Below are 56966 nucleotides of genomic sequence, written 5' to 3' on the forward strand. Positions count from 1 at the left end.
GTTGATTGCTCAATACTGCTGGCGTATCGCCGTCATAAGACGCGCGATTCGCTTTGATCTGCCGAAGCTGATCAGTAAGTTTGCCGCGATCGCTCGCGGCTGTATTATTGACGTTTTGCTGTTCAGTTTTCAAGGTTCATGTTGTGCGCCTTGTTTTGGCGACTTGATTACTATATCCTTTTTAAAACCTGATGTCAATACTATTTCAAAATATTTTTATCGGCTTGTTTCGAGGACATTTACAACTATAAACCGCGCGCTTGAAAAAATCAAGTGCTTTTCCAAAAAAAGATTTTTCTAATTTTTCTATAGTCAGTGATGAAGAACAAAAGGCCAGCTATTACAATACTCCCGCCAATAATTTGTGTGCCGCTGACTAACTCTCCTAGAATGAAGTACGCTAAAATCGCCGCACCTACTGGTTCAAATAGGATAGCTATCGAAATTACATTTGTGCTTACCCATTTCACTGCCCAATTGAACAGAGTATGTCCCAAAAGATTAGGGATGATAGCTAGTAATAGAAACCACATCCACTCTTCCTTCGGATAAGGACCAAACGACTCCCCTTTTGCAAGGATATAAAAGAATAGCGATATAGTACTGAAACCATAAACAATAAATGTATATGTAACTAAAGATAATCGTTTTCGCACATCTTGTCCGAATAGTAAATACGCTGTAATCAATGCGCAAGCAATAAGTGCAAGGATGTCCCCGAACAAAGCACTTCCACTTACCTGAAAGTCTCCATAAGCAATAACAATACTCCCTGTAATCGCTACTGCTCCAGAAATTAAAGTTTTCGCGGAGAGGCGCTCTTTAAAGAAGAAGTACGTTCCCGTAAATGCAAAAAGCGGCTGCAACGTTACTAGAACAGTGGAACTCGCAACAGAAGTATAATTTAAAGATTCGAACCATAAAATAAAATGGAAAGCCAAAAAGATACCGGCAATCGCTGAGAATATCCAGTCCCTTCTATTTAATTTTTTTATTTCAGGTAGATTGCTATAGAGGAAAACGGGGAGCATCAATAGAATTGAAAACAACATCCGGTAAAAAGCCGTTACGCCTGCATCAGCTGTAGTCATCTTAACGAAAATTGCAGACATCGCAACTGAGATAACTCCGACCAAAATGGGTATATAAGGATGAATCGTCGGTTTTTCCATAAGACACCTCTTGCTACATAAGATTTTAACATCACTTTTCAGTTTGCCATTTGCCGGCTCCTCATTCAACCGCAAAGCGAAATGGAGGTTTGTGATCTTGGAATTTTTCAGCGCACTAGAAATTTCCTCATTCGAAACATTTATGAAATTAACTATCGCCGCTGTTTTAAGTTTAGTTATAGGGTTGGAAAGGGAATTAAAGAGAAAGCCTGTTGGTTTGAAGACAAGTATGGTCATTGCCACCTTCAGCTGTCTATTGACCATTATATCAATTGAATCCGCTTATATTGCAGAGTCGAGCAGCTACGAAGGAGTAAATATTACAATGGATCCGCTACGGCTTGCAGCACAAATTGTTTCAGGAATCGGCTTCCTGGGTGCCGGTGTTATATTGAAACGAGGGAATGATTCGATTTCTGGACTTACGACTGCTGCGATGATCTGGGGAGCTGGAGGAATCGGCATTGCTGTCGCTGCGGGGTTTTATATCGAAGCAATGATGGCAGTTTTGCTAGTGCTTATTGGTATTGAAGTAATACCCCCCCTTCTTTTCCGCTTCGGGCCACAACGGCTGAGACAGACAGAAGCGAAGCTCACCGTGTATGTATCCGGTGAGGACGCTATCAGCGAAGTGATGGACGAACTGAAAGACAGCGGCATGACTATTGAAGACTTGTCAATTCTTCATCCCGAACAGGAAAATGGAACTTTGTACTACAAACTATCGATCCGCATGTCTTATTCGCAAGAAACAGAAACAATTGAACTGTATAGGGAGATTTCTTCTATTGATTGTGTGAAGCAAGTGGATATCGAAATGATTAACTAAAGGAGGAATTTTTTTGGGAGAATTTTTTGGACTCTTAAAGGGAGGAAATAAACCATCTCTTTACGCTGCATTAATCAACACATTTATTGCCATCATGAAAGGCGTTGCCTTTATGTTTACCGGAAATGTCGCCATGTTCGCCGAAACGATGCACTCTATCGGTGACGCGGCGAACCAATATTTTGTATTCATCGGCTCGGCCTTATCGAAAAAAGCTCCGACAAAACGGTTCCCTAATGGTTTTGGCCGCCTGTTGAATCTAGTTTTGCTTGCGGCAGTTTTGATCGTCGGAATCATGGCTTATGAAACCATCGTTGAAGGTTGGCATCAGATGACACATCCAATCGAAGCGGAAGGTTTTATCATCAGTGTCATTGTATTATCAATCGCAATTTTACTTGAGTTATTCGTGATGTATAAAGCCGGAAAAGAAGTATTGCATGAAGCGGGCGTAAAAGGCGGGGGTCTCTCGCCGTTGACTACAAGCTTTTTGCACTTGAACCGCGCAAAACCCGCTACGAAACTTGTTTTCTTGGAAGATTTGGTTGCTACAGCCGGGGGGATCTTGGCTTTAATCGCTGTCCTGATTGCCCATTATACCGGATTTCTTCAAATCGAAGGTGCAGCATCGATTGCTATCGGTTTCATGATGTTCTATGTAGTAACGAAGATATTCCTGGATAATGCACGGGGTGTCATTGGTGAAACTGATGAACAAATGGTCAATCACATTGCACATCTTCTTTCCGAAAGACCTTCTGTAAAAGATATCCGTGAGCTGGAAGTTGTGAAAGAAGGCGAGTTTCTTCACGTTGAAACTTTAGTGGAAGTTGATCCTAATCTAACCGTTAAAGAAGCTGACGATTTACAGAATCGTTTAGCTGAACTTATCCTAAGCCAGCCTAGCGTAGATGATGTAATCGTTTCACTTGATGCGGACGATGGCGAAAAACACTGGGTCCATGTTAGCAAGCGTCCTGAGTCATTGAAGAAAACCAAATAAAGAAATCCCGATGCATGACGATGCATCGGGATTTCCTTATGTTATAGCGAAGCTTGAAGGATTTTTTCTACATCTTGACCGTTTAATTTGTTAAAGTTGCCGAATTCGCCGTAGACGAGTGTTTTGTCGACGATATCCGAGAAACGGGAATCATCAATGTCGTAATCTTTCAAGCTGCTCGGAGCCCCAATTGATGTCCAGAATTCAACGAGCCGATCGATTCCTTCGTATGCGATTTCTTCATCGGATTTGTTTGCACGGTCGACCCCGAATACGCGAACGGCCATCTGCGCGAACCGTGCCGGGTTAACCGGGACGTTATGCCGCATCCATTGAGGGAACAGAATTGCCAAGCCGCCCGCATGCGGGATGTCATAAATAGCAGAAACTGCATGTTCAATATTATGGGATGCCCAATCCCCGTTATAACCCATCTGCAGGAAGTTGTTAAGACCCATGGTGCCCGCGAACAGAATGGTTTCACGATGTTCATAGCTATCAAGGTCATCCATGAGCTTTGGAGCCGTGTCGATTACTGCACGCAACACGCCCTCGATCATCTGGTCCTGTACCGGCGTGTTAGTTGCATTATGGTAATACTGTTCGAACATATGCGACATCATGTCCACTACTCCGTAAACGGTGTGGTTGCGCGGCACGGATTTCGTGTAGGTTGGGTCCAAAATAGAGAATTTAGGGAATGTCAACGGGCTGCCCCATCCGTATTTTTCTTCCGTTTCTTCATTTGTGATGACAGAACCGGCATTCATTTCAGAGCCGGTTGCAGCCAAGGTCAATACTGTACCAAACGGCAATACTTCTTTGGGCGTTGCTTTACGTGTCACAAAGTCCCATGCGTCGCCGTCGTATTTCGCTCCGGCAGCAATGAGTTTTGTGCAGTCGATGACAGAACCGCCACCAACTGCTAGCAGCATGTCGATATTCTCCTGTTTGCAGATTTCAATTCCCCGTTTTGCGGTCGAAAGGCGCGGGTTTGGCTCTACACCGGAAAGTTCATGAATTTCGACGTCCATTTCGTTCAATGTAGACATGACTTCATCGTAAACACCGTTTTTCTTGATGCTTCCGCCTCCATAAACTACCAATACCTTTTTACCATAATTTGGAATTTCTTTTTTCAGCGCTTCTAATTGGCCTTTGCCGAAAATTAATTTAACAGGATTGTAAAAAGAAAATGCGTTCATGTGATCTCCTCCTCCAAAATACGTTCAGTTTTCATTATGGATTTTCACTTCACAAAAAGCAAAAGTTTGAGCACAAGAAAACCGCCCGGCTAAGGCCAGGCGGTTATTTGTTATACCCATCCACGGAAGCGTGATGCTTCTGCAGTTCTTCTTGCACCGACCATATACGCAGCAAGGCGCATATCGATATTCCGGTTAGTGGCAACGTTGTATACGTTATCAAAAGCTTCCACCAATTTCTTCTCCAGCTTCTCGTCGACTTCTTCCTGTGTCCAGTAATAACCTTGGTTATTCTGTACCCATTCAAAGTACGAAACCGTTACACCGCCGGAACTTGCGAGCACATCAGGGACAAGCAATATTCCGCGATCCGTCAGAATCTTCGTTGCTTCAGCTGTAGTCGGGCCATTTGCAGCTTCAACTACGATAGAAGCTTTGATGTCATGTGCGTTTTCTTCTGTTATCTGGTTAGCGATTGCTGCTGGAACCAGGATATCGCAATCGATTTCGAACAATTCTTTGTTGGTGATGGTATTGTCGAAAAGCGTGGTGACCGTACCAAAGCTGTCGCGGCGGTCGAGGAGATAATCGATATCCAAGCCTTCCGGGTCATGCAATGCACCATAAGCATCGGAAATGCCGACAACTTTAGCGCCTGCATCGTGAAGGAATTTCGCCAAGAAGCTTCCTGCGTTACCGAATCCCTGGATTACGACGCGTGCACCTTTCATGTCAAGGCCACGTTTTTTCGCTGCTTCGTTGATGACGATTGTAACGCCTTGTGCAGTTGCCTTATCGCGGCCTTGAGAGCCACCTAGCACAATTGGCTTACCTGTAATGAATCCTGGTGAGTTGAATTCGTCAATCTTGCTGTATTCGTCGAACATCCAGGCCATGATTTGCGAGTTTGTGAATACATCCGGCGCGGGAATGTCTTTGTTCGGCCCGACAATCTGGCTAATGGCACGTACGTAGCCACGGCTCAGCTTTTCGATTTCGTGCATGGACATTTCGCGCGGATCGCAAATGATTCCGCCTTTACCGCCGCCGTACGGCAAGTCCACGATTCCGCATTTCAATGTCATCCACATGGAAAGTGCGATAACCTCGTCGCGGTTTACGTCGGGGTGGAAGCGTACTCCCCCCTTAGTTGGACCGACAGCATCATTGTGCTGGGCACGGAATCCCGTGAACACTTTGGTTTTCCCATCATCCATCCGGACCGGGATGCGCACTTCCAAGATCCGCATCGGTTCTTTCAGAAGTTCATACATCGAATCTTCGTATCCAAGTTTATCCAATGCAATTTTAATGACATCCTGCGTTGACGTCAACAAGTTCAAGTTTTCAGCCATTGTTTAATTTCGCCTCTTTGTATTTTAGTAATTACCCGCATCTAGTGTAACATGGCAAACTTCCATTTGCCACAAACATTGTTATTTTGTGAACACTTGGTGAATGCGCTCAAGCGCCCAGTCCAGCTCTTCTTTCGTGATGATCAGCGGCGGTGCAAAACGGATAACCGTATCATGCGTTTCCTTGCACAAAAGCCCGAGCTCTTTCAGCTGTTCACAGTAAGGGCGCGCTGCTTCCGTCAATTCCATTCCGATGAACAAGCCGCGTCCGCGGACTTCTTTGATGACAGGATGGTCGATTTTCTTCAATTCATCCATGAAGTAAGTGCCAAGTTCTTGCGAGCGTTCCGTGAGGTTTTCGTCTTGGATGACCTGCATGGAAGCAATGGATACGGCGCACGCTAACGGGTTGCCGCCGAACGTGGAGCCATGTGATCCCGGGTTGAAGACGCCGAGCACTTCATTGTCAGCAACGACGCAAGAGATCGGGAATACCCCGCCGCCAAGTGCTTTTCCAAGAATGTACATATCCGGATCTACATCTTCCCATTCACAAGCGAACATTTTACCGGTACGTGCAAGGCCGCACTGGATTTCGTCAGCAATGAACAATACGTTGTTTTCACGGCAAAGTTCGCGTGCTGCTTTCAAGAAGCCTTTTGGCGGCATGATGATTCCGGCTTCGCCTTGGATCGGCTCGATCAGGAAGGCTGCCGTATTGGGTGTAATCGCATTTTTCAATGCTTCCAAATCGCCAAACGGGACAATATTGATACCTGGTAGCATCGGACCGAAGCCTCGGCGGTATTCAGCGTCTGATGAAAGCGAGACAGCGGTCATCGTACGGCCATGGAAGTTACCTTCACAAGCAATGATTTCCGCTTTTCCATCTTCAACACCTTTGACATCGTATGCCCAGCGTCGAGCTGCTTTGATGGCGGTTTCGACAGCTTCCGCCCCTGTGTTCATCGGCAAGGCCATTTCTTTGCCGGAAATCTTGCAGATCATTTCGTACCATGGTGCCAGTTGGTCGTTATGGAATGCACGCGACGTTAGAGTGACGCGATCGGCTTGGTCTTTCAAAGCCTGGATGATTTTTGGATGGCGATGTCCTTGGTTCACTGCTGAGTAGGCAGAAAGCATGTCCATGAATTTATTGCCTTCTGGATCTGTTACCCAGACGCCTTCCGCCTTCGAGATGACGATCGGCAGTGGATGGTAGTTCTTTGCCCCGTATTGCTCTGTTTTTTCGATGATCGACTGTGTTTGTGTCATTCCAAATTCCTCCTTGAAATTAAGGCGAGATCCGCTGAGCCCTAGAGTCTAATGAAGTAGTCCGCATGGCTGGATGCGCTTAACGGCGCCTTTTTTTAAAAAAAGGCAGACACGGAGTCTGCCTTTTGCGCATCATTATACCATTAAACGAATAATTAAAACATTTCAGAAGTTGTTTGTGCTTGCATATGAAGAACCAAGTAGTCTGGCCCGCCCGCTTTTGAGTCAGTACCGGACATATTGAATCCGCCGAATGGCTGGTATCCGACAATCGCGCCAGTACATCCGCGGTTGAAATACAAGTTACCTACATGGAAGTCTTCACGGGCTTTTTCAAGGTTTTCACGGTTGTTCGTGATGACCGCTCCTGTCAAACCGTATTCAGTGTTGTTGGCGATTTCGATTGCTTCATCAAAGTCTTTCGCTTTCGAGAAGCCTACAACCGGCCCGAAGATTTCTTCCTGCATGATTGTGGAAGTAGGATCCAGATCAGCGATAACTGTCGGGTTGACGAAGAATCCTTTCGAATCGTCTCCATCCCCACCGGCTACTAAACGGCCATCTTTTTTACCGATTTCGATGTAATCCATGATTTTCTTGTAAGCAGCACCGTCGATGACAGGGCCCATGAATTTCGATTGGTCGACTGTGTTGCCGATCGTCAATTCATTCGTCAATTCCACCACGCGCTCGAGAACTTCGTCGTAAACATCCTCAACGATTATTGCACGCGAACAAGCTGAACATTTCTGCCCGCTGAAACCGAATGCCGATTTCACGATGGACTGTGCAGCGAGTTCCAGATCCGCTTCTTTGTCGACGACCATTGTGTCCTTGCCGCCCATTTCGGCGATCAAGCGCTTGATCCAAATTTGGCCTTCATTCACTTTTGCTGAACGTTCAGCAATGCGCAAACCGACTTGGCGGGAGCCCGTGAATGAAATGAAGCGTGTATTCGGGTGATCGACCAAGTAGTCGCCCACTTCAGCGCCAGGACCTGGGATGTAGTTGACGACGCCTTTTGGCATGCCAGCTTCTTCCAGAACTTCGATGAATTTATAAGCGACAACCGGTGTAGTTGATGCAGGTTTTAATAGTACAGTGTTCCCTGCTACCATAGCGGCCACGGTCGTTCCTGCCATGATAGCGAATGCAAAGTTCCATGGGGAAATGACAACGCCGACACCTAGCGGGATATAGTTATAACGGTTATCTTCACCTGGGCGGCTTTCAACTGGCATGCCGTCTTTTAGGCGAAGCATTTGGCGGGCATAGTATTCCATGAAATCGATTGCTTCTGCCGTATCTGCATCCGCTTCGTTCCAAGGCTTGCCTGCTTCTTTTGTCAATAATGCCGAGAATTCGTGTTTTCTGCGTCGCACGATTGCTGCTGCTTTGAACAAGACATCCGCACGTACTTCAGGTTTCACTTTTTTCCATGTTTTGAATGCAGCGTCCGCTTCTTGCATGGCTTTTTCTGCAAGCTCTTTATTTGATTTGGAGACGCGCCCAACGATTTCTTCTTTATCCGCCGGATTGAATGAAACGATTTTGTCTTCAGTCGTTACGCGTTCTCCGCCGATGATTAGCGGGTAATCCTGGCCGAGGTATCCTTCAACCGTTTTCAGGCCTTCCAAGTATGCATTGCGATTCTCCTCGATCGAGAAATCTGTGAATGGTTCATGTTTGTAGGGAATCATTGGGAATCCTCCTTCTAATTGAGCGAGCGCAAAAAAAATTTGCACTCTTAATCTGTTTCCACTTATAATAATGCAAAAGATTATTGCGTTTTTCAAGTATTTTAATCTAAAAAGTCAAAATAATTTTGAGGTGATGGCCATGAACGAACAACAAATGGACTTGGCCCCTTTTTATAAATTCGCTGGAGACCATGTAGCTGTAGGGATACACGCTATCGACAGCAAAGGGAAAACCATTTTGTACAATCGTAAGATGCGGGAAATCGAGGGCTTCGACTTTCAGGAATTAACGGACCGGTCGCTTTTGGAAATGTTCCGCTTTGACCAAACGCAGAGCACTTTGCTGCAAGTTCTGACGAGCGGAACCCCGATCTTGAATATCAAGCAAACGTATTGGAACCGAAAAGGACAGGAGATCACCACCATCAATGATAGTTATCCGGTTTTCGAAAATGGCGCGCTGATCGGGGCGATTGAACTTGCCCGGGATGTGACGACCTTGGAGCGGGTCATTTACCAACCGCTGAAGAAATACGAAGAGCCGATCACTTTCGCCAGCTTGACTGCGGTGTCGGCGAGCATGAAAAACATCATTGCCCGTGCAGAAAAAGCCGCAGCCGCTAAACTGCCTGTGTTATTGGTCGGTGAATCCGGAACCGGCAAAGAGCTGCTCGCAGAAGCGATCCATTCCGCACACGCTTCCGAGCTTCCGATGCATATCCTGTATTGCCACGGCACCGATAGCCGGTTGATCGACGAATTGGATAAGGAAATCGAACGCCTGCAGCACGGCACGATTTATTGTGAGCGCATTGACTTGTTGCCGCGCGCATTGCAGATGCAATTGCTCGAAGTGGTCGAACGGCATGCTTCAGGCGATTGTTATTTTGTTGCAAGCGTCGGCGATGATCCGGTCGAATTGATTTCCTCCAATACCTTGGTGAAAGACCTGTATTATTTCTTCTCGGCGATGACCATCAAAGTCGAGCCGCTGCGCCGCAGGAAAGAAGACATCCTGCCGTTTGTCGATGATTATTTCTCCCGGCACCGCATGAAAGTCGGGTCGGTCATCCGTTCCTTGTCGGATGAAGTCGAAAAATTATTCCTCAGCTATGATTGGCCGGGAAACTTGAAAGAACTCGAATTGCTGTTGGATGAGATCACGTCGCTCGTCACCACACAGGAAATCGTGACGGCGTCCATGCTTCCACACCATTTCAAGTTGAAAACCCAAAGCGGTTCGCTGCAGCCGGAAGATTTCCTGGTCCGTTCCGATAAGGATCTGCTGCCGCTTGAGGAGTATCTGCAGGAAGCGGAAATGTATTATTTGGAGAAAGCGATGGATCTATACGGAGGCAATGTGACTAAAGCTGCCCAGGCGCTCGGCATGAGCCGCCAGAACCTTCAATACCGTTTGCGGAAAATCAAAAAAAACGCACAATCGACTTAATGTCGGTTGTGCGTTTCTTAATATCTTATTGGCCGGAACGTTTGATCCATTCCTGCATTTTGTCTTTCAATGTGTTAAAGCCTTCAGAGTCACTCTCGTTTACATGAGATTGAAGAGATTGACGCGGCTTTTCACTTTTCTGGGCTGCCGGCGGTTGTTCTTGCAACGCGCGGATCGACAAGCTGATTTTTTTTGATTTATCATCGACGTCCAATACTTTCACGTCTACTTCCTGTCCAACAGACAAGTATTCGCTGACTTCTTTCACATAACCGTGCGTGATTTCTGAAATGTGGACAAGCCCTTGTGTTTGGTCGTCCAGTGCAACGAATGCACCGTATGGCTGGATTCCTGTTACTTTGCCGGAGACTTTATCTCCTGCTTGATACGTTTTTGTCATAGTTAACCGCTCCTAGTCTTTATCTAATTACTGTACACCTATTGGCATCTGTATATTATAGCACAAGTTGCATATAAGAGTAAAATCAGTAGCCAGGATACAGCTCAAAGCGCCAGCCTTCAGGCGTCAGGGCCAGCTGGAGATATTCAGACCATTGATTGCCCTCTTCCGTTTTATATAGGAGCTCTACACTGGCTTCCACTTGGTTTTCGATATTCAAATCCGTTGCCGTAAATGACATCGCTTCCAGGTTTTCGAAACCGGCGGATTGGTGGCTGCTGGCAAAATTGCGCCAGAATTGGGCTTCCCGTTCCCCCGCTCCGTCACCAAGCAAAGTATTGGCAACCGCTGTGTTTTCTTCATCTACTGCATGCAATAAAGCGTAAGCGATGACAAGCGGCGAAGTGTTTTTTGGCAATTCTTCTTTGTCCGCTAATGAACGGTAAGCTTCCATCGCCCTTTCCTGCAACTCAGGATCGGGCCCTTGAGAGAATTCTTGTCGTACGTATTGAACGAGCCAAATCTGGTCCTTTTCCGTCACCAATGCCGGCTGCAGCGGAGTGGCTTGGTGAAATCCGACATCCTTCTCTTCGTACATCACCATCGGCTGGATTACTACCTTCTTGTAAATGCGCTGAGCGGCTTCTTGCTGGATTTCAACCCATAGTGCATTTTCCGTCAGTTCAGGAACCGGCTCCCACTCATCCATGTACTGTTTCAGGCTAGGCTTGAGTTCGCTCTCGGCCAAAAGATGGTACATCGTTTCCGGGTCTTTTTCGTGATTGGCATAAAAATAAAGAAGGTAGATATCGAGCGGTTGCACGTCAGCGAGCAAATCGGGATCGTGGGATTTTCCGAAACGCCCGTACAGTTCTTTGACGCGGCTGTATTCAAAATCCGCCAAGTCCACCAGCTCGGACTCCAGCGGGAAATCACCGTTTGGCAAAGTCGCGCCCAGTTCCCCTTGCCGCTCCTGCTCGAGTATCTTTAGGCTGTCGGCATATTCCAGATTCTCTAAAGAATCGGAGTGCTGCCAGCCGCTGCTTTCCATTTCTCCGATCACCGGCAGCAGGATGGCCGCCAATGGGTCGTATAGGGTCAGCGTTTTCCAAAGCTTGCGAATTTCAGGCTTGACGCTGCCGTCCTCATAAATTTCATGTTCTGCGCCTTTGATGATTTGCCAGACGGTCTGTTCATACATGACCTCTATTTCTTCTTTCACCGCGCTGTCAGTTGGCTCTGTGATCAATAGCGATAGCATTGTATGCAAGGTACTGACCAGATGGGACGGTTCCACTAGCCAGCCCTGTTCATCAAAATAGGGGTAAAACCTGAATAGCTGTAAGTAATCAAAGGCAAACGGATGTGTCCGGAATTGCGGAAGCTGCTGCAGCTGGTCAATATCCTTCGTCAGCAAATGCATCCTGCCGGGTTCCGACAGACGAAAACGCAATCCATATTCCGGCCAGGCAGTAAGCAATTGCTCCAGATCAGCTGATGCCTCCGGAATATCTTCCAGCAAAAGCTGCGGCTCGCCGTAATGAGCGGATGCTTCGGGCAAGTGTTCTTCATTGTTCTTTAATACGCTTTCTGCAAAGACCTGCAGTTCGTTTGTTTTCGCAAAATACAATTCCATGAACCTGCCCATTTCATCGACGGGCATATGGCCCGAGTTCGCCAAGGATTCGCCCATCCCCTTTGGCGTCTCGACCATCCAAATCAGTTCTTCCATTTGCTGACTAAAAAGTTCCGCGTCGTCTTTATGCTGCTGCAGATGGCTACGGCTGAACAACTCGTCTTTTTCTCGGTCAGCGCTAGCGACATAGTCAAACTCCGCAAATTCCTCCTCTTCCAAGCCGAGGCGCTGTTTTGCGCTTTCCCTCGTCTCCACGTATTGCGTTTCCATTTCCTTTGCCATTTCCTGTGTCAATTGCCCTTCTGATGCTTCCGAAGCAGGAGGCAGACGGAAACTGTCGAAGAAAAAGGATGCGCCGACGACTCCTGCAAGCAAAGCAAGCGACGCTGCGACCAGCCAGATCGCCGGCTTTTTCACTTTCGGCGCTTGTTCTTTTCGCTGTACGCCAGCGGCTGGGCTTTCTTCCATCGGCGCTTCCCTGTCGGGGAGCTTGATCCGCTTGATGGATTTCTCCAGGAATTGCAGCCGCTGCATCAATTCTCGATGGTCCTCGATAGATAATTTTTCTGCTAATTTCCGCCTCGCCCTGCCCGCTAGTTCCACTAGCTCCCGTTCATCAATGCCAAGCGCCTGTGCGGCAAACGATGATTCACGTCCATTTACCAAATAAAGGACGGCAGCCATTCGTTCATTGAGCGGCAATGACTGGAGCGCCAAATGGCTTTCCCGGTCTTCCCGAAAACCAATTGCGCTCCCATCATTATGCAATGCGGGACTATGCGCCAATTGCGCTGCAGCGGCGCGATGAAGCTCCAACTCTAAATTGCCGGCTGCTACTTCACCGGCGGCAATAGCCAGGATCCGGTTGAACAACGCATCCGTCTGGTCTGCTGCCATTCCGTTTTGATAGGCGAATCGCCTAAGCTCTTCTTCCAACTGAGCCATTTCCCGGTCTTCGCTCCGATTATTCCCGCTTGCTGGATTGCTGTTTTTATCCATCTCCCCATCAGCTCTCTTTCCGGTGAGTTTCCTTTTATTTCTATTATACAGAAGAAATTCAATGCATTTTTAAATAATTCTATTTTTTTATGGAGTGCTCGTGTAAAATAGTGAAATCTAATCGATTTAGGAGGAACCAATTATGAAAGCACGTGAACAATGGACGTCCAAGATCGGTTTCATACTCGCAGCAGCCGGCAGTGCAATCGGCCTCGGGGCGATCTGGAAGTTCCCATACGAAACCGGCGCAAACGGGGGCAGCGTTTTTATTTTGCTGTTCATCCTGAGCACCGTCTTGATCGGCTTGCCGATTTTGCTTGCTGAATTCGTCATCGGGCGCCGCGGCCAGGCAGACGCCGTCAGCGGACTTAAAAAACAAGCACCCGGAAAGCCGTGGTATTTGATCGGCTGGTCCGGATTCATTTTTTCTTTCTTGATCCTTTCCTTCTACAGTGTCGTCGGGGGCTGGGTGCTGTCATACCTGGTACGCGCCGTCACCTTGCAATTGTCGGGGCTTGGCGATGAAGATTTTGCCGAGCTGTTCGGCGGCATCATCAGTAACCCATGGGAAGTGCTGATCGCACAAGCGGCGTTCATGGCGCTGACTATCTGGATCGTCCAAGGCGGCATCAAGTCGGGCATCGAACGCGCCAGCAAAATCATGATGCCGGCCCTGCTCCTTTTCTTCGTCGTCTTGATGATTCGTTCATTGACACTTGACGGGGCGATGGAAGGCGTGCGCTTCATGTTTGTGCCCGACTGGTCGTTCTTCAATTTCGAAACGGCTTTGGTGGCACTTGGACAAGCGTTCTTCTCCTTAAGTGTCGGCGTTGCCGGAATGATCACGTATGCTTCCTATTTAAAGAAATCCGAGAACTTGACGCGGTCAGCTGTCAGTGTCGTATCGCTGAACATCATCATTTCCATCATGGCCGGACTGATCATTTTCCCGGCAGTATTCGCACTTGATTATTTGCCGGATCAGGGGCCAGGGCTTGTCTTCATCATCTTGCCGGCCATTTTCGATCAGTTGTTCATGGGGCAATTCCTGATCATCATTTTCTTCATCCTGTTGCTGTTCGCCACCTTGACCTCATCCATCTCGATGCTTGAGATCACCGTATCAATCGCGGTCAAAAATAAATACGACCGCCGCCGCCGTTTGGCATTCATCATCGGCATGGCGATCTTCGTTGTGGGAATCCCGAGCGCTTTGTCATTCGGCGTCATGAGCGAGCCAGTATTCTTCGGCTACACATTCTTTGATTTCGTTGACATCTTGACGAGCCGCATCGGCTTGCCGCTCGGCGCATTGTTCATCTCCCTGTTTGCGGGATATGTCCTGAGCAATAAAGATGCGCATGATGAATTGACCCAGCAGCAGACGTGGGTCGAAGTATGGCGCGTGCTGGTCCGCTATGTTGCGCCAGTTGCCATCATCGTTGTGTTTATCAATGGAATCATTGATATTTTCTCCTGATGCCATTGTTCGAAAAATGCCACAACTCTTTATGTAAGAAAACGCTCCCGCATGGTATGATAGAGCTAGAAGGAAGTCTTTAAGAAAAGGAGTGTATGACTTTGAAAAAAGATTTGCACACCCAATTGAAAATGCTGCGGGAAGAGCGCAACCTGTCGCTTGATGATTTGTCTTTGAAGACACGCATCGGCACTGCACGCCTTGAATCCTATGAGAGCGGCGAAGAAGTACCATCTGTCCAAACGATCCTCGTTCTGTCGAACGCACTGGAAGTACCCGCTTCCAACTTGCTTGACGGACTGGAGACACCAAAATAAAAAAGCTTCGGCAATGCGCCGAAGCTTTTTTATTTCGCTTTTTTAAATGATGTGTTTTTCTTCGTACTTTACAGCCAATAACTTATAGGAAACTTCCACGCACTTTTCCAACGGAATCCATTGCTTGAACGAAAACCCGTAGATTTCCTGGATCGCTTTCGCTAAATCGGACGGATGGTCGATAGCGTGCAAGCTGTCGATGACATCGGCTGCTTCTGCCCCGTATTTACCCATGCCGACCGAGAACGGGTCCCACCCTTCAAGGATCCTTAATGCCCTTTTATCCATTTCAACCGTATCCATTCGTTTTCACCTATCATTCCTGTATCGTTAAAAGCTATAATATCATAGAAACCAAAAAGAAATGAGGAGATTGCTTTGAATTTGTTCGAACAAGTGCATGACCGCAGGAAGACCCGTTCCGTCAAATGGGAACGGATGGAGAAAGTCTATGGCATCGATGATGCATCCGGCATATTGCCGATGTGGGTAGCCGATATGGACTTTCCGGCTCCACCTCCAGTGACAGACGCTTTGCGAGAACGATTGGAACCTCCGATTTTCGGTTATTCATACATATGCGAGGAATGCAAAACGGCTGCTGCGCACTGGCTGGAAAAGCGTCACGGTTTAACGGTGGAAACGGAGTGGATGCTGTTTCATCAAGGCGTCATCCCAGCCATGGCAAGCATCATCGATGTCTTTACCGAATCCGGTGATCATGTACTGGTTACGCCGCCTGTCTATCCGCCATTTTTTTCTATCCCTAAAAACCTGGGACGCGGGGTGCTATATTCCGAATTAACAGAGCAGGACGGCGAATACGCCATCGATTGGGTTGATTTTGAAGCCAAACTCGAAAAAGCACGGTTATTCATTTTGTGCAATCCACATAACCCGGGCGGCAAATTGTGGACTCCGGCGGAACTGGAGAACATCGTCCAGTTATGCGCACGCCACGATGTCTTGATCCTATCGGATGAAATCCATAGCGATTTGATCCATACAGGTGAAACCCATACACCGCTTCTTTCGGTTGCCGGCAGTGAACAGGATCGCATTTTCACATGTATCGCCCCAACGAAAACATTCAACCTGGCCGGCATCCAAGCGGCCATGATCGTCGCTTCTGACCCAGATAGGCGCCTGCGTTTGGAACAGCATATGCAAGCACATGGCACCGGCTCGTTGAATGCTTTTGCGCCTGTTGCATGGAAAGCTGCATATGAACAGGGGGAACCGTGGCTGAACGAGCTGCTCGAAGTATTAGCGCATCATATCGATTATGGGGTGGAGCGGCTCGAACGTGAAGCGCCTGGCTTGAAGGTCCGGAAGCCCCAGTCGACTTATTTATTGTGGATCGATTACCGTGCGCTGGGCTTCACTGAAGAAGAAGTGATGAAGCGCCTGCTGGAAATTGGAAAAGTGGCGCTTGAACCCGGTTCGAAATACAGGGAAGCTGGCCGCGGATTCCTGCGCATGAATATCGCCTGCCCGACACAGACTTTGGAAGATGGTGTGGGCCGGGTTGTCCGTTCACTTCGGTAAAGCTTCCCTATAAACAAAGAAAAAAAGCTATCACATTCGATAGCTTTTTTTCTTATTGCTCGATGATGTCAATCGATTCGATAACAACGTCTTCAAGCGGTTTATCATTTTGGCCCTTTTCGACTGCAGCGATTTGGTCGACGACGTCCATGCCTTCATCGACCTGGCCGAAGACGGTGTGCAATCCATCCAGCCAAGGCGTTCCGCCCATTTCTTCGTATGCGGCAGTGATTTCCTCTGGGTAATCGGCGGCACTACCTTCTTTTATTTCTTTTGCCTGCACGATAAAGAATTGGCTGCCATTCGTTCCCGGACCGGCATTCGCCATCGACAAGGCGCCGCGGAAGTTGAATAACCGATCGCTGAATTCGTCTTCGAACGGCTCACCATAAATACTTTCGCCGCCGCTTCCGGTGCCTGTCGGATCACCGCCCTGCAACATGAAGTTTTCGATTACCCGATGGAAAATGACCCCATCATAATACCCGGACTCGGCATGGCCCAGGAAATTCTCCACCGCTTTCGGTGCGATTTCTGGGAACAGCCTGATGCGGATCGTGCCTTCTGATGTATTCATATCGACTACCGTTTCTTCCGTTATGCCTTGTTCAAGCTGCGGATAGCCTTGCACTTCTTCTGTTGAATCGGATTCCGTGCCGCTTGTCCCTTGTTCTTCCGTATTTCCACAAGCTGCCAGCGCAATAGCAGCAATCAAGAGGATTACTAGCCAACCATATTTTTTCATTTCGTTTCACCCCGCTTTATTCTAGCATAGAATTATTCAGAATACAGCGGTAATTTGTTCTGCTTTTTTCGTGTAACGAACTATTATATAATATAGGAAGAGTTTTGGTTTTCAGAAAGAAGGGGTTCCAACTGGATACTCAAAAAAGAAATTTCTACATCATCATGTTCACCAATTTCCTGGTCGCCGGCAGCACGACGATGATCATGCCGTTTCTATCGCTATACATCGAATCGCTCGGCAATTTTTCGGATGAATATGTGCAGCGCTGGTCAGGGCTAGTGTTTGGCGTAACTTTCGTTGCCGCCCTGTTCATGTCGCCGGTATGGGGGCGCATCGCCGACAAATACGGCTTCAAGCCGATATTGATCATCAACGGCTTCGGGATTGCCACCAGCATCTTTTTAATGGGGACGGCCGATTCCGTGCTGGGGTTGTTCATGATCCGCTTGTTTATGGGAGTCGTCACGGGATTCATCCCGACTTCGCTCGCCTTTGTCAGCTCGCAGACGTCCAAGGAGACGGCCGGCAAAACGCTTGGCACACTGCAGATGGGCAGTGTATCGGGGACTTTGTTCGGGCCGGTACTTGGCGGCTTGATGGCGGATGCGTTCGGCTTCACTTACACCTTCCTCATCACCGCCACGATTATCGGTATCGCTGCATTGTTTGTCGTCTTCGGGCTGAAGGAAATCCGCAAGCCGAAACGAAAAGATGCCCATGTCTATGCGCGAAGCACGGTCATCCATGGCATCCTGCACCACCGTTTGCTGCTGAATGTCATGATCATCACGGCATTAATCCAAATCGGCAATTTCAGCATCCAGCCCTTGCTATCTTTATACGTGGCGGAATTGACGGAAGGCACCGCACAAGTGGCCTTTCTTGCAGGTGTCACATTCAGCGCGACAGGGGTCGGCAATTTGCTGTTCGCTAGGCTTTGGGGACGGCTGGGAGATTCGGTCGGTTATGAGAAGATTCTCGGCTTGCTTTTGCTGCTTGCATTCTTGTTCATCATTCCGCAAGCTTTCGTCACTGAGTTATGGCAGCTCATCGTCCTGCGCCTATTCTTCGGTGTAGCGGTCGGCGGCATGATCCCGACTACAACGGCATTGATGCGCCGCGAAGCGCCGATCGACATCCAGGGCGAAGTAATGGGTTATAATACGAGTTTCCGCTTTCTCGGAAATATCGTCGGCCCGATGTTCGGCGGTATCGTCAGCGGGTTTATCGGGATTTCCTCGGTATTTATCGTGACGGGCACATTATTCGTTCTCGCCTTCGCTTTCCTCTGGTATACAAAAAAACAACCGGAACAGGATTTCGAAGACGTCCTTTTAGAACAGGAATTGAAACATTCCTAGCTATGCCCCATAACACCTGTTGAAGGAAAAAAACTTCCTTTCACAGGTGTTTTTTATGCGCTTTTTTAAATTCGCAATTTTCAGATTTCTGAGTTTCTTCCTATTTCAAAACACACGAAATCTTCACGCGCTTCCTCATCACCTCAAGGGTGTGCGGTGCAAAACCGCTCTCAATGCGTTATACTTTTTAATTAGAAACTCATCACGTACCACTTTGGAAGGAGGATTCATTTGTCTCTTGTATTTCTGATTTTCATACCGATCCTTGCAGCGCTGTTTATACCGCTGCTATTCAAGCGGCTCGGCCAGATCCATACAGGCTGGTTCGTTTTGCTGGTGCCGGCAGCGCTGTTCTTATACTATGCCACCCGTCTTCCCTCAGTTATGGAAGGTGGCACTTATGTATCTGAACTTTCCTGGATCCCTTCCCTCGATATTGCCTTTGTCGCGTATCTCGATGGGTTGAGTTTATTGTTCACCTTGCTGATCACCGGTATCGGCGCACTCGTCGTGCTGTACTCGATTTTCTATTTGGACAAGCACCGCGAACAATTACATAATTTCTATGTGTATCTTTTGATCTTCATGAGCGCCATGCTTGGCGTCGTGCAGTCGGATCACTTGATCACGCTGTACTTGTTCTGGGAATTGACTTCGATTTCCTCATTCCTGCTGATCGCCTATTGGTATACGCGCGACCGTTCCAGATTTGGCGCATTGAAGTCGATGATGATTACCGTCTTCGGCGGGTTGATGATGCTTGGGGGCTTTGTGTTGCTCAGCATCATGGGCGGCACGTATTCAATCCGTGAATTAATCGCCCAGGCTCCGGAACTCGCCCAGCACGATTTCTTCATCTGGGCATTGGTTCTTGTACTGCTCGGTGCATTTACGAAATCGGCACAGTTTCCATTCTATATCTGGTTGCCGGACGCGATGGAAGCGCCGACGCCAGTCAGTGCCTATCTCCACTCCGCGACGATGGTCAAAGCCGGCATTTATTTAGTCGCCCGCTTGACCCCTGTGTTCGCCTTATCTGAAGTGTGGATGTGGCTCGTCGCCGGCGTCGGGTTATTCACGATGGTATGGGCATCGTTCTTTGCCTTGAAGCAAACGGACTTGAAAGGGATCTTGGCCTTCTCGACCGTCTCCCAGCTCGGGCTGATCATGTCCTTGCTTGGTGTTGCTGCAGCCGCTTACCACGTCGAAGGCGCTGCTGATACTTATCTTAAATACGCAGCGTTCGCGGCGATTTTCCATTTGATCAACCACGCAACTTTCAAAGGAAGCCTGTTCATGATCGCGGGTATCGTCGACCACGAAACAGGAACGCGCGACATCCGAAAACTCGGCGGTTTGATGAGTTTGATGCCTGTCAGTTTCACCGTCGCATTGATCGGCTCCTTGTCGATGGCAGGCCTTCCGCCTTTCAACGGCTTCCTCAGTAAAGAGATGTTCTTGACGGCGATGCTATCGCTGCAGGAATTCAATATGTTCTCGATGGACGTCTGGTGGGTCTTGTTCCCGATCATCGCTTGGGTCGGCTCGGTCTTTACGTTCATCTATAGCTTGTATTTCGTGTTCCACACTTTCGCCGGCAAACACCAGCCGGAGCAATTGCCGAAACAAGCGCACGAGGCACCGATCGGCATGCTTATTTCACCGGTCTTCCTTGCCGCGTTGGTCGTAATGATTTTCTTCATTCCGAACTTGATCGGCGATTGGCTTGTCAAACCGGCCGTTGCCGCCATCCAGCCGTTCCTTTATGATTCGCCGCAGAATGTGGACATCCATGTTTCCGCTTGGCACGGCTTCAATACCGAATTGTTCATGACGCTCGGTATTTTTGCCATCGGCGGCTTGATGTTCTGGACGCTGCGTAAATGGCAGCACCTCTACGACCTGTATCCGGATGCCATTTCACTCAACCGCCTTTACGATGAAATGATGCTGCTCAGCGGCGGAGGGGCCAACCGCTTCTCACGTATTTACATGACTGGCTTTATCCGGTCATATCTCGTCTATATGTTCAGCTTCATGACCTTCATTGTGTTGCTGACTTTGTTCTTGAACGAAGCTTTCCAGATCGACTTCAGCAATTTAGCGCCAATTGGCGTCTATGAAATCGTCATCCTGCTGGCTTTGGTCGGTGCGACTTTAACGATTCTCGGCTCCAAGTCCCGCCTGACCGCAATTATCGCGCTGGGTGCTGTGGGCTATTCGATTGCGTTATTATTCGTCATCTTCCGCGCACCCGACTTGGCGTTGACGCAACTCGTCATCGAAACTATCTCGGTCGCCTTGTTCTTGCTGGCGTTCTACCATTTGCCGCAAATCAGCCGCAAAGAAGAGCGCATGAAATTCCGTTTCGGCAATGCACTCGTCGCACTTGCCGTAGGCGTCACGATGACCTTGGTCGCCTTGTCGGCCCATTCACAGAAAGCCTTGCCTTCGATTTCCGAGTTCTACAAGGAAACGGTTTACTCGGAAGCAGGCGGCGGAAATATCGTCAACGTCATTCTCGTTGATTACCGCGGCTTTGATACCTTGTTCGAGATTGCAGTGCTTGGCATTGCGGGCATCGGGATTATTACGATGATCCGCCTTCGCCTCACGAAAAAGGAGGGTCAGCATGAGAACAAATGATGTCATGCTTCAAACCGCCACAAAAGTGGTGACCTTCATCATCCTGATGTTTGCTGTCCATATTTTCTTCGCCGGGCATTATACGCCAGGCGGCGGGTTTGTCGGGGGGCTGTTGACTGCAAGCGCCATCGTCTTATTGATGCTTGCATTCGATATCCCGACTATCAAGAAAATCCTGCCGATCAATTACGTTGTGCTGACAGCTGTCGGCTTGTTGATTGCCATCGCAACTGCCAGCGCCTCGATCATTTTTGATGTCCCATTCTTCACACACGCCTATGATTATTTCGATCTGCCGCTGTTCGGTAAAACTTCCCTGCACTCGGCATTGCTATTTGATATAGGCGTCTATTTGGTTGTTGTAGGAGTAACGATGACCATTATTCAAACGATTGGAGAGGATGAATAATGGAAATAGTCATGTCGGTTGCCATCGGCTTATTGTTCATGGCAGCTGTATATTTAATGCTATCGAAAAGTTTGATCCGCATCATTATCGGCACCGGCCTCTTGAGCCACGGCGCACATCTTTTACTATTGACAATGGGTGGCCTTGGCGGCACCGCGCCGCCGGTCGTGGCGGATGGGGTTTCGGCAGCCGAGTATGCCGATCCTCTGCCACAGGCGCTGATCCTGACAGCGATCGTCATCTCGTTCGCGGTCACGTCCTTCTTCCTGGTGCTCGCTTATCGCGCATACCAGGAACTCGGCACAGACAATATGGAGCTATTGAGAGGTACAGAAGATTATGAGTAACTTAGCCTTGTTCCCAATAGTCATCCCATTGATTTTTGCCGCTATCTTGATGTTGTTCCCTAAAAAGCTGCATATGCAGCGCACAGTGGCGATTGCCGGAGTAGTCACGACACTCGCCTCTGCGCTTATACTATTCTCGAAAGTCAACAGCGACGGCGTCCAAGCCGTCACACTCGGCAGCTGGCCTGCCCCGTTCGGCATTTCCATGGTCTCCGATATGTTCTCGGTACTGCTAGTACTGAGTTCTACTATCGTCACGATGTTCGTGCTGTTCTACAGCATCCCGACAATCGGCGTGAAACGGGAGCAGTCGTTCTACTATCCGGCTGTGCTGTTCTTGATGACCGGAGTCAACGGCGCTTTTACGACAGGCGATATTTTCAACTTATTCGTCTTCATCGAAGTGCTGCTGATGGCTTCCTATGCATTGATCGTACATGGCGGTGAAAAACCGCAGCTGCGCGAATCAATCAAATATTTACTCGTGAATATCATTTCGTCGGCATTGTTCGTTTCAGCGGTCGCGTATTTGTACTCCGTCACCGGAACGCTCAATATGGCCGACTTGGCCGTCAAGATCCCCCAGATTGAAGCGGTCGGCATCCTGACGGTCATTGCCGTCCTGTTCCTGGTCGTCTTCGGTTTCAAAGCGGCGATCTTCCCGCTTTACTTCTGGCTGCCAGGCTCGTATTTTGCCCCGCCAATGGCGATTCTTGCCCTATTCGGCGCCTTGCTCACAAAAGTCGGCGTTTACGCCATCATGAGAACCTATACATTGTTCTTCACGATGAATACCGGATTTACGCATGAATTGCTGGCGATCATCGCAATTTTGACAATCCTTGCAGGCTGCGTCGGGGCGCTCGCGTATTTTGATGTGAAAAAGATCATTATCTATAACATCATCATCGCGGTCGGTGTCATCTTGTTCGGCATCTCGCAAATGAACGCAGCGGGTGTCGAGGGCTCCATTTTCTACTTGGTGCATGATATGCTCATCAAAGCGGCGCTGTTCCTCCTGGTTGGCATCTTGACCGTCATCTTTGGAACGAGCGATTTGCGCAAGATGGGCGGATTGATCAAGAACTATCCAGTCTTTGGCTGGACCTTCCTGGTCGCGGCATTCGGCCTTGCCGGCATTCCCCCGCTAAGCGGGTTCCCAGGCAAACTGCTAATTGTCCAGGGCGGCTTTGAAGGCACCCATTTCTGGGGCAGCCTCGTGATCCTCGCGACCAGCCTTCTCGTGCTGTTAAGCGTTGTGCGGATATTCATCTACGCATTCTGGGGTGAGCCCGCCAGGATTAAAACAATCAATAGAAAACACTATCTGTCGATGTTCGTCCCGACAGCCATCCTTGTCGCCTTGACTGTAGTCCTTGGCGCCGGTGCGGAACTCTTCATGCCGTTCATTTCGGACGCAGGTGAAGTGCTGCTGAATCCATCGCTCTATATTGATGCGGTATTAAAGGAGTAGGTCAATATGTCTTTACAAGTTCTATTGAATTTCTTCCTGGCGCTCGTCTGGATGTTCATGACCGTGTCGTTCACTCCTTCCGGATTCGTCATCGGCTTTTTGGTCGGCCTTGGCATCATTGTCCTGATGCGCCGCTTTTTCTCAAAACGGCTGTACATTCTGCGCGTCTGGGCATTGATCTCGCTATTCCTGCTATTCCTTCGTGAACTTTTCCTATCGAGTATACAGGTTTTCGCTATCGTCATCCGCCCGAAAATGAACATCAAGCCGGCCATTTTTGAAATGGAAACGGAACTCAGCAACGACTGGCAAGTGACTTTATTGTCAGCTTTGATCACATTAACGCCAGGCACCTTGGTCATCGGCATTTCAGAAGACCAAAAACGCCTGTATATCCATGCATTGGATTTCGAAGACATCGATTCGGCCGTATCATCCATCAAAAATACGTTTGAACGGGCTATACTGGAGGTGAGCCGGTCATGATGATGTTTTATTGGATCGCTTTGATGGTTGTCAGTTTTTCTTTCGCCGGCCTCTTGTTTCGCCTGGTCAAAGGGCCGACTGTTGCAGACCGCGTCGTAGCCCTCGATTCCATCGGGGTCAGCCTAGTCTCGATTGTGGCTTTGTTATCGCTTATCATTGAGACGGAATTTTTCCTGGAGGTCATTCTGCTGATGAGCATCCTGTCCTTTATCGGAACGGCCGCTTTCGCGAAATTCCTGGAGAGAGGGGAGATTTTCGATCGAGATCCTCGTTGATATCCTAATCGTTGTTTTAATCGCCACTGGAGTGCTTTTCAGCGCCGTCACCGCGCTCGGGTTAGTCAGGCTGCCGGATGTCTATACACGGACACACGCTGCCTCTAAGAGCTCGACGCTTGGTGTATTGTCGATCCTGCTCGGTACCTTCGTCCATTTTTGGTTCAATGAAGGCATCTTCAATACACAGATGGTCATCGCCATCGCCTTCCTGTTCATCACGCAGCCCGTCGCCGGACATTTGATCGGCCGCGCCGCTTATATGACAGGCATCAAAGTCGCGGAAGAAACGGTTCGTGACGATATGGGCCCTGCGATTGAAAAGCGCCGGAACAACCCGCAGGAAGAACTTGAAAACGAATAAAAAAACTGCAGCCGATTTGGCTGCAGTTTTTTTATTGCTTATTGCCCAGCTTCTCTACAAATAGCGCAAGCGTGCGCACCATGGCACCCGTTCCGCCTTGCGGGCCCAAATCATGCGCCGCATCGGCATGTGAGGTTCCGGCGATATCCAGATGGATCCACGGCGTGTCGCCGACGAACTCACCCACAAAACCGCCGCCGAAGATCATATGGCCGTCGCGCCCGGGTGAATTGTTCAAGTCAGCTACATCGCTTTTACGCAGCCGCTTCTTGTCGTTTTCTGTGAGGGGCAATTGCCAGACGAACTCGCCCGTTTTCTTCGAGACTTCCAGCAGTTTTCCGAAGAAGGCGCTGTCGTTCGTCAAAGCGCCCGTTTTGTCTTTGCCGAGCGCAACGATGACGCCGCCCGTCAAAGTTGCCACATCCACCACTTGGCTTGCGCCGAGCTGCATGGCATACGTGACCGCGTCCGCCAATACCAACCGGCCTTCTGCATCGGTATTAAGGATTTCGATGGTCTTGCCGCTCATTGATGTGATGACATCGTCCGGCTTGAAGGCATTGCCTGACACCATATTGTCGGTGGATGCAATGACCGCCACCACGTCCTTGTCCGGCTTCAGCTCGCCAATGACACGCATCGCGCCGAGCACAGCCGCAGCTCCGCCCATATCCCCTTTCATGCCGACGATGCCGTCTTTCGGCTTAAGGGAATAGCCGCCCGTGTCGAACGTGATGCCTTTTCCGACAAGCGCAAGCGGTGCTTCGAAACTGTCTGTCGCTTTGTATTTCATGACGATCAGACGCGGTTCTTCGACAGAGCCTTGGTTGACCGCAAGCAGCGCGCCCATCCCGAGCTCTTCGATTTCGCTGCGCCCAAGGATCTCCGTTTCAAATCCGTAAGCTTCGCTAAGCTCTTGTGCATATTCCGCCATCGCCGTCGCAGTCAGGATATTCGCTGGCATGTTGACGAGTGTTCTTGCTTCGTTCACTGCCTCTGCATGGACCGTCCCGACGAATGCTGCATGGCGGATGGCATCTGCTGTATGATCAGTCAAGAAACTCAACGATTCCAGACGGTGATCCACTTCATTGGACCCAGTTTTATAATCGGCAAAGCGGTAAGCGCCCATCTGGATACCTTCTGCCGCCACATGTGCGACTTGCTCGCTGCTTACTTCCCCATTTTCGAAGGAAGCCGTGTAGATAGCGGCATGGCGGATTTTTTCCTTGACCAATTGCTTTCCGGCGATGCCGAATGAACGGCGCAAATCATCTTCCGTCACTTTTTTGCGGTCTCCAACCCCGACAAATAGGACGCGCGGGATATCGCCTTTCAAAGTAGGATAAATGCTTAGCGACCCCGAATCGAATGATAAGCCGCCTTTGATCCAGTCGGCGAGACGTCCGTCAAAGCGCTCTTCTAAGGTTTCCCATCCTTCTGCATTTTCGGGGTGCCGGCTTAAACCGACGATTAGAATTTCTGCTTCGTTGTGTTCTGTGGGTTTCAATACATTGATTTCCATACATATCCTCCTTTTAACTTCATAACCAGTGTACCATTACTTCGGCTCCCGGAATAGCTTGACAAAGCGCGTGCTGCCACAGGCATATGGTATACTTTCTGTACGGAAATTAAGTGGAAGGGGCTGCTTGCCAAATGGAACTCTTATCCAATACGCCATTAATGATTGCGCTGTTTGCGATTTTTTTCGCCCAATTCGTCAAAATCCCCATTCAATACGCGGTTACCCGGGAACTGAATTGGGGGCTTTTCACTTCGACAGGCGGCATGCCAAGTTCTCACTCTGCTGCAGTGACTTCCCTGACGACTGCGGTCGCTTATGAGGCTGGCATTTCATCCACGGTATTCGCGGTGTCCGCCTTATTTGCGGTGATCACCATGTATGATGCAACCGGTGTTCGGTTCCAGGCAGGACAGCAGGCATTGACAATCAACCGTTTGCGGCAGGATTTGAATAATTTCATGGAAGAAACACGCAAATGGCCTTCGAAAAAAGAGGAAGAGAAAATCGAGGAACTTAAAACGCTACTCGGCCACAAACCGAGCGAAGTGTTCATGGGAGCGCTGACAGGAATCGCGCTGTCCGTCATCTTCTACAGCATGCTATAGAAAAAAGCCGGCCCGCAAACGCGGACCGGCTTTTCCATTAGTGGCATCAAAACATTTGATACCCCATCTTGCGCAATATTTTCATGACGATTCCGGAAGTGACTGCCCCGAGGAATCCAGCCGTCAGAACGGCAATATCACTGCCTGTCAAGGATTGGATGGTCTCACCGAGCATCGAAAAGGACTCGCCTGGGGCCGTAAAATAATCAAACACGCCGACATCGTCAATGACGAGCAGGATGACAACCGGATATACGACCGCCATCAGCCACGTCATACGCAACAGCATGTTCAGTAAAAAGCCGATGCCGAAAAACATCACATAAAAAAGCAGGATGGAAATGATCAATTGGACAATGGTAAATGAACTGTTCATGGACTCTAACCTCCGTTATTCCTTTCCTCAGTTTACCCGAAAGACAAACCCCTTTCAATGCGGAGGTACAGTATTCATGACTTTGTCACAGAAGCGCTGCCCATAGGAAAAAGAGCAGCTGTCGCAGCTGCTCTTTCGATTTTTCATAGTTTATTTGTTTTTACCGGATCCTGAACAGCAGGAGCACGTTTCGGAGCCGCCCAACCGTAGTTGGAAATATCCTTGGCCCGCGCAGTATGGGCAATGGTTTGCAGCAGTTCTCTTCTTGAAGACTGTCATTCGAAACACCTCCTCTGTTGTTTTTAATATTCTGATAGTTGGTAATATATCACGTATCGCAAAACACAGCAAACGAAAAAAGGCGTTTGTAAACGGATACAAACGCCTTTTTCTCATTTATTCTCTTTTATACTTTCCTATTCTTTATTTTTCAAAATAATCTGTTAATTTTGTTTTTCATTTATGCCGGAAAAATAATTTATAGTCTGTGTAGCCGAAAATATGCCCAGGGTCGACGTCTTCGATGGGCTCAAATCCTTCCTCTACTATGTAAGAAGCCATTTCATGGAGCATGACCGAAGCACCTTCATCGCACGACAAGTCTTCAGGCGAGCGCCATGCAGCTTCATAGAGCTCTTCTTGCTGGGCTAGAACGGGCTGTGTTTCCTGCAGCGGGCGCAGCAAGAACACTGCCATGTTATCGCTGATTCTTCCCTTTATGACCCCGGAACGGAAACCGATCATGCCGATCACTGTGCAGTCGATCCCGGTTTCTTCCTTCACTTCCCTTAAAGCCGCTTGGTCGACCGTTTCGTCTTTTTCGACAAACCCCGCCGGCAGCGACCATTTTCCGTGCAGCCCGCCGTAACGCTTCTTGACGACGAGCCATTCGTTTCGTTGATTGACGACCAAGCCCGCAGCACCGAGCCAGACGTCTCCCCTTTTGCTTCTTGACATGGCTTCCACTCCCTCCATCGCTATGTGAAAAAAAGCCCCCCGCGCTGGGAGGCTTTGATGTTTATAGTACGTTGAATTTACCTTTCTTCAAGACAAGACCGGCTCCGCCGATCATGTACAATGCGCGGTTGTCGATCATTTTCTTCATGAATGACGCGCGTTTGCCTGTCACTTTCTTGCCGAAGACAACGCCAATCGCATCTTCGTCGCCAAGAGAGCATACTGTCCCTTTCAAGTCAGGAACGAACTCTTCTGTCGTCCCTTCGCCAGCAAGCGCTTTGATGTTTTTCGCAATGCGCTCGCCTTGCTGCATTGCAATCTGTGCAGTCGGCGGGTACGGGCGGTTTGTTTCTTCGTTGATCATCAATGCGCAGTCGCCGACGATGAATACATCCGAATAGCCCGGTGCGCGCATGTCTTTTTCGACTTTGACGCGCGCGCGCATGCTTTCGATGGATGTTTCTTCAATCAAGCGGTTTCCGCGGACGCCAGCAGCCCAAACGACTGTGCCGGCATGGATGAATTCGAACTCATCATCATTCTTCTTGATCTTCACGCCTTCAGGAGTCGCCTCAACGACTGGCGTTCCGATAGAGAATTCAATGCCTTTGGCTTGAAGATGGCCGACTGCATAATCCACCAATTCAGGGTCGAATCCTGGCAAGACCATCGGTGCAGCTTCTACACAGATGACACGTACTTTTTCGCGCGGCACGTCGAACTCTTTGCAAAGTTCCGGCACGCGGTTTGCAAGTTCCCCAAGGAATTCGATTCCAGTGAATCCAGCTCCGCCGACAACGATCGTCAAGCGGCTGTCGTTCTTCACTTCTTCAGTGGACCATGTCGCAAACTGGAATTCGATATGCTCGCGGATATAGCGCGCAGCTTTGACATTGGCGATGGACAACGCATATGTGTCAAGGCCTTCGATTCCGAATGTTTCTCCTTCAAAGCCAAGCCCGATGACAAGGTAATCATATGTGAACTCCCCGTTGTCAGTCGAAACTTTTTTGCTGTCTACATCGATGCCTTCGACAGTGGCTTGGACGAAATTCACTTTGCCGGTATCGATGACGTCTTTGATGTCGTAGCGCACTTGTTCCGGAAGCAATGTACCTGCTGCTGCTTCATGGAGCCATGTGCTTTCGTAATGATATTCGTTTTTGTTGATGAGCGTAATGTCCGCAGCGTCTGTCCCAAATTCTTTTTGCAAGTTCACTACAGTAGTCAATCCACCATAGCCTGCACCTAATACTAATATTGACGGTCTTTTCAACACAATCGCAACCACCTTCAAGTCATTTTATGTACCGGAAATAATAAAACAGATTCCAGTAAACACCTATCCTCTATATTAGCCCTTTTGCAAATGCTTTTCAACAGTTGAATGCCCTTACACAAGATGCGCGACAAAAGGGAAAATTGAAAAAACCCGCTTCTGTGAAGGAGCGGGTCGGTTCATCAGCAATTTTCAGGCGTTCCTGCTTTTTTCGCGGTGCGGAAACTCGTGCCGCAGCCGCATGAGGCGATGGCGTTTGGGTTGTCAATCGTGAACCCGCCGCCCATCAAGGACTGCTTATAGTCCACTACAGTCCCTTGCAGGATCGGGGCATCTTCTTTGTTGATCAGGATGCGGATGCCGTGCTGTTCGTATTCATCGTCCGTTTCTGCCGCTTCCGGCTCGAAACCCATGCCATAAGTCAGCCCGCTGCAGCCGCCGCCTTTTACAGCCACGCGCAGATAAGAACCTTCCTCTTCGTTATGGCGCATCATTTCCTTCACTTGGAAAGAAGCGGCTTCTGTAATTTCTACAACTTGTGTCATCTACGTTCACCCTTTCTTTTCCATTTCATCTTTGCCCTCTTGAAGGAGGACAGAAAAAGGGACCTGTAGCAGGCCCCTGGATATTAAAAGACTTGTTCCACTTCAACGACGCCAGGAACTTCCTCGACAAGCGCGCGTTCGATGCCCGCTTTCAATGTGATTGTTGAACTTGGGCAGCTGCCGCAAGCACCGAGCAGGCGCAGCTTCACGATGCCGTCCTCTACATCCACCAATTCACAGTCTCCCCCGTCGCGCAAAAGGAAAGGCCGCAATTTATCTAAGACTTCCATTACTTGATCTTCCATCATAGCTTCAGTCATTTCTATCGACTCCTTTCATTACAATCATTATAATGTGAATAAGCACAAAAAGCCAATAATGAATTTCCAGGAGGCCATTAATCATGACAAAAATCCCGAACATCGAAATTTACGGTACCGACCAGATCTGCGCCAGCTGTGTAAATGCCCCTTCATCCAAGGATACGTACGAATGGCTCGAGGCCGCCATCTCCAGAAAATACAAGGATCAGCCATTTTCAATAAGCTATATCGACATTGAGAAACCGCTGCAAGATGCCAAACAGCAAGAATATGCAGAGCGCATTTTGGAAGATGAGTTTTTCTACCCGCTCGTGCTGATCGAAGGTGAAGTCGTCGGTGAAGGCTATATCCAGTTGAAACCTGTTTACAGAGAACTTGAGAAACATGGTTTCACGGCTGCTGATTAATGAAAAAAGCGCTCCGCGGAGCGCTTTTTCTTTACCCGTTATGCCATTTATACATCCACAAGACGCCCGATTTCATCAAACGCGCAATGCGTCCGGTAACGGTGCGGTCGGCGAGATAGGCAAAGCCTTGTTTTTTCCCGAGTGAGCCAAGGAAGCCTTTCAGCTTGATCTCCGGCATCGTTTCAGGCAATGGCTCGCCTTTCCATTTGGTGCGCAGCACTTTGACGATCTGTTCGGCTTGTTCTTCTGCGAGTTGTGCAGAAGGCGCCATCGGAAGTGCCGCACAATCGCCTACGACATAGACATTTTCATCGTTCGGCAATTGGTGGTATTGGTTAATGATGACACGCCCGCTGTTGTCGCTTTCCAGATTCAAATCACGAACCGGCTTGACCGGCTGGATCCCTGCCGTCCAGACGACTGCATCGACTGGAATCGTTTCCTCATGGTTATACAGAAGATTCGGTTCCACTTTCGTGATATTCGAATTGGAGACGACATCGACATTGTTGTTATCGAACCATTTCTTGACGAAGTTGCTGAGACGTTCCGGGAAGTCGCGCAAAATTCGCGGGCTACGGTCAAATAGCTTGATCTTCAAATCACTGCGGCTTTCGCGCAATTCACTGGCGAGTTCGATGCCGCTGAGCCCTGCACCGACGACGCCTACAGTCGCGCCGGACTTCAATCCAAGCAAGGCTTCATAGGTTTTCCGCGAGTTGCCGATGGTCTGGATGCTGTACGTGAATTCATCTGCCCCAGGAACGCCGTGGTATTTGTCGATGCAACCGAGTCCGATGATCAATTCATCGTACGCAATGCGCTGTCCGTCTTCTAAGAAGATGCATTTCTCCTCAAGCCCGATTTCCCGTATTTCGCCATTGACGATTTTCAGGCGTTCGTGCTCCGGGAACGGGACGCGCACTTCCTGGTCGGATTCGGTTCCTGCAGCCAGGGCGTAAAATTCAGTTTTCATGCTGTGGAAAGGTGTGCGGTCAATCAGAATGATTTCCATGTCCTGCGGGAAGTTATTCGGCAAGAGCCGAAGCAAGACCCGCATATTGCCGTAGCCGCCACCTAGTAAGACTAATTTCTTCATATAATTCTCCTTTAGCCCGTCATTCTGCTATTGATTCCAAATATGAGTATAGCTGATTGTGATAACTTTCACAATCATTTCCGGACAAAATCAATTAATTGACGATTGGCAGGAAACACGATAGGATTTCCTAGTAGTGAGGTGAGCTGGAATGAACCCGATAATTGAATTTTGCATGAGCAATCTTGCCAATGGTTCTGAAGAGTCTTTTGCAAAATTAGAACAGGACCCGAACCTGGACGTGCTCGAATATGGCTGTTTAAGCTATTGCAGCCAATGTGCCGAATCGCTCTTTGCACTTGTGAACGGAGAAATCGTGGAAGCGGACAGCCCTGAAGAGCTGACCAAGAAAATATATGAGTTCATTGAAGAAAACCCTTTGTTTTAAGCCGCCTTTTGGACGGCTTTTTTTAATGCTCCCAAAAACCCAGGTTCTCAAGCATGTGTGTTGCAGGCTGGTCTTTTTGCATAACCGCATCCATCGGGGTCACGCCAGTATTCACATGGACCGTGTCGATACCAAAGCGGATTCCCGCCTGGATATCGGTATCGTAATTATCCCCGATCATCACCATTTCCTCTTTCTCGAAGCCCCATTCATGCTGGATGGTTTCGAGCATATGGATTTCCGGCTTTCCGATGAAGACCGGGTCCACATCTGTCGCTTTTGACACCACGGCCGTTATGGCCCCGTTTCCCGGTAGAAACCCTTCTTCCGACGGGAATGCCAAGTCCTGGTTGGTCGACAAGAATACTGCCCCCTTTTGGACTTCAAGGCAAGCGCGTGAAATTTTCGCATAAGTGATTTGCGGATCGAGTCCCATCAAAACGATATCCGCCTGCTTTTCAACACACGCGATCCCTTCCGCATCAAGCGCTTCCTGAAGGCCTTCCGAGCCGATCAAGTAGACGGTGCGGCCGGGATACCAGCGTTTGATGTATTTCGCTGCCGCAACTGCCGAAGACATGATGCGTGATTTATCCGCAACGACCCCGACTCGCCACAATTTTTCATGCAATTGCCCAAGTGTTTTGGAAGCGTTATTCGTAATGTAAAAAGCTTCGATGCCCTGTTCTTGCAAGCGACTGACAAATTGGGCAGCGGCTTCCACCGGCGCCTCTCCCCGGTAAACCGTTCCATCCAGATCCAGGCAATAGGCTTTGTAGCGCTTAATTTTTTCCATTGTTGTTCTCCGGGATGAACGCAGAGACCGGGCCAAGTTCGTGTTCAAGATAATGGGCCACTTTCGGCCCGAATTGTTTCAAACTATCCAAATGGGCATCCATTACCCGTGTAATCTCTGAGTGGTCGACCGCAATGAATTCGCGCACCAGCATCTTACGCAGGCCGACGAGCTCTTTCAAGGGCTGGTCCATTCCTTCAGTGATCACTTTTTCATCCACGAGTATATCGATGATATCTTCGTAACTACCCGGATCGCGCATGATAAAACCATCGATCATGGAATTTCCGACGTCGATTACCGCTTCGATCGCCCCCAAAGCAAGGCGTTCCAGAGCCAATTGGTCTTTCAGTGAATTCCACTCGCCGTTCTCTTCATACAGAGCGATAAGCGCATCCATGTATGTGATGGCTTTCTTGATTTTTCCACGGTCGATAAAATACATATTGAGTCCCTCCATTTTGCTGATGCTCGCTGATGCGTTTCTTCTCTATCATATCATATGGGCACAAGAAAACCCCCGGCGGCTCAATCCGCCTCGGGGGGTTCCGGTTGTTCCTGCACTTCTGGTTCCGGCGCTTTCCCAGCCTTTTTCAAGACGAAATAAGAGCATCCGAAATTGCAGTATTCGTATAAATAATCCTGGAGCGTGCTGATCTTCGTATCATAGCTTGCCTTGTTATTGCTATCCTCAAAAAACCCCTTCAGGCGAAGCTGTCCGTATCCCCAGTCGCCCAGGATGTAATCATATTTGGCCAGAATATCGCTGTACCTGTTCTGGATTGCTTCTTCCTGAAACCCTCCGCGATGATCCTCGATCACCTCGTAGTTCCACTTTTCAATCGTGATCAATATCCTCACCATCCATACCTAGTAATGACAAAAGCCCGAGCCTGCATCATTCTGCTGTGAATCCTGCTTCAAATGTATCACACCAAGGCTGGATGGACAAGCTGCGCTATCATCCCATCGATAAACAAAAAAACCTCCGGCAGCCGCCTGCCAGAGGTTTTCCATATCATCCTAAGTCTTCTGCTTTGTTTGTTTTGCTCGATCTCACAGCATGGAAAATGCTCGCTGCAAGCCCTCCCCAGAGGAGGATCATACCGATAATCATGACTACAATCGCGTTAACTGACATGTCGATCCCTCCTTATTCTTTTTCGCGTACCGGATGCTCGGAATGCTCATCATAATAACGGTAGTTTTTATGCCACTTGCCGAGCGAGAACAAGATGCCCAATAACAGGGCGCCTGATGCCACTGCCACGCCGCTTGTCAATGTGAACATATTGGAATACCCTTCATAGTTCCCGGTTTCCGTTTCGAATTGCTGGAAGATGTTCAAACGAAGCAAGCCGAACATCATGTATCCGAGAACGATCGGAGTGATGACACCGAGGCTGAACTTCCACCAGCCGCCAAGCCGGATATCGGAAATTGCATTGGCATGATCCTGCAAATGCTTAGTTTTACGCAAGACCCAAACGACCATGATGACTTCAACCAGCCCAAGAGCTGCCACACCGAATTGATTGATGAAGTAATCGATGATGTCCAGGAAAAACAAGCCGCCCTGCGTCGCAAAAAGAATCGAAATTAAGGCTGCAAGCCCGCCGCTGAATGCAACTGCTTTGCGGCGCGAGATACCGAACTTCTCGGTGAACCCTGCAACATAGGTCTCTGTAATCGACATGAGTGATGTAAGTCCTGCAAGTGTCAATGACAGGAAGAACAGGAAGCCGAAGAGGCCGTTGAGCCCTGGAAATTCATTGATGATCGCCGGGAACACAACGAATGCCAGCCCGACGCCCGCAGATGCAACATCTGCCACTTCTACGCCTGATTGCGTCGCCATGAAACCAAGTACCGCAAACACCCCGATACCGGCAAGGAGCTCGAAACTTGAGTTCGCAAACCCGGTAATGAACGCATTGTTGGTGACATCGGATTTCTTCGGCAAATAACTGGAATAAGTGATCATAATCGCAAAAGCAATCGATAAACTGAAGAAAATGTGCCCATAGGCCGCAACCCATACAGTCGGGTCCATGATGGCTTCAAAGTTAGGCTTGAAGAACGCATCGAGCCCCAGCATTGCGCCATCAAGTGTGACGGCCCGAATGACAATAATCAGGAAAATAATGACTAATGTCGGGATAAATACCCGGTTGGCCATTTCAATTCCTTTTTTCACTCCGGCAAGCAAAATGCCAAGCGTGATGATCCATACGATCGCTAATGGAATGAATATCCCCCAGACGATCCCCCCTGTCTCGCCTGGTGATACAGTCAACTGGAGAAAGTCATTGAATAAGAAGCCTTCCGTGTCCTCTCCCCACGCCTGATTGAATGAGAATAAAGTGTAACGCATTGCCCACGCAATAATGACCGCATAATAAACGGAGATGACGAACGATACAAAAATCGCCCACCAGCCCATCCATTCAGCCTTCTTGCCGCTCATCCTAAAGAAGGATAGCGGGGCTGAGCCGCGAAAACGGTGACCGATCGAGAACTCCATGATCAATATCGGGATACCGGCAGTCAATAATGCGAATAAATAAGGTATAAAAAATGCTCCCCCACCATTTTCATAAGCTACATACGGGAATCGCCAAATATTCCCCAACCCTACTGCTGAACCGACCGCCGCCATGATGAAGCCGGCTCTCGTTCCCCATGTAGAACGCTCCATTTCTCTTCCCCCTTTGTTGGTAACTTCCATTTTTTTAACAGAAAAATAGGAAGTTTGTTTATATTCAGATTATTTTAGAATATAAATTCAGTATAACTAGGACCATGTTTAAAGTAAAGATAATTTCTGAAAATTTATGAAGAAAACTATTATAGTAATAATAAAAAGGCGGAGATAAACTATCTCCGCCTTTCAAATCTTAGTTATGTCCATGCTTTTCCATTAGGGTTGTGCGTTTAGACCATAAAACGAATAGTATTGCGAGTACAATAGCTACCGTCCCCAGAGCGATCGGCAGGGATCCGGTGAACCCTATGACGATATACCCTACTGCTGCAATCGCTGCAGAGGTCAATGCATAAGGAAGCTGTGTCACGACGTGGTCCATATGGTTGCTTCCTGCGCCCGTCGACGACAGGATGGTCGTATCCGAGATCGGTGAACAATGGTCCCCGAACACTGCCCCTGCCAAGACTGCAGACAAGGAAGCGAGCAAGAGTTCAGGTTCCGCCTGGATCATGATCGCCCCGGCAATCGGCAGCAAGATCCCGAACGAGCCCCAGGAAGTGCCCGTTGAAAATGCCATGACGCCAGCCAGCAAGAACAGCAGGACCGGCAGGACACTTGTCGGCACATTGCCGCGAGCGACAGCGTCAGCTAGGTAAGTACCCGTTTCCAATGCGCCGATCAAATACGTCAGCGACCAGGCAAAGACCAGGATGAAGACAGCTCCTGCCATCGATCGGATTCCCGCCCAGATGCCCCTGGCGATCCAATAGGCTTCCGCCGCTTCGTTGCGTTTGATTTGCAGCGCGTAAAGGAGGATCGCAGCAAGTGCGCCGATGATTCCTCCAGTAATCAAGGAAAGCGGAACGTCGGTGTTTTCAAAAATAAGCCAGATGTCGAACACTTTGCCGGCATTCACATAACCTGTCCATATCATCGCTGCGACCGTCCCTACAATCAATAATAAGATCGGCAGCAGTAAATCACGGACGCGGCCATGTGAATGGCTCGGGAAATCTTCTTTCATTTCCCCCGGAATCACTTTATCCGGATTGAATAGCTGGCCTTCTGTAATCGCCAAGCGCTCATGCTTTTTCATTTCCCCGAAGTCCACATCACGGATTGCGACGAAAAATACGATTGCAAGCGCTGCGATAACGTAGAAGTTCATCGGTGCCATCCACAGGAATGCTTCCAGTGCCGAATAATCCAGGAAGGTCTGACCCGCCAGAATCGTGCCGATAATGCCGATGATCGCAGCCCCCCAGCTCGATACGGGTGATACGACACAAATCGGTGCAGCGGTCGAATCGATGAAATAAGCAAGTTTCGCACGCGATACTTTATAGCGGTCCGTAATCGGACGTGCCACTTGACCGACCGCCAATGCATTGAAATAATCATCGATGAAAATCAAGACACCGAGAAACACGGTAACCACTTTAGCACCGCGTCGCGTTTTCACACGTGCAGATGCCCAGTCGGCGAACGCATGGCTGCCTCCTGACAAGCTGACGAATGCTGTAATGATACCGAGCAGCAATAGGAACAAAATGATGAAAACATTGTAAGCGTTAAAGCCCCCGTCCCAAAAGATTACCGCAAACGAAGTGAACAATTCGTTCAAGGCGGCCATTGGCGCAAACGACGTCAAGATGAGTGCAGCCGCCACGATGCCTACGCCAAGCGATAATAATACGCGCCGCGTCAACAGCACCATCGCAATCGCGATAATCGGCGGCAACACCGAAAAGATTGTATTTTCCATAATTAGATTTCCTCCTATTCGTTTTGATGGTAAGGCCTAGACCAAAAAAAGCCGGTTTATCCAATGGATAAACCGGCTCTCTACAATTCGTCTGTGTGCACAAGCATCAAACAACCCTGTAGCTCTCCATTCGCAGCACGCTGCAAATGACAGTGGCATTCCTGTTCGAAATGCCCCCAATCGCCGCTCCTTGACCCGGAAACGGAAATTTCGGCAAGCTTCCCTTTCGAATGTGGTCTACGCGGTCAAACTCGCACATTCTACTGATGAAGGCTGCAGCCTCTACCCATCGATATCTAATTCATAAAAAGCATAGCCCAAAAAAAGCTTGAAATCAACTAACAGTCCATTTTGAATGTTTCTACTATTTAACGGTTTTCATACGGAAATAATCACTGAAGACGTCGCGCAGGAACTCCGGCATGAAATAGCTCTTGGGCGCACGTTTCAAGGCCGGGAAGAAATAGCCGAACGTGAACAGGTCGAGTGTCGCCAGCCGATAGATGCGATCGGGGTCGGCAGGCTTGCCCCCGACTACTAATTGATGATCGTGCATATGCATTCCACTATGGATCATGCGGCCGAACACTGCCCCCCTAAAGCCCATCCCTTTCAGCTCTAATTGCGGCCAATCCTCGTTCAGCGACTGAAGATAAATTTCCTTTAGCTCTGCGCCGCTAAGGTCGATGACGCAAGGGTTGATCGGATGCGGCAGCATGCGATGGAAGTCATAGCGCGTCATCTCCCCTTGCGGCATGTCCTCCATGAAAATGCCGGCATTGAACAACCCGCAATCCGCCGATGCGAATGAAACCAGGGCATCGCCGAATAATTCCGCCATCGGAGACGGCTCGAACCATTCGGCTTTCAAATGGCGTTCGTTATAGAACACTGTTTCAGCCATTTGCTGCTTGCCGACACCAACCAAGTATTCATTGAAGCCTTCATCGGCTTCGGGCAGCTGGTCTGTCTCAATCACTTCTGCCCTCATCTTGCGTGTCGCTATATCGATTTCAATATGGCCGACATAATAGCCGAACTTGCCGGCGGCACCGAGCAATGTGCCTCCGATTTCTTTTCCTTGATGGAACAAATGGTGCGTATGCGCCCCCAGGATGATGTCGAGTTCTGGACATTCCACTGCCAAAAGTTCATCTTCCCTGATGCCAAGATGGGACATGCAGATGAGAAAATCGACCGACTGGCGGATTTCCGCCGCTTCCCGTTTAATGGCTTCACGGCCGCTCGTCACTTCCCAGCCAAGACGGCGGTAAAACGGGGTGAATTCTGCCGTTGCGGCGATGAGCCCGATTTTCGTTCCATCTTTCGTCTCAAGAATATGATGCGGATGCGCCCATTCCGGCTGATTGCCGTTTAAGTCCACTAAATTAGCGACCACGACAGAAAAATCAGCCTGCACATATAATTCGTCCAGTTCCGTTTTGGACAGCGTAATCCCTTCATTATTGCCGATGGTCACCGCATCGTATCCCGCTTCATTGAGCAGCTGGACATTGCCTTTGCCGGCTGTCCCTTCAGTGAAAGGATGCGAGCGGTCAGCGTGGTCCCCGATGTCGAGCACCAAACACACATCGCCCGCCGCTTCGTGCCAGCGCCTGCGCTCCAGCAGCAAGGATTTAATACGCGGCCAGTGCGCAAAATGGCTATGCAAATCGTTTGTATGATAAATATGGATGGTTTCACTCATGTCAAACACCTCATTATGAACTGAAAATTCCTTCGTAAATCGAGCGGAGGCCGAGTAATAATAATGCCAGCCGCAGCACGACGACCAGCGTCTCGGATTTAATGCTGCGGTTCAGCTTCGCCCCGATTTTGGCCCCGATATAAGCAGAAGGGATGATGGCTATCGTATAGATCCACGGTACATTGCCGAGTGAGATATGCGTGATGGAATTAACGATGGCAGACAAAAAGACCATCAGCATCGATGTTCCGACCGCTACATGTGGAGGAAATAAAAACAACAGGATCATGGCAGGCACGAGAATCGAACCGCCGCCGATGCCGAATAGCCCGGAGGCGAAGCCGATGAAAAATGTTAATGCAAGCGCGAACCACACCGGATAGCCGTAAACGTATTCCTGATCGGCTTTGCGGTCATAAAAGCTTTGCTTCTTGCCGTTATAGACAAACCAGCGGACCGCTTTCAAGCGATCCCTCAACAATAGAAGGAGCGATAAGAACACCAGTAACAGGCCGAAGTATAATTGAAAGGACGGCACATCGAGGCTGCGATTGACAAAGGCGCCCAAAACCGTGCCCGGCGCGCTGCCAAGAAAGAAAATAAAGCCGCTCCGGTAATCGACCGTCCCAACCTTCATATACGCAAGCGTCGACGACAAACCGGTAAAGATCATCATGACCACCGAGAGCCCCACAATCTCCTGCGGGGATAAATCCGGAAATATACTGACGGAAGAGCTAAGGAACAGCAATGCCGGAACCAAAATGACGCCTCCGCCGAGCCCGATGAGCGCCCCGGTAATCCCTGAAGCCAGCCCGACCAAAAGGAGGATGATGAATACCATCAGAACCCGCCTTCGAACAGGTCAAGCTGCTTCGGGGACAGTCCCTCGAAACTTAAACCATTCAGTTCCTGGAATTCTTTTGCATCGCCCGCTGCATGCCCGCCTGAATTATTATTGAAGATGACGTACACCTTTTCCGCCTGCTGTTCCAGGCGCTTCACCGCCCGGCTGATCTCGTTCAATTCCTCGCGGTTGTAGTCATATAGATAGCGCACTTCCCGCCATTTTTCGGCATTTCCGGGATTCAGCCAGCCATGGACATTGCGCCCATGCAGGCGCAGCAGCACTTTGTCTTTGCGGCTGGATTCGGGGACGAGCGGAATCGATCCGTCCCCTGCTTGTGGTTCATCACAGACCGAATGGATCAAGCCGTTTTCACGGAGAAAGTCCAGCGTCTTTTCTTTCATGCCGTCTGCATACCAGGATTGATGGCGGAACTCAATCGCCAAGTCGAATTCCTGCAGCTCCGCAATGATTGAGCGGATTTCATCGACATGATCTTTCTGGCAGTCGAACCAGGGCGGAAATTGCAACAGCACCATCGCCAGTTTCCCCGCCTCTTTAAGCGGCCTGACAGACAACCTGTAAGCTTCAAACATCTCCTCTCGGCTGGCAAATGGATTTTCACCGCGCTGATGCCCGGTCATGCCTTGATACGCTTTTACGACGAATTGGAAACCGTCCGGCGTTTCGCGGATCCATTTACTGATATTGCGCTCAGGCTGGACCGCATAAAATGAAGAATCCAGCTCCACAATCGGAAAATGCGCACTGTAATCGACTAATTTATCTCTTTGTTTCGAGCCGGGGCTATAGACATCCGGATGGTCTCCCCAGCCCGTTAAACCAACATAAATCATCGCCATGCCTCCATTTTCGTTATTATTTTATGATAGCATAGAAAAAAACAGGCGTCCTTTTTGAGAAGCGCCCATAACAGATTGTTTCACGATATACACCTTTCCATTTTCTCCCCGGGGTATTCACTTCATTCAAGCTATATCCGGTGAAGAATGCGATTCAATTTCAGTGAACATAAAAAATAAGCTTTGGCCACTTCTAAAGTTTGCCAAAGCTCATTTTTGTCGGGTTCAGCCTCTTAGAATAGACCTCCGAGACCCCCACCGCCGATTTTGGATTTTGCAAGATCCATCAATTCGTCCTTTTCACTTTCATCAATCTTGCCGTCTTCATACGCCTGCTTGACTTGGGTGACAATTTCTTTCGCTTCCCCCATGTCGGCATTGCTGATTTTTTCTTTTAAGGAATCGAACACTTGACTCATCATAAAACCTCCTTGAATATTGTCTTCCTTATACCTTTACCCTTCTATCAGGCATTCAAACAAACCTGCAGCATTCAGCCGAAAACAAAAAAGCTTGCCGCGGCCAAGGCCACAGCAAGCTTTAAATGTCATTAACCGATGGACCCTTCCATCTCGAACTTGATGAGACGGTTCATTTCGACTGCGTACTCCATCGGCAATTCTTTTGTGAATGGCTCGATGAAGCCCATGACGATCATTTCCGTCGCTTCTTGTTCAGAAACGCCGCGGCTCATCAGATAGAACAATTGCTCTTCAGAGACTTTCGACACTTTCGCTTCATGTTCAAGCGAAACGTTATCATTCATGATCTCGTTATAAGGAATTGTATCGGATGTTGACTGGTTATCCATGATCAAGGTATCGCATTCGATATTCGACCGTGCGCCGTCCGCTTTGCGGCCGAAATGCACGATTCCGCGGTAGGAAACTTTCCCGCCTTGTTTCGAAATCGATTTCGAGACGATCGATGAAGAAGTGTTCGGCGCCAAGTGGATCATTTTCGCGCCTGCATCCTGGTGCTGGCCTTTACCGGCGATCGCAATCGACAAAGTCATGCCGCGTGCGCCTTCGCCTTTAAGGAAGACTGCAGGATATTTCATCGTCAATTTCGAACCGATGTTGCCGTCAATCCATTCCATCGTGCCGTTCGCGTCTACGAAAGCACGTTTCGTTACTAGGTTATAAACGTTATTCGCCCAGTTTTGGATCGTTGTATAGCGGCAATAGGCATCTTTTTTCACGATGATTTCAACAACTGCAGAGTGCAGGGAGTTCGTCGTGTAGACAGGAGCTGTACAGCCTTCTACGTAATGGACGCTTGCGCCTTCGTCGACGATGATCATCGTGCGCTCGAATTGGCCCATGTTTTCCGAGTTGATGCGGAAATAGGCTTGCAACGGCGATTCCACTTTGATGCCTGGCGGTACGTAGATGAACGAACCACCCGACCAGACAGCCGTGTTCAGTGCAGCAAATTTATTGTCCGCTGCTGGAATGACTGTCTGGAAGTTTTCTCTGAAGAGGTCTTCGTTTTCACGAAGTGCCGCATCTGTGTCTTTAAAGACGATGCCCATTTCTTCCAAGTCTTCTTTCATGTTGTGGTAAACCACTTCGGATTCATACTGTGCAGAGACACCAGCAAGGTATTTCTGTTCAGCTTCAGGGATACCCAATTTATCAAATGTACGCTTGATTTCTTCCGGGACTTCATCCCATGAAGTCTGGCTCGCTTCAGACGGTTTGACGTAATACGTGATTTCGTCAAAATCCAATGAATTCAAATCTCCGCCCCATTGCGGCATTGGCATGGAATAGAATAGTTTCAACGCTTTCAGGCGTGACTCGAGCATCCATTCCGGCTCTTCTTTAATCTTTGAAATTTCTCTGACAATGTCTTCCGTCAGACCGCGTTTGGATCTGAAGATGGAGACGTCCTTGTCATGGAACCCATATTTATAATCTCCGATTTCCGGCATTTTTTTCGCCATCGTCGTTCCTCCGTTCTCTGTTACGATTTTTCTTCTTCGTGCACACCTTTTTCCATGGCTTTCCAAGCTAAGGTCGCGCATTTGATGCGCGCAGGGAATTTGGAAACACCTTGCAATGCTTCAATATCCCCAAGGTCCACTGAATCGTCGTATTCCTTGCCAAGCATCATATCCGAAAAGATTCCGGATAGTTTCAATGCCGTATCTACATCTTTTCCTTTGACGGCTTGCGTCATCATGGAAGCGGATGCCATCGAAATCGAGCAGCCTTCCCCGTCGAATTTAGCATCTTTGACGATACCGTCTTCCACTTGCAGCGTCAGCTGGATGCGGTCGCCGCAAGTCGGGTTGTTCATCTCGATGTTGACACTGTCTTCTTCAAGCGCCCCTTTATTGCGGGGCGTCTTGTAATGGTCCATGATGACTTGCCGGTATAATTGGTCCAAATTATTAAAAGACATCGCTAAAATACTCCTTTGCAGAACGCAATCCTTCCACTAAACGATCGATATCCGATTCGTCATTGTAAAGATAGAAGCTTGCGCGTGCTGTCGCTGTCACATCGAGCCATTTCATCAAAGGCTGTGCACAATGATGTCCTGCGCGGACAGCGATGCCGCTCATGTCGAGCACAGTCGCTACATCGTGGGGATGGACTTCTTTCAGATTGAAAGTGACGATCCCCGCACGTTTTGCAGGATCTTTCGGGCCGTAGATCTCAAGCCCTTCGATCGCGCCCATCTTATCCATGGCGAGTGCTGCCATATGGTGTTCATGCTTTTCGATTTCATCCAAGCCGATTTCCTGCAGGAAGTCGATGGCCGCAGCCAATCCGACCGCCCCGGCAATAATCGGTGTGCCGCCTTCGAATTTCCAAGGCAGCTCTTTCCATGTCGAATCGTACAATCCGACAAAGTCGATCATCTCGCCCCCGAACTCGACAGGCTCCATGGCTTCAAGCAAATGCTTTTTGCCATACAAGACGCCGATGCCGGTCGGGCCAACCATCTTGTGGCCGGAAAAAGCGAAGAAGTCACAATCCAAGTCCTGGACATCGATTTTCAAGTGAGGGGCAGCTTGTGCTCCGTCCACCATCATGACAGCGCCATGTTCGTGGGCGATTTTCGCCACTTCCTTCACCGGGTTCATCGTGCCAAGCACGTTCGATACGTAGACCATCGAGACGATTTTCGTTCGGTCGGTAATGGCTGCACGGACATTCTCAAGTGAGATGGTGCCGTCTTCTTCGAGCTCGATGTATTTCAAGACAGCGCCGCGTTCTTTGGCCAGCTGCTGCCATGGGATGATGTTCGAATGGTGTTCCATATACGTGATGACGATTTCATCGCCCTCTTCGACATTGGCACGGCCGTAGCTTTGTGCGACCAAATTGATTGCCGTAGTCGTGCCGCGAAGAAAGACGATTTCCTGCGTCGAACTTGCATTGATGAATTGCTGCACTTTCTCGCGTGCGCCTTCATATTTCTCAGTCGCCCGGTTGCCGAGCGTGTGGACGCCGCGGTGGACATTGGAATTATCAAACTCGTAATATTCTTTCAGTGCCGCGATGACCGGTGTCGGCTTCTGGGAAGTCGCCGCGCTGTCCAAATATACGAGCGGATGTCCATTGACTTCCTGGTTGAGTATCGGGAAATGGCTTTTGATCTCTGGATTCATTAGCGGACTTTCCTTTCGATAACCTCCGTCAATTGCTTTTTAACGCCTTCGATTGGCAACACGTTTACAACCGGTGCCAGGAAGCCGTGAATAACAAGACGTTCAGCTTCTTGTTTTGTGATACCGCGGCTCATCAAATAGTACAATTGAAGCGGATCGACACGTCCGACTGATGCCGCATGACCTGCCGTCACATCATCTTCGTCGATCAAGAGGATCGGGTTTGCATCGCCGCGCGCTTTCGGGCTTAACATCAAGACACGGGACTCCTGCTCAGCATTCGCCTTTGTAGCGCCGTGCTCGATTTTGCCGATGCCGTTGAAGATCGAAGAAGCGGAGTCTTTCATGACGCCGTGCTTCAGGATCTGGCCATCGGAATTTTTGCCCCAATGGATGACTTGCGTCGTGAAGTTCTGCTTTTGCGCGCCTCTTCCGACCACGACTGTTTTTGTATCGCCGACTGAATTGTCACCGAGCAAGAAAGTCGTGTTATCGGAAATGGTATCGCTGTCGTTCATCATGCCGAGCGCCCATTCGATGCGTGCATCACGCTGTGCTACCCCACGGCGGTTCACGTAAGTCGTGAATCCTTCTGCGAGTACATCCACCGCTCCGTATGTGACAGACGCATTGTCTTCTGCAAACACTTCAGAAACGATATTCGCCAAGCCCTTCGCTTTTGGCACAGTGGAAATATAGTTTTCGACGTAAGTGACAGAACTGCTCTTATCCGCCACGATCAATGCATGGTTGAACAAGGAAGCTTCCTCGTTATCGTGTAGGAAAACCGCTTGGACCGGCTTTTCGATTACGACATTTTTCGGTACATAAAGGAAGACCCCGCCGTTCAATAACGCTGCATGAAAGGCTGTCAATTTATGCTCTTCCGCTTTGACCGCTTCAGTCATGAAGTACTTAGCGACTAGATCTGCGTGCTCGCGGATCGCTGTCTGGATATCCGTCAAGATAACGCCTTGCGCTTTCAGTCCTTCATCCAAAGAAACGAAAGCTGGCGTGTTGTTATGCTGGATATACAGGTTTTTCTGTTCCAGGTCGACAAGGGATTTCACTTGTTCCGGCAGTTCATCAAGCGATGCATACGTAGAGCTTTCTACTGTATGGGCCGGGAAGTCCGTGAAGTTCCAATTGATGATTTTGGTTTTATCAGGTTTTGGGAGCGGCAACGCTTCAGCAGCGGCCAAAGCCTGCACGCGCAAGTTCGTAAATGCTTCTGGTTCTGAGTGCGAAGCCGAGAAGGAGCGTACATCCTGCTCGGTCATCGTTAGTTTTGTTTCAACCGTCACGTTAGTCTCTCCTTCCAATTATGCTTCTTGTCCGACAGTCTCGTCTTCGATGCCGAGTTCCGTCTTGATCCAGTCATAGCCTTCAGCTTCCAGTTTATGGGCAAGCTCAGGACCGCCGGATTTCACGACGCGGCCTTGCATCATGACATGGACATGATCTGGCGTGATGTAGTTCAACAGGCGCTGATAGTGAGTGATGATCAGGCAGCCGAAGTTCTCGCCTTTCATTTGGTTAATGCCTTCAGATACGACTTTCAAAGCATCGATATCGAGCCCGGAGTCAATTTCATCGAGTACGGCAAATGTCGGTTTGATCATCATCATCTGAAGGATTTCGTTGCGTTTCTTCTCGCCGCCGGAGAATCCTTCATTCAAGTAACGCTGCGCCATGTCCTGGTCCATCGCAAGAGTTTCCATCTTGCTGTCAAGTTCACGGATGAATTTCATCAATGAGACTTCATTGCCTTCTTCGCGGCGGGCGTTCATCGCAGAGCGCATGAAGTCAGCATTGGTGACGCCCGAGATTTCACTCGGGTACTGCATAGCTAGGAAAAGGCCCGCACGCGCGCGCTCATCGACTTCCATCGCCAATACGTCCTCCCCGTCCAATTCGATCGTGCCTTGTGTTACTTCATATTTTGGATGCCCCATGATAGCTGATGCCAAGGTGGATTTCCCTGTACCGTTCGGCCCCATGATGGCATGGATTTCGCTCGTATTAATAGTTAAGTTTACACCTTTTAAAATCTCTTTTCCTTCGATTTCAACGTGTAGATCTTTAATGACCAAAGTTGACATGTAAATACCTCCATAATGTTATTGAAGAATGCCCTGCACTCTTAATTAGTATCATTCTAATCTTAACTTATATTCACTTCAGTAGCAAATGTTTAAATCGGCTGCATACTCTTGCCAAAAACCATTTTGAAATCCGGATTTCCTGCTGTCGGAAAGCTGAAACCCGAGATTCTTGATGATTTCCTGCATTTTCATTGAAGTTAGGCTAAATGAGAATTCATTTCAATAAACTTTGCCGTAAACGCCGGATTGCCATTGCTTGGGCATAGAAAAACCGGACAGAGGATTCCCTCTGTCCGGCAGCTTCAATTCATGGTCAAATGTATGTGGATCGTTTATCTATTGCTACTCGCGGTGCGCTTGGCGCTCGATTTGTGCCGCAACCGACTGGCCTTGGCGATAATCCTGCTCCCGGCGCTGTTCAACTTCAAGGATTTTTTGCGGGTCATTTTGGTATTCGTTCAGTCCGTACCCGTGTACGTCTCTGAATGCCTGTTCCATTTTTTCCGTCTTTTCAATACCTTGAGAATCGATAATAAACCATTCCTTTCGAGTTTTCGTATTTTACTTTTACAAGTATACCCGACTCATAAAGGATTAAACAAGTTAAATATTCTAATTTATCTGAAAATAGACCTATCGTCATAGTTATTGGAAATATATAGAAAAAGCTGTCCGTTATACGGACAGCTTTCGTAAATTATTGGCTTACTTCGCTGTAAAGATTAGATGCAATCAAGCCGTTTTCTTCCAACACTTCATTCAAAGCAGCGTCAGCTTCGGCAAATTTGTCTGCAGCCGCCTGAAAATCAGGTGCTTCTGTATCCAGCTCCTCAGCCTTCATTTCGTAAGATTGTACGATCGAAGCCAATGCCCCCTCGATTTCTTCTTGATGGCCGCTTAGCGACTCCGGCACTTCGATCGCTTCCACTGCTTGTTTCGCTTGTTCAGCGGATGCAGAAGCCTTCTCCTTCATCTCCGACAGTTCCGCCCCTTTTGGCAGCGTACTTTCGGCTTGGGCGATTTCGAAGTCGTTCAAGTGCGCATCTTCCTTATTTATATCCTTAGAAACGGATAGATAAAATTGCATCAATTGGCTTTTGATGCTCTCTTTTCCGGATTCCATCGTGGCTGATCCAGAAGCCGTCTCAGCTGTATCGGTAGATTGTTCGGTTCCGCATGCCGCGAGCAACAAGGCAGCAGATAAGCCGAGGATTGTGATTTTTTTCATGTTCGTGCCTCCTGATTTTCATATCCAGCATATGATAGCATAGCCCGATTTATCCGTATAGAGAGCAGGAAAAAGCCGGAATTCATTGAATTCCGGCATAATTCATGCTTTTTGGGAAGGAGTGAAACGATCGACGATATTTGCGAGCGCACCATCTCCTGTTACGTTGGCTGCAGTACCGAAACTGTCCTGCGCCATGTACAAGGCGATCATCAACGCGACCATCGTCTCGTCAAAGCCGAGCATCACTTCCAGCAATCCGATAGCTGCCATGACAGCGCCGCCTGGAACGCCGGGAGCCGCAATCATCGTCACGCCAAGCATGAGGATGAACGGGAAGAAGCCGCCGAATGACGGCGACTGCCCTGTCAATAAAATCACGCCGATTGCACAAGTGACGAGCGTAATTGTACTGCCCGATAAATGGATCGTTGCAAACAATGGGACCGTGAAGTCAGCCACACGTTCTTTCACGCCCGTTTTACGTGCTTGGCGCAAAGTGACAGGAATGGTAGCTGCTGAAGATTGTGTGCCGAGCGCCGTGAAGTAAGCCGGCAGCATTGTCCGGATCAAAGCGAACGGGCTTTTCTTTCTCAACACGCCGGCTGCGGTGTACTGGCCCGTAAGCATGACCCAGTGCAAAGCAATAATCAGGATAAAGACCACCGCAAATAGCGACAGGATTTCCAACACTGCCCCGCCGTAGGCCATATTCGCAAAAATACCGAAAATATGGAACGGCAATAGCGGGATTATGATGTAGGAAATAACTTTCTCGATAATCTCCTGGAACTCCTCGAAGAATGAGGCCATCGTCTTGCTGCCTGTAGAAGCCATGCCGATCCCAAGAAGGAAAGCCAAGATCAAGGCGCTCATGACGCCGAACAATTGCGGGATTTCCAACTCAATGAAACTCGAAGCAAGCGCATTTGCCGGATCATCCAGATTGTTCAGCGAACCGCCTTCCATCAAATTCGGCAAAATGGATGAAGCTACGATAAATGCAAGTACTCCTGCTACGATAGTGGATAGATACGCAACCGCAGTCGCAAGGCCCAGTAATTTCCCCGATCCTTTGCCGAGTTTTGCAATACCTGGTGCGATAAAACCGAGAATGATCAGTGGCACGATAAAATTCAAGAACCCGCCGAAAATCCCTGTGAATGTAGCAAATACGCGGATGAGCGCTTCTGGTGCAACAGAGCCGATGAGTACGCCAAGCACGATGGCCAGCACAATCCGCGGCAGCAAACCGAATTGAAATTTCATGATCTTGTCCTCCCTGTGAAAACAGTTGTTTATTCGTTATTATGTGAAATTACCATAGTTTTCGAAAAGCTAATAGCTTTTTCCTAAATCACGTAATATTTTTATTATTTCGAAAAAATAATAAAATGTTTTGAAGGATTGCTGAAAGTGTTTTATTCCGCAAGCTCTTCCGTTCCCCCCCTGTTTTTCAACATAAAAAAACGCGATGCATTCCTCTCGGGAATGCATCGCGTTCTATGGTTTATTATTCAACAGGAATGACAGCGCCGTCCCATTCTTCAAGGATGAAGTCTTGGATTTCTTGTGAAGTCAAGACTTCGACTAGTGCTTGAATGTCTTCGTTTTCTTCATCACCGGATTGAACGACGATCAGGTTGGCATAAGGAGAATCCGAACCTTCAAGTGCGATTGAATCTTCCATCGGCTTCAAGCCTGCATCGATAGCATAGTTGGCGTTGATGAATACTGCATCGCCTTCATTTGCTTCGTACATTTGCACGAGTAGCGCCGGTTCGTATTCTGTCTCGAACTGGATGTTTTTCTCGTTTTCAACGATGTCGCTGACTTCAGCTGTTGTTTTGTCAACATTTTCATCAAGCTTGATCAATCCTTCTGCTTCAAGAATTGACAGCATACGACCGTGCTCCGCGACAGAGTTGCTCATAAGAATCGTTCCATCTTGTGGAATCTCATCCAAAGACGTAATGTCTTTTGAGTAGATGCCCATTGGCTCGATGTGGACCGCGCCAGCATTGGCGAAGTCATATCCGTGATCGGCAATTTGTGCTTCCAAATAAGGAATGTGCTGATAATAGTTGGCATCCAGATCCCCTGATTCCAAGTCTTGGTTCGGAAGGATATAATCCTGGTATGTTTCGATTTCAAGCTCAATTCCTTGTTCTGCAAGGATTGGTTTTGCCTGTTCTAAAATCTCTCCGTGAGGCACGTTAGAAGCGCCGACTGTCAACGTGCTTGTTTCTTCGCCTTCTGAACCGCCGCCGTTGCTTTCTTCAGCGCCGCAAGCCGATAACGCCAATACTGCTGCAAATGAACCGAATACTAATTTTTTCATTACAAAATTCCCCTTTTCTTCTATTAAATGTAGTTTTATATAATACCAGGCAATGACTGCCCCTTTTTATTTAATCGATCCGCCCAAGACGGCTTAGCGTTTATCGGCTCTGCCGGTCAAGAAGTCACCGACAAATTGGACGGCGAAGACGATGACCAAAATCAAGATCGTCGAAACGAGAGTTACGTCTTCGCGGCTTCGTTGGAACCCGTCCAAGAACGCGAGCGTCCCGAGCCCTCCAGCGCCGATGATGCCTGCCATGGCGGTATAGCCAACCAAGGCGATGGCGGTTACGGTGATTCCGGAAATCAAAGCGGGTTTTGATTCAGGCAGCAGCACTTTGCGGATAATCGTCCACGTCGTCGCTCCCATCGAGCGCGCGGCTTCGATGACGCCTTTGTCGATTTCTTTCAAGGCGATCAGCACCATGCGGGCATAGAATGGAGCTGCCCCGATGATCAATGCCGGGAGTGCAGCGTTCGGCCCACGGATGCTGCCGATCAGGAATTTCGTGAATGGGATAAGCAAAATGATCAAGATGATAAATGGAATCGAACGGAATATATTAACGAACGCTCCTGATAGCCAGTTGACCACTTTATTCGCCCATAATTGGTTGGGTGCAGTCAAAAACAGGATAACGCCTAGCACGAGCCCGATGATAAACGTGAACAGCGTGGACACTGCCGTCATGTAAATCGTTTCGAGCGTCGCTTCCCACATAGCTTGCCAATCAACGTTCGGGAACAAATTCTTAAGCATTGCCCATCACCTCCGTCTGTACATCATGCGCACCAAGGAAGGCAAGTGCCTTTGCGATCTCATCTGCTGTTCCCTTCAATTGAAGGATCAGTGTGCCATAAGCACCGCGCTGTGTGTGAGAGATATTGCCGTGGACGATATTGACTTCCACTTTGTATTCCCGAATCAGCTGCGTCAGGATCGGCTGCTCCGCCTGGTCACCGACGAATATCAATTTGACCAATTGCCCTTCCGGATATTGCTCGCGCAAATGGCGGACGGTCTCTGCCGAATCTTCCGTCTCGGTCACTTGGGCAACAAAGCGCTTCGTGATATTTTCCTTCGGATGCTGGAAGACATGCAGCACTTCGCCCAGTTCGACGACGCGCCCGCCTTCCATAACCGCCACGCGATGGCAGATCTTGCGGATGACGTGCATTTCGTGCGTGATCAAGACGATTGTCAATCCAAGGCGCTTATTGATGTCGATCAATAAATCCAAAATCGCATCGGTCGTTTGCGGATCAAGTGCCGATGTCGCTTCATCGCATAGAAGCACTTCAGGGTCATTGGCCAGTGCCCGGGCTATGCCGACGCGCTGCTTCTGCCCGCCGGAAAGCTGGGCTGGATAGGCGTTTTCACGCCCTTCCAAGCCGACCAGTTCAATCAGCTCTGCAGAACGCTTGCGCCGCTCCTCTTTCCCCACTCCGGCAATCTCAAGCGGGAATTCAATGTTCTCACGCACGGTCCGCGACCACAGCAAATTGAAATGCTGGAAGATCATGCTGACCTTCTGGCGGGCTTTGCGAAGCTTCGGTCCCGAAATCGCCGTGATGTTCTGGCCGTTGATCTCAACAGAACCTTCACTCGGCTTTTCAAGGCCATTCAGCAGGCGGATCAAAGTACTTTTCCCTGCTCCGCTATAGCCGATGATGCCAAAAATCTCGCCTGCCGGCACTGTCAAATCGACATGGTCGACAGCCGTCAAACGCGCTTTGCCGGTATCGAATATTTTTGTCAATCCTTTTAACTCAATCATGATTGGGCACTCTCCTAAATCTTTTGCTAATAAAAAAAACCTTCCTGCTCAGATAAGCAGAAAGGCGCGTGTGTAAACACAATAAACCGTTCTCTCATCTTTCAAAGCCTGAACTTTGAGTGACTTGGCACCATTTCATTTTCATGACGGTTGCCGGGCTTCATCGGGCACTTCCCTCCACCTCTCTTTATAAGAGTTACGCTATTAAGTTAATTTCAGAAATTAAATTTATCATGGCTGGCTATATTCGTCAACCGATTTCAATTTCTCATACAAATAAGGCACCGATTGGAAAGCATAGACCTTATCCGTCACTTTGCCATCCTGGGAGATCAGCAGGCATGGCACGCTTTTCACTTCGTAGAGCTCCGCGACTTCCTGTACATAATTCAAATTGGCTTTGCCCATCGGGAGGCCCGGCAAAAGTTCCGCAACTACGCCAAGCATCTTGCTCGCGACTTGGCAGGTACCGCACATCGGCGTATACAGATAATACGCTGCCACAGGCTGTGTGTTTTTTTCCTTGAGCCATTCTTTATGTGTCCATTCGTTCATAATAGTCATTCCCTGCAACTGGATTTAAGACCCGCACATCTGCCGCGATCAGCACGTCAAGAAGCTTCCGCAGCGGCGTTGTCGCCACCTCTTTATAACTTCGGTCGATATGGAAATGGCGGGCTTCCGGAAACTCGCGTTTGATGAGCTTGCGAAGTTTGTCTCCGGAAGAATCCGCATCGACCAATATGATGATATCCTGCCCTTCGAAGGGCAACAGCATTTCCTCGAGTCTTGTAGCACTAACTGTACCATTTGTGCAAAGAATCGTCACGGGTTCTGCAATCAAGGGAGCTATCCGGGTTTTGTCGCTGATTCCTTCAACCACTATCACTTTCTCCATAAGTAATCCCCCCAGAAAACGATATATGAAAAAAAGCGCCAAAAAGAGGCGCTTCCAGAACTTACTCGTTTGTCATTTCTTTGTATTCGTCAGCTGACATCAATGCATTGACATCATCTTCGGAAGGGGCTTCCACAACGACCATCCACGCTTTTTCATAAGGCGATTCGTTGACGAATTCCGGGCTGTCTTCAAGCTCGGAATTGACTTCGACGATTTTCCCGCTGATCGGCGCATACAATTCCGATACCGTTTTAACGGACTCGACGCTGCCGAAAGGCTCGTCTTTTTTCAGCTCATCGCCGACTTGCGGAAGCTCGACAAATACGATGTCTCCAAGTTCATCTTGCGCGAAATGAGTGATGCCGATACGTGCTTTGCCGTCTTCGACTTTAACCCATTCGTGTTCTTTTGAATAGCGAAGCTCTTGTGGTGTGCTCATCCAAACCCCTCCAAATATGTAATTGACTCAATTTCAGTTTGCCACAACCAAGGATGAAAAACAAGACGACAAACTTGTCAACTCCATGTATTTGCGTATACGTCTTCCTTGAAGCCGAGTGTCGCCTGAGAACCGTCCCAAGCGAGCGGGCGTTTGATCAGCATGCCGTCCGACGCCAGCAATTCATATTGCTCATCTGCGGACATGTCCGGCAGTTTTTCCTTCAATCCGAGTTCGCGGTATTTCTTGCCGCTCGTATTGAAAAACTTCTTCAGCTCGATGCCGCTCGTTTCGTGGATTACTTTCAACTGTGCTGCGGAGGGCGGGGTTTGCGAGATATCGATGTAGTCGAACTCCGCACCATTCGCCTCAAGCCATTTCTTGCCTTTTTGGCAGGTCGAGCATTTCGGGTAAGCGTAATACTGGATCATCAAATCTCCTCCTGTCTTGTAACCAAGCATATCAAAATGCCCCGGGCCAGTCGACTGCCGAGAGATTGGTTTTATCCGAATAAAAACAGGAAGGGTTTCCCCTTCCCGTTCTTTGTGGTCGATTAAACGACGTATTTTTCTGTGTTGATCAATTTTTCGGATGCTTCGCGTTTTTTCGCGATCAAGTTATACGGTGTTGAACGCGTCAATTTGCGGAGGGCGGACAGCATCATGCGCTGGTTGTCGCCTTCGATTGCCGCGATCAAGGTTTCTTTCGCATCTTTCTCGATTTCCTCAAATGCTTCCTGGCAATAGATTTGCGTGTAGAGAAGCTTCTGTTTCGCTTTTTCTTCCCCGCCCGCGGCAATCGCTTTTTCCGTGCGCAGGACAACGGATTCCATCGCGAAGACATTGCTGACGATATCGGCGATGTTCACGAGCACTTCCTGTTCAGCTTCAAGTTTCTTGCCGTAAGTCTGTGCGGCAAGTCCTGCAGCGAGAATGGCGATTTTCTTGGCATTTTTCACCAAGGCCTTTTCCTGCGCCAAGGCTTCCGTGCCGACTTCTTCTGGCATCATCATCAACAATTCTTCCTGCAATGCTTGTGCATGTTGCAATAGCGGCAATTCGCCTTTCATCGCTTTGCGGAGCAGTGTGCCCGGCACGAGCAGGCGGTTGATTTCATTCGTTCCTTCAAAGATCCGGTTGATGCGGGAATCGCGGTAGATGCGCTCGATTTCATATTCCTGCATAAAGCCGTAGCCGCCGTGCAGTTGAACGCCTTCATCGACGATATAATCCAAAGTTTCCGTTCCGAAGAATTTATTCAACGAACATTCGATGGCGAATTCAGCGATGGAATCCGCGACCAGTTTGCCATCAGCCTGCTGCTCATCCGTGAAGCCGCTCATGCGGTCTTCGAACAAGCCGACCGTTCGGTATACCGAGCTTTCGACTGCATATAATTTAGATGCCATTGTCGCCAACTTCTCTTTTGTCAGGTTGAAAGAAGAGATCGGCGTCTTGAATTGCTGGCGCTGATTCGTGTAAGGAATCGTCAATTCCATTGCGCGCTTGGATGCGCCGATTGTACCGACGCCCAGTTTATAGCGCCCGATGTTCAGGATGTTGAAGGCGATGATATGGCCGCGCCCTGCTTCGCCGAGAAGGTTTTCCACTGGCACTTCCGCGTCTTCCAAGATCAATGTACGTGTGGAAGAAGATTTGATGCCCATCTTCTTTTCTTCCGGCCCGACCGATACGCCGCCGAAATCGCGCTCGACGATAAAGGCCGAGAACTGTTCGCCGTCGATTTTCGCATAGACGACGAAGACATCCGCAAATCCAGCGTTCGTGATCCATTGCTTTTCGCCGTTCAAGACGTAATGCGTACCTGCTTCGTTCAGTTTAGCAACTGTTTTCGCGCCCAGGGCATCCGAACCGGAACTCGGCTCGGTCAAAGCGTATGCTGCGATTTTCTCGCCTGTCGCAAGGACCGGCAAGTATTTCTTTTTCTGCTCTTCGTTACCGAACAAGACGATCGGCAATGAACCGATACCGACGTGAGCGCCGTGCGTGATGGAGAAACCGCCCGCTTTGGACATTTTTTCGGCAATCAAAGCAGATGCGATTTTGTCGAGCCCGAGCCCGTCATATTGTTCCGGAACGTCTGCGCCCAAGAGACCGAGTTCGCCCGCTTTTTTCAGGAGTTTGACGGAATGCTCGAATTCGTGGTTCTCCAGGTTTTCGACCAAAGGCATGACTTCCGTGTTGACGTAATCCTCTGTCGTCTTGGCGATCATTTTATGCTCTTCCGTGAAATCCTCCGGCGTGAACACACGCGATAGGTCTGCATCTTCGATCAGGAAGCTTCCGCCTTTGATCAATGTTTTTTCTTGTTCCATTTTCCATTCCTCCCAATTTATCTTTTGATTGAACCCCTGTTAATCGTATCCCCCAAAGTTCTCTTTATAGCATTTCGAAGACGCCGGCTGCGCCCATTCCGCCGCCGATGCACATCGTGACGACGCCGAATTGTTTGTTCTGGCGCTTCAGTTCACTGAGCATGCGCAAAGTCAGAATCGAACCTGTCGCACCTAGCGGATGGCCAAGTGCGATGGCGCCGCCGTTCAAATTGATCTTGTCCATGTCCAGGCCAAGTTCGCGGATGACGCCAAGCGACTGGGAAGCGAAGGCTTCGTTCAATTCCCACACGTCGATATCGTCTTTCGTCAGGCCAGCCAGTTTTAAGGCTTTCGGAATCGCAACGACCGGGCCGATGCCCATGATTTCCGGCGGAACGCCGCCTGTTGCGAATGAACGGAATTTCGCGATTGGCTTGAGGCCAAGCGCCTCCGCTTTTTCACGGTCCATGACGAGCACTGAACCTGCTCCGTCAGAGGTCTGCGAAGAGTTGCCCGCTGTTACCGTGCCGCGCGCCGAGAATGCCGCGCGCAGTTTATTGAGTGTCTGGATGGAAGTACCGTGGCGCACCCCTTCATCCATTTCGAACATAAATGATTTTTCCTGGTATTTGTTCTGGCTGTCGACATAGCGCTGGATCACTTCGACGGGCACGATTTCATCGACGAAATGTCCTTTTTCGATTGCCCTAGCCGCATTTTCATGCGAGCGAACCGCAAAAGCATCCTGGTCTTCACGGCTGACGCCGTATTGCGTTGCCACTTGTTCTGCCGTATGGCCCATACTCATGTAATATTGCGGTGCGGTTTCGGCAATTTTGGCGTTCGGCCGCAGCACATTGCCCATCATCGGCACCATGCTCATCGACTCGACACCACCTGCAATGATCGCTTCGGCGTGGCCGACCATGATCCGTTCCGCTGCATAAGCGATCGACTGCAAGCCCGATGAACAAAAGCGGTTGACCGTAACTGCCGGCGTCGTATCCGGAAGCCCGGCCAATGCCCCGATATTGCGGGCGATGTTCATGCCTTGTTCAGCTTCCGGCATGGCGCAGCCCATGATCAAATCATCTATGGGGCCATCATATCCAGCCCGCTTCAATGTTTCCCGTACGACGAGTGCCCCGAAATCATCGGGCCTCACTGTCGCGAGAGAACCTTTTTTCGCTTTTCCGACCGGCGTTCTGGCCCCGGCCACAATTACTGCTTCGCGCATATCATTTCCTCCTCTATCTAATCGGCAATCAATTGCGTAATGGTTTCCCTTTGACGAGCATATGCTGCATGCGCTGCTGTGATTTCGGTTCAGCAACCAAACTCAGGAATGCTTCACGTTCCAAATCGAGTAAATATTGCTCATCGACTTTCGTGCCGTATGGCAATTTGCCGCCCGACAAGACATAAGCCAGTTTCTTGGCGATTTTCATATCGTGTTCGCTGATGTAGCCGGACAACAGCATGCCTTCAGCTCCCAGCAGCATCGCGGCATATCCCGCTTCTCCTGCGACCGGCACTTTTT

The 56966-nt window shown here is 49.0% G+C and carries 62 protein-coding genes and 2 riboswitches (1 of these 64 running past the window's edge); of the genes, 17 read left to right on the plus strand and 45 right to left on the minus strand.

From position 1 onward, the window contains the following. Positions 1-269 precede the first annotated feature (269 nt). Positions 270-1172: a DMT family transporter gene (locus DP119_RS12470; RefSeq protein ID WP_112233491.1), complete on the minus strand. Its 903-nt coding sequence runs from the start codon at positions 1170-1172 to the stop codon at positions 270-272. Between the two features lie 97 nt (positions 1173-1269). Here DP119_RS12470 and DP119_RS12475 point away from each other — a divergent pair, with 97 nt between their 5' ends. Next, positions 1270-2001 carry an MgtC/SapB family protein gene (locus DP119_RS12475; RefSeq protein WP_112233492.1) on the plus strand — a complete coding sequence of 244 codons (732 nt, stop codon included), beginning with the start codon at positions 1270-1272 and terminating at the stop codon, positions 1999-2001. A gap of 13 nt (positions 2002-2014) precedes the next feature. Beyond that, positions 2015-3004, plus strand: coding sequence for a cation diffusion facilitator family transporter (locus tag DP119_RS12480; RefSeq protein WP_112233493.1), 990 nt, complete (start codon positions 2015-2017; stop codon positions 3002-3004). A gap of 41 nt (positions 3005-3045) precedes the next feature. Here the strand turns inward: DP119_RS12480 and DP119_RS12485 are convergent, their stop codons facing one another. The 4 genes from DP119_RS12485 to pruA form a co-directional block, all read right to left on the minus strand. After that, the gene (locus tag DP119_RS12485; protein ID WP_112233494.1) at positions 3046-4209 is read right to left on the minus strand and encodes an iron-containing alcohol dehydrogenase; all 1164 of its coding nucleotides are present in this window, start codon (positions 4207-4209) and stop codon (positions 3046-3048) included. Between the two features lie 110 nt (positions 4210-4319). Beyond that, the gene (locus tag DP119_RS12490) at positions 4320-5564 is read right to left on the minus strand and encodes a Glu/Leu/Phe/Val family dehydrogenase (RefSeq protein ID WP_112233495.1); all 1245 of its coding nucleotides are present in this window, start codon (positions 5562-5564) and stop codon (positions 4320-4322) included. 81 nt (positions 5565-5645) lie between these two features. Then, positions 5646-6839, minus strand: a complete 1194-nt coding sequence (locus DP119_RS12495) for an ornithine--oxo-acid transaminase (protein WP_112233496.1) — start codon at positions 6837-6839, stop codon at positions 5646-5648. A gap of 155 nt (positions 6840-6994) precedes the next feature. Continuing rightward, positions 6995-8539, minus strand: coding sequence for an L-glutamate gamma-semialdehyde dehydrogenase (gene pruA / locus DP119_RS12500; RefSeq protein WP_112233497.1), 1545 nt, complete (start codon positions 8537-8539; stop codon positions 6995-6997). Between the two features lie 139 nt (positions 8540-8678). Between pruA and DP119_RS12505 the strand changes: the two genes are divergently transcribed. Further along, entirely contained in the window at positions 8679-9989 is a 1311-nt protein-coding gene (locus DP119_RS12505; RefSeq protein WP_112233498.1) for a sigma 54-interacting transcriptional regulator, read from the plus strand. Positions 9990-10014: 25 nt separating this feature from the next. Here the strand turns inward: DP119_RS12505 and yugI are convergent, their stop codons facing one another. Together yugI and DP119_RS12515 are read right to left on the minus strand one after the other, a co-directional pair. Then, positions 10015-10389 carry a S1 domain-containing post-transcriptional regulator GSP13 gene (yugI, locus tag DP119_RS12510; RefSeq protein WP_112233499.1) on the minus strand — a complete coding sequence of 125 codons (375 nt, stop codon included), beginning with the start codon at positions 10387-10389 and terminating at the stop codon, positions 10015-10017. A gap of 85 nt (positions 10390-10474) precedes the next feature. Further along, positions 10475-13024, minus strand: coding sequence for a hypothetical protein (locus DP119_RS12515; RefSeq protein ID WP_112233500.1), 2550 nt, complete (start codon positions 13022-13024; stop codon positions 10475-10477). A 142-nt stretch (positions 13025-13166) separates the two neighbouring features. On the opposite strand from DP119_RS12515, the gene DP119_RS12520 reads away from it, so the two are divergent. Then, entirely contained in the window at positions 13167-14504 is a 1338-nt protein-coding gene (locus DP119_RS12520) for a sodium-dependent transporter (RefSeq protein WP_112233501.1), read from the plus strand. A 101-nt stretch (positions 14505-14605) separates the two neighbouring features. Then, entirely contained in the window at positions 14606-14821 is a 216-nt protein-coding gene (locus DP119_RS12525) for a helix-turn-helix domain-containing protein (RefSeq protein WP_175578541.1), read from the plus strand. A 42-nt stretch (positions 14822-14863) separates the two neighbouring features. On the opposite strand, the gene DP119_RS12530 is transcribed toward DP119_RS12525, so the two are convergent. Continuing rightward, complete coding sequence (locus DP119_RS12530) at positions 14864-15124, minus strand: DUF1871 family protein (RefSeq protein ID WP_112233502.1); 261 nt, start codon at positions 15122-15124, stop codon at positions 14864-14866. Between the two features lie 75 nt (positions 15125-15199). Here DP119_RS12530 and DP119_RS12535 point away from each other — a divergent pair, with 75 nt between their 5' ends. Then, positions 15200-16369, plus strand: a complete 1170-nt coding sequence (locus DP119_RS12535) for a MalY/PatB family protein (protein WP_112233503.1) — start codon at positions 15200-15202, stop codon at positions 16367-16369. A 52-nt stretch (positions 16370-16421) separates the two neighbouring features. On the opposite strand, the gene DP119_RS12540 is transcribed toward DP119_RS12535, so the two are convergent. Continuing rightward, a complete protein-coding gene (locus DP119_RS12540; protein WP_112233504.1) occupies positions 16422-17114 on the minus strand; it encodes a peptidylprolyl isomerase in 693 nt (230 codons plus the stop codon). 131 nt (positions 17115-17245) lie between these two features. Here DP119_RS12540 and DP119_RS12545 point away from each other — a divergent pair, with 131 nt between their 5' ends. The 8 genes from DP119_RS12545 (at position 17246) to mnhG (ending at position 24479) form a co-directional block, all read left to right on the plus strand. Then, positions 17246-18478 (plus strand): MFS transporter, encoded by a 1233-nt coding sequence (locus DP119_RS12545; RefSeq protein ID WP_112233642.1) that lies wholly within the window; start codon positions 17246-17248, stop codon positions 18476-18478. A gap of 231 nt (positions 18479-18709) precedes the next feature. Further along, positions 18710-21124 (plus strand): Na+/H+ antiporter subunit A, encoded by a 2415-nt coding sequence (locus DP119_RS12550; protein WP_112233505.1) that lies wholly within the window; start codon positions 18710-18712, stop codon positions 21122-21124. Then, the gene (locus DP119_RS12555; protein WP_112233506.1) at positions 21111-21533 is read left to right on the plus strand and encodes a Na(+)/H(+) antiporter subunit B; all 423 of its coding nucleotides are present in this window, start codon (positions 21111-21113) and stop codon (positions 21531-21533) included. Before DP119_RS12550 ends, DP119_RS12555 begins: the two co-directional genes overlap by 14 nt. Continuing rightward, on the plus strand, positions 21533-21880 hold the full coding sequence (locus DP119_RS12560) for a Na(+)/H(+) antiporter subunit C (RefSeq protein WP_112233507.1): 348 nt from the start codon (positions 21533-21535) through the stop codon (positions 21878-21880). Before DP119_RS12555 ends, DP119_RS12560 begins: the two co-directional genes overlap by 1 nt. After that, on the plus strand, positions 21873-23354 hold the full coding sequence (locus DP119_RS12565) for a Na+/H+ antiporter subunit D (RefSeq protein ID WP_112233508.1): 1482 nt from the start codon (positions 21873-21875) through the stop codon (positions 23352-23354). Before DP119_RS12560 ends, DP119_RS12565 begins: the two co-directional genes overlap by 8 nt. A gap of 6 nt (positions 23355-23360) precedes the next feature. Beyond that, positions 23361-23840 (plus strand): Na+/H+ antiporter subunit E, encoded by a 480-nt coding sequence (locus tag DP119_RS12570; protein ID WP_112233509.1) that lies wholly within the window; start codon positions 23361-23363, stop codon positions 23838-23840. Further along, positions 23837-24115 (plus strand): Na(+)/H(+) antiporter subunit F1, encoded by a 279-nt coding sequence (locus DP119_RS12575; RefSeq protein WP_112233510.1) that lies wholly within the window; start codon positions 23837-23839, stop codon positions 24113-24115. Before DP119_RS12570 ends, DP119_RS12575 begins: the two co-directional genes overlap by 4 nt. Before the next feature lie 19 nt (positions 24116-24134). Continuing rightward, on the plus strand, positions 24135-24479 hold the full coding sequence (mnhG, locus tag DP119_RS12580) for a monovalent cation/H(+) antiporter subunit G (RefSeq protein WP_338066455.1): 345 nt from the start codon (positions 24135-24137) through the stop codon (positions 24477-24479). Positions 24480-24510: 31 nt separating this feature from the next. Here the strand turns inward: mnhG and DP119_RS12585 are convergent, their stop codons facing one another. Then, positions 24511-26004, minus strand: coding sequence for a leucyl aminopeptidase (locus DP119_RS12585; protein ID WP_112233512.1), 1494 nt, complete (start codon positions 26002-26004; stop codon positions 24511-24513). Positions 26005-26138: 134 nt separating this feature from the next. On the opposite strand from DP119_RS12585, the gene DP119_RS12590 reads away from it, so the two are divergent. Next, the gene (locus DP119_RS12590; protein WP_112233513.1) at positions 26139-26612 is read left to right on the plus strand and encodes a divergent PAP2 family protein; all 474 of its coding nucleotides are present in this window, start codon (positions 26139-26141) and stop codon (positions 26610-26612) included. 46 nt (positions 26613-26658) lie between these two features. Here the strand turns inward: DP119_RS12590 and DP119_RS12595 are convergent, their stop codons facing one another. The 6 genes from DP119_RS12595 to DP119_RS12615 form a co-directional block, all read right to left on the minus strand. Beyond that, entirely contained in the window at positions 26659-26988 is a 330-nt protein-coding gene (locus DP119_RS12595) for a YuiB family protein (protein WP_068868770.1), read from the minus strand. A gap of 150 nt (positions 26989-27138) precedes the next feature. Further along, positions 27139-27267, minus strand: a complete 129-nt coding sequence (locus DP119_RS15875) for a YuiA family protein (protein ID WP_167399233.1) — start codon at positions 27265-27267, stop codon at positions 27139-27141. Positions 27268-27444: 177 nt separating this feature from the next. Then, entirely contained in the window at positions 27445-27945 is a 501-nt protein-coding gene (locus tag DP119_RS12600) for an NUDIX domain-containing protein (protein WP_112233514.1), read from the minus strand. 61 nt (positions 27946-28006) lie between these two features. Beyond that, on the minus strand, positions 28007-29221 hold the full coding sequence (locus tag DP119_RS12605; protein ID WP_112233643.1) for an NAD(P)/FAD-dependent oxidoreductase: 1215 nt from the start codon (positions 29219-29221) through the stop codon (positions 28007-28009). Positions 29222-29406: 185 nt separating this feature from the next. Continuing rightward, positions 29407-29769: a HesB/IscA family protein gene (locus DP119_RS12610; protein WP_112233515.1), complete on the minus strand. Its 363-nt coding sequence runs from the start codon at positions 29767-29769 to the stop codon at positions 29407-29409. 83 nt (positions 29770-29852) lie between these two features. After that, positions 29853-30089 carry a NifU family protein gene (locus tag DP119_RS12615; RefSeq protein ID WP_058381195.1) on the minus strand — a complete coding sequence of 79 codons (237 nt, stop codon included), beginning with the start codon at positions 30087-30089 and terminating at the stop codon, positions 29853-29855. Between the two features lie 83 nt (positions 30090-30172). On the opposite strand from DP119_RS12615, the gene DP119_RS12620 reads away from it, so the two are divergent. After that, entirely contained in the window at positions 30173-30499 is a 327-nt protein-coding gene (locus DP119_RS12620) for a YuzD family protein (RefSeq protein ID WP_112233516.1), read from the plus strand. 31 nt (positions 30500-30530) lie between these two features. Here the strand turns inward: DP119_RS12620 and DP119_RS12625 are convergent, their stop codons facing one another. Continuing rightward, positions 30531-31598 carry an NAD(P)/FAD-dependent oxidoreductase gene (locus DP119_RS12625; protein ID WP_112233517.1) on the minus strand — a complete coding sequence of 356 codons (1068 nt, stop codon included), beginning with the start codon at positions 31596-31598 and terminating at the stop codon, positions 30531-30533. Between the two features lie 151 nt (positions 31599-31749). Here DP119_RS12625 and DP119_RS12630 point away from each other — a divergent pair, with 151 nt between their 5' ends. Beyond that, on the plus strand, positions 31750-31986 hold the full coding sequence (locus DP119_RS12630; RefSeq protein WP_068868765.1) for a YuzB family protein: 237 nt from the start codon (positions 31750-31752) through the stop codon (positions 31984-31986). A gap of 22 nt (positions 31987-32008) precedes the next feature. Here the strand turns inward: DP119_RS12630 and DP119_RS12635 are convergent, their stop codons facing one another. From DP119_RS12635 to DP119_RS12765, 28 genes are all read right to left on the minus strand, one after another. Continuing rightward, a complete protein-coding gene (locus DP119_RS12635) occupies positions 32009-32782 on the minus strand; it encodes a TIGR01457 family HAD-type hydrolase (RefSeq protein WP_112233518.1) in 774 nt (257 codons plus the stop codon). Further along, positions 32769-33227, minus strand: coding sequence for a DUF86 domain-containing protein (locus DP119_RS12640; protein ID WP_068868764.1), 459 nt, complete (start codon positions 33225-33227; stop codon positions 32769-32771). Before DP119_RS12640 ends, DP119_RS12635 begins: the two co-directional genes overlap by 14 nt. Before the next feature lie 83 nt (positions 33228-33310). Next, positions 33311-33634 carry a YutD family protein gene (locus DP119_RS12645; protein WP_068868763.1) on the minus strand — a complete coding sequence of 108 codons (324 nt, stop codon included), beginning with the start codon at positions 33632-33634 and terminating at the stop codon, positions 33311-33313. Between the two features lie 166 nt (positions 33635-33800). Beyond that, positions 33801-33923, minus strand: a complete 123-nt coding sequence (locus DP119_RS12650) for a methionine/alanine import family NSS transporter small subunit (RefSeq protein WP_112233519.1) — start codon at positions 33921-33923, stop codon at positions 33801-33803. A gap of 12 nt (positions 33924-33935) precedes the next feature. Next, entirely contained in the window at positions 33936-35480 is a 1545-nt protein-coding gene (locus DP119_RS12655; RefSeq protein ID WP_112233520.1) for a sodium-dependent transporter, read from the minus strand. A 199-nt stretch (positions 35481-35679) separates the two neighbouring features. After that, complete coding sequence (locus DP119_RS12660) at positions 35680-37254, minus strand: Na+/H+ antiporter NhaC family protein (RefSeq protein ID WP_112233521.1); 1575 nt, start codon at positions 37252-37254, stop codon at positions 35680-35682. A 111-nt stretch (positions 37255-37365) separates the two neighbouring features. Beyond that, positions 37366-37547, minus strand: a riboswitch (Lysine riboswitch). A 71-nt stretch (positions 37548-37618) separates the two neighbouring features. After that, the gene (locus DP119_RS12665) at positions 37619-38962 is read right to left on the minus strand and encodes a bifunctional metallophosphatase/5'-nucleotidase (protein WP_112233522.1); all 1344 of its coding nucleotides are present in this window, start codon (positions 38960-38962) and stop codon (positions 37619-37621) included. A gap of 13 nt (positions 38963-38975) precedes the next feature. Next, the gene (locus DP119_RS12670) at positions 38976-39806 is read right to left on the minus strand and encodes a sulfite exporter TauE/SafE family protein (RefSeq protein ID WP_112233523.1); all 831 of its coding nucleotides are present in this window, start codon (positions 39804-39806) and stop codon (positions 38976-38978) included. Then, complete coding sequence (locus DP119_RS12675) at positions 39806-40666, minus strand: DUF72 domain-containing protein (protein ID WP_112233524.1); 861 nt, start codon at positions 40664-40666, stop codon at positions 39806-39808. Before DP119_RS12675 ends, DP119_RS12670 begins: the two co-directional genes overlap by 1 nt. Before the next feature lie 239 nt (positions 40667-40905). Beyond that, positions 40906-41094 carry a hypothetical protein gene (locus DP119_RS12680; protein ID WP_240616436.1) on the minus strand — a complete coding sequence of 63 codons (189 nt, stop codon included), beginning with the start codon at positions 41092-41094 and terminating at the stop codon, positions 40906-40908. A 128-nt stretch (positions 41095-41222) separates the two neighbouring features. Then, positions 41223-42620, minus strand: a complete 1398-nt coding sequence (gene sufB / locus DP119_RS12685) for a Fe-S cluster assembly protein SufB (RefSeq protein WP_112233526.1) — start codon at positions 42618-42620, stop codon at positions 41223-41225. Between the two features lie 20 nt (positions 42621-42640). Continuing rightward, positions 42641-43081, minus strand: coding sequence for a Fe-S cluster assembly sulfur transfer protein SufU (gene sufU / locus DP119_RS12690; protein ID WP_112233527.1), 441 nt, complete (start codon positions 43079-43081; stop codon positions 42641-42643). Continuing rightward, on the minus strand, positions 43071-44297 hold the full coding sequence (locus DP119_RS12695; RefSeq protein ID WP_112233528.1) for a cysteine desulfurase: 1227 nt from the start codon (positions 44295-44297) through the stop codon (positions 43071-43073). The genes sufU and DP119_RS12695 overlap by 11 nt, the downstream gene beginning before the upstream one ends. Further along, positions 44297-45601, minus strand: a complete 1305-nt coding sequence (sufD, locus tag DP119_RS12700; protein WP_112233529.1) for a Fe-S cluster assembly protein SufD — start codon at positions 45599-45601, stop codon at positions 44297-44299. The genes DP119_RS12695 and sufD overlap by 1 nt, the downstream gene beginning before the upstream one ends. Positions 45602-45619: 18 nt before the next feature. After that, on the minus strand, positions 45620-46399 hold the full coding sequence (gene sufC, locus DP119_RS12705; RefSeq protein ID WP_112233530.1) for a Fe-S cluster assembly ATPase SufC: 780 nt from the start codon (positions 46397-46399) through the stop codon (positions 45620-45622). Positions 46400-46744: 345 nt separating this feature from the next. Continuing rightward, a complete protein-coding gene (locus DP119_RS15880; protein ID WP_167399234.1) occupies positions 46745-46900 on the minus strand; it encodes a YuzK family famiily protein in 156 nt (51 codons plus the stop codon). Positions 46901-47099: 199 nt separating this feature from the next. After that, positions 47100-47630 (minus strand): hypothetical protein, encoded by a 531-nt coding sequence (locus DP119_RS12710; protein ID WP_112233531.1) that lies wholly within the window; start codon positions 47628-47630, stop codon positions 47100-47102. Positions 47631-47732: 102 nt separating this feature from the next. After that, positions 47733-48899 carry a dicarboxylate/amino acid:cation symporter gene (locus tag DP119_RS12715; protein ID WP_112233532.1) on the minus strand — a complete coding sequence of 389 codons (1167 nt, stop codon included), beginning with the start codon at positions 48897-48899 and terminating at the stop codon, positions 47733-47735. Between the two features lie 244 nt (positions 48900-49143). Then, positions 49144-49971 carry a MetQ/NlpA family ABC transporter substrate-binding protein gene (locus DP119_RS12720; RefSeq protein WP_112233533.1) on the minus strand — a complete coding sequence of 276 codons (828 nt, stop codon included), beginning with the start codon at positions 49969-49971 and terminating at the stop codon, positions 49144-49146. A gap of 93 nt (positions 49972-50064) precedes the next feature. Next, positions 50065-50733 (minus strand): methionine ABC transporter permease, encoded by a 669-nt coding sequence (locus DP119_RS12725; RefSeq protein ID WP_112233534.1) that lies wholly within the window; start codon positions 50731-50733, stop codon positions 50065-50067. Further along, on the minus strand, positions 50726-51751 hold the full coding sequence (locus DP119_RS12730; protein ID WP_112233535.1) for a methionine ABC transporter ATP-binding protein: 1026 nt from the start codon (positions 51749-51751) through the stop codon (positions 50726-50728). Before DP119_RS12730 ends, DP119_RS12725 begins: the two co-directional genes overlap by 8 nt. 91 nt (positions 51752-51842) lie before the next feature. After that, positions 51843-51947, minus strand: a riboswitch (SAM riboswitch). Between the two features lie 35 nt (positions 51948-51982). Then, positions 51983-52306 carry a thioredoxin family protein gene (locus DP119_RS12735; protein WP_112233536.1) on the minus strand — a complete coding sequence of 108 codons (324 nt, stop codon included), beginning with the start codon at positions 52304-52306 and terminating at the stop codon, positions 51983-51985. Continuing rightward, positions 52287-52649: a ribonuclease M5 gene (locus DP119_RS12740; protein ID WP_112233537.1), complete on the minus strand. Its 363-nt coding sequence runs from the start codon at positions 52647-52649 to the stop codon at positions 52287-52289. The genes DP119_RS12735 and DP119_RS12740 overlap by 20 nt, the downstream gene beginning before the upstream one ends. Before the next feature lie 61 nt (positions 52650-52710). After that, positions 52711-53091: a glycine cleavage system protein GcvH gene (gene gcvH, locus DP119_RS12745; protein ID WP_112233538.1), complete on the minus strand. Its 381-nt coding sequence runs from the start codon at positions 53089-53091 to the stop codon at positions 52711-52713. 77 nt (positions 53092-53168) lie between these two features. Next, complete coding sequence (locus DP119_RS12750; RefSeq protein WP_112233539.1) at positions 53169-53525, minus strand: arsenate reductase family protein; 357 nt, start codon at positions 53523-53525, stop codon at positions 53169-53171. 119 nt (positions 53526-53644) lie between these two features. Next, positions 53645-55426, minus strand: coding sequence for an acyl-CoA dehydrogenase family protein (locus DP119_RS12755; protein ID WP_112233540.1), 1782 nt, complete (start codon positions 55424-55426; stop codon positions 53645-53647). A gap of 64 nt (positions 55427-55490) precedes the next feature. Next, complete coding sequence (locus DP119_RS12760) at positions 55491-56663, minus strand: acetyl-CoA C-acetyltransferase (protein WP_112233541.1); 1173 nt, start codon at positions 56661-56663, stop codon at positions 55491-55493. A 28-nt stretch (positions 56664-56691) separates the two neighbouring features. Then, positions 56692-56966: the 3' portion of a 3-hydroxyacyl-CoA dehydrogenase/enoyl-CoA hydratase family protein gene (locus DP119_RS12765; RefSeq protein ID WP_112233542.1), read on the minus strand. 2110 nt of this gene lie beyond the right edge of the window; the window shows 275 of its 2385 coding nt (coding positions 2111-2385); its start codon lies off the right edge, out of view — the gene reads right to left on this strand; its stop codon occupies positions 56692-56694.

Source organism: Planococcus maitriensis, from assembly GCF_003289925.1.
Taxonomy (GTDB): Bacteria; Bacillota; Bacilli; order Bacillales_A; family Planococcaceae; genus Planococcus; species Planococcus maitriensis.

Excerpts from the sequence above, each read along its gene's own strand:
- DP119_RS12470 (WP_112233491.1), bottom strand. The coding sequence starts at position 1,172 with ATGGAAAAACCGACGATTCATCCTTATATACCCATTTTGGTCGGAGTT.
- DP119_RS12485 (WP_112233494.1), bottom strand. The coding sequence starts at position 4,209 with ATGAACGCATTTTCTTTTTACAATCCTGTTAAATTAATTTTCGGCAAA.
- DP119_RS12490 (WP_112233495.1), bottom strand. The coding sequence starts at position 5,564 with ATGGCTGAAAACTTGAACTTGTTGACGTCAACGCAGGATGTCATTAAA.
- DP119_RS12495 (WP_112233496.1), bottom strand. The coding sequence starts at position 6,839 with ATGACACAAACACAGTCGATCATCGAAAAAACAGAGCAATACGGGGCA.
- pruA (WP_112233497.1), bottom strand. The coding sequence starts at position 8,539 with ATGATTCCCTACAAACATGAACCATTCACAGATTTCTCGATCGAGGAG.
- DP119_RS12505 (WP_112233498.1), top strand. The coding sequence starts at position 8,679 with ATGAACGAACAACAAATGGACTTGGCCCCTTTTTATAAATTCGCTGGA.
- yugI (WP_112233499.1), bottom strand. The coding sequence starts at position 10,389 with ATGACAAAAACGTATCAAGCAGGAGATAAAGTCTCCGGCAAAGTAACA.
- DP119_RS12515 (WP_112233500.1), bottom strand. The coding sequence starts at position 13,024 with ATGGATAAAAACAGCAATCCAGCAAGCGGGAATAATCGGAGCGAAGAC.
- DP119_RS12520 (WP_112233501.1), top strand. The coding sequence starts at position 13,167 with ATGAAAGCACGTGAACAATGGACGTCCAAGATCGGTTTCATACTCGCA.
- DP119_RS12530 (WP_112233502.1), bottom strand. The coding sequence starts at position 15,124 with ATGGATACGGTTGAAATGGATAAAAGGGCATTAAGGATCCTTGAAGGG.
- DP119_RS12540 (WP_112233504.1), bottom strand. The coding sequence starts at position 17,114 with ATGAAAAAATATGGTTGGCTAGTAATCCTCTTGATTGCTGCTATTGCG.
- DP119_RS12555 (WP_112233506.1), top strand. The coding sequence starts at position 21,111 with ATGAGAACAAATGATGTCATGCTTCAAACCGCCACAAAAGTGGTGACC.
- DP119_RS12560 (WP_112233507.1), top strand. The coding sequence starts at position 21,533 with ATGGAAATAGTCATGTCGGTTGCCATCGGCTTATTGTTCATGGCAGCT.
- DP119_RS12565 (WP_112233508.1), top strand. The coding sequence starts at position 21,873 with ATGAGTAACTTAGCCTTGTTCCCAATAGTCATCCCATTGATTTTTGCC.
- DP119_RS12570 (WP_112233509.1), top strand. The coding sequence starts at position 23,361 with ATGTCTTTACAAGTTCTATTGAATTTCTTCCTGGCGCTCGTCTGGATG.
- DP119_RS12575 (WP_112233510.1), top strand. The coding sequence starts at position 23,837 with ATGATGATGTTTTATTGGATCGCTTTGATGGTTGTCAGTTTTTCTTTC.
- DP119_RS12585 (WP_112233512.1), bottom strand. The coding sequence starts at position 26,004 with ATGGAAATCAATGTATTGAAACCCACAGAACACAACGAAGCAGAAATT.
- DP119_RS12590 (WP_112233513.1), top strand. The coding sequence starts at position 26,139 with ATGGAACTCTTATCCAATACGCCATTAATGATTGCGCTGTTTGCGATT.
- DP119_RS12595 (WP_068868770.1), bottom strand. The coding sequence starts at position 26,988 with ATGAACAGTTCATTTACCATTGTCCAATTGATCATTTCCATCCTGCTT.
- DP119_RS15875 (WP_167399233.1), bottom strand. The coding sequence starts at position 27,267 with ATGACAGTCTTCAAGAAGAGAACTGCTGCAAACCATTGCCCATACTGC.
- DP119_RS12600 (WP_112233514.1), bottom strand. The coding sequence starts at position 27,945 with ATGTCAAGAAGCAAAAGGGGAGACGTCTGGCTCGGTGCTGCGGGCTTG.
- DP119_RS12610 (WP_112233515.1), bottom strand. The coding sequence starts at position 29,769 with ATGACACAAGTTGTAGAAATTACAGAAGCCGCTTCTTTCCAAGTGAAG.
- DP119_RS12615 (WP_058381195.1), bottom strand. The coding sequence starts at position 30,089 with ATGACTGAAGCTATGATGGAAGATCAAGTAATGGAAGTCTTAGATAAA.
- DP119_RS12620 (WP_112233516.1), top strand. The coding sequence starts at position 30,173 with ATGACAAAAATCCCGAACATCGAAATTTACGGTACCGACCAGATCTGC.
- DP119_RS12625 (WP_112233517.1), bottom strand. The coding sequence starts at position 31,598 with ATGAAGAAATTAGTCTTACTAGGTGGCGGCTACGGCAATATGCGGGTC.
- DP119_RS12630 (WP_068868765.1), top strand. The coding sequence starts at position 31,750 with ATGAACCCGATAATTGAATTTTGCATGAGCAATCTTGCCAATGGTTCT.
- DP119_RS12635 (WP_112233518.1), bottom strand. The coding sequence starts at position 32,782 with ATGGAAAAAATTAAGCGCTACAAAGCCTATTGCCTGGATCTGGATGGA.
- DP119_RS12640 (WP_068868764.1), bottom strand. The coding sequence starts at position 33,227 with ATGTATTTTATCGACCGTGGAAAAATCAAGAAAGCCATCACATACATG.
- DP119_RS12650 (WP_112233519.1), bottom strand. The coding sequence starts at position 33,923 with ATGTCAGTTAACGCGATTGTAGTCATGATTATCGGTATGATCCTCCTC.
- DP119_RS12655 (WP_112233520.1), bottom strand. The coding sequence starts at position 35,480 with ATGGAGCGTTCTACATGGGGAACGAGAGCCGGCTTCATCATGGCGGCG.
- DP119_RS12660 (WP_112233521.1), bottom strand. The coding sequence starts at position 37,254 with ATGGAAAATACAATCTTTTCGGTGTTGCCGCCGATTATCGCGATTGCG.
- DP119_RS12665 (WP_112233522.1), bottom strand. The coding sequence starts at position 38,962 with ATGAGTGAAACCATCCATATTTATCATACAAACGATTTGCATAGCCAT.
- DP119_RS12670 (WP_112233523.1), bottom strand. The coding sequence starts at position 39,806 with ATGGTATTCATCATCCTCCTTTTGGTCGGGCTGGCTTCAGGGATTACC.
- DP119_RS12675 (WP_112233524.1), bottom strand. The coding sequence starts at position 40,666 with ATGATTTATGTTGGTTTAACGGGCTGGGGAGACCATCCGGATGTCTAT.
- DP119_RS12680 (WP_240616436.1), bottom strand. The coding sequence starts at position 41,094 with ATGATGAGTCAAGTGTTCGATTCCTTAAAAGAAAAAATCAGCAATGCC.
- sufB (WP_112233526.1), bottom strand. The coding sequence starts at position 42,620 with ATGGCGAAAAAAATGCCGGAAATCGGAGATTATAAATATGGGTTCCAT.
- sufU (WP_112233527.1), bottom strand. The coding sequence starts at position 43,081 with ATGTCTTTTAATAATTTGGACCAATTATACCGGCAAGTCATCATGGAC.
- DP119_RS12695 (WP_112233528.1), bottom strand. The coding sequence starts at position 44,297 with ATGAATCCAGAGATCAAAAGCCATTTCCCGATACTCAACCAGGAAGTC.
- sufC (WP_112233530.1), bottom strand. The coding sequence starts at position 46,399 with ATGTCAACTTTGGTCATTAAAGATCTACACGTTGAAATCGAAGGAAAA.
- DP119_RS15880 (WP_167399234.1), bottom strand. The coding sequence starts at position 46,900 with ATGGAACAGGCATTCAGAGACGTACACGGGTACGGACTGAACGAATAC.
- DP119_RS12710 (WP_112233531.1), bottom strand. The coding sequence starts at position 47,630 with ATGAAAAAAATCACAATCCTCGGCTTATCTGCTGCCTTGTTGCTCGCG.
- DP119_RS12715 (WP_112233532.1), bottom strand. The coding sequence starts at position 48,899 with ATGAAATTTCAATTCGGTTTGCTGCCGCGGATTGTGCTGGCCATCGTG.
- DP119_RS12720 (WP_112233533.1), bottom strand. The coding sequence starts at position 49,971 with ATGAAAAAATTAGTATTCGGTTCATTTGCAGCAGTATTGGCGTTATCG.
- DP119_RS12725 (WP_112233534.1), bottom strand. The coding sequence starts at position 50,733 with ATGCTTAAGAATTTGTTCCCGAACGTTGATTGGCAAGCTATGTGGGAA.
- DP119_RS12730 (WP_112233535.1), bottom strand. The coding sequence starts at position 51,751 with ATGATTGAGTTAAAAGGATTGACAAAAATATTCGATACCGGCAAAGCG.
- DP119_RS12735 (WP_112233536.1), bottom strand. The coding sequence starts at position 52,306 with ATGAACGAATGGACACATAAAGAATGGCTCAAGGAAAAAAACACACAG.
- DP119_RS12740 (WP_112233537.1), bottom strand. The coding sequence starts at position 52,649 with ATGGAGAAAGTGATAGTGGTTGAAGGAATCAGCGACAAAACCCGGATA.
- gcvH (WP_112233538.1), bottom strand. The coding sequence starts at position 53,091 with ATGAGCACACCACAAGAGCTTCGCTATTCAAAAGAACACGAATGGGTT.
- DP119_RS12755 (WP_112233540.1), bottom strand. The coding sequence starts at position 55,426 with ATGGAACAAGAAAAAACATTGATCAAAGGCGGAAGCTTCCTGATCGAA.
- DP119_RS12760 (WP_112233541.1), bottom strand. The coding sequence starts at position 56,663 with ATGCGCGAAGCAGTAATTGTGGCCGGGGCCAGAACGCCGGTCGGAAAA.